Source organism: Niabella beijingensis (assembly GCF_020034665.1).
Lineage (GTDB): Bacteria > Bacteroidota > Bacteroidia > Chitinophagales > Chitinophagaceae > Niabella > Niabella beijingensis.
In genome coordinates this window covers 3509723-3567393 of the sequence record NZ_JAIQDI010000001.1, presented here as the reverse complement: position 1 = coordinate 3567393, position 57671 = coordinate 3509723, and the positions used below count along the sequence as shown (strand labels likewise).

Sequence of the window (57671 nt, the reverse complement as noted above, 5' to 3'; positions counted from 1 at the left end):
ATGGTGGAGCCGATGGTAGCCCGGTCGATCGTGGCATTTGCCCCGATCTCTACCTGGTCTTCGATCACTACATTGCCGATCTGCGGCACTTTTGCAAAAGTACCATCCGCCTGCGGCGCAAACCCGAAGCCGTCGCTGCCGATAACTGTTCCGGCATGTACCGTAACCTGGTTGCCGATAACACAATTGTGCAGCACCTTAACCCCTGCATGGATAATGGAATCATTCCCGATAGTAACATTATCCCCGATATAGGAATTGGGATGGATCTTTGTACGGTCACCAATGGTCACATTTTCGCCCAGGTAGGCAAAAGCCCCTATAAAAACATCAGCACCATAGCGGGCGGTCTTTGAAATATAGGCGGGTTCCTGTATACCTTTTAATTGCTGCTGTACAATTTCTTGGTATTTCCCAAGCAATGCCGCAAAGGCTGAATAGGCATCCGCTACACGGATCAGGGTGGCAGCCACCTGTTTTTTCAGCTCCAGCGTCTCATTAACGATAATGATGGAGGCCTTGGTTTCGTACAAGTATTCTTCATATTTGGGGTTTGCCAGAAAACTCAGCTGGCCCTCCCGGGCTTCTTCTATTTTTCCAAAGTTGCCAACGGCCACTTCCGGGTCTCCTTCCACACGGCCATTGATCAATGCAGCAATCTGCGCAGCAGTAAATGTCATATTTCTAAACGAATGATTTTTTAATGAATCCTAAAGGAACAAATGTAATATTTTTTAACAGGCATCGTTGTTTTTACGTTGATCAGCGCATTGTCCACCTCTGAAATATCCTTTAAACTTCCCTCTTTATAAAGGATCGTAATGGCTTCGTTCTTAGGATTGTACAAACTGTTGCTGGCTTCTCCCCAAAAAACGAAATAGGCGGCTTCTTCTTCGCTTACCTCCATTTTAGCAGCCATCTCCCTCCGGGTCTGCAGCAGGAACGCTTCATCAAAGGGCTGCGCCTGCAGGCGGATCTGCATGATCCTGCGTTCCACCAGGGCCTGGCACAGGTAGGACAGCACTTTATCCGGATGCCGGCTCCAGTTCTTGATAGTGGCGGCCATATCATGATCGTCCATACTGCAAAAATCAAGCAGGAGACGGTCCCGGTCCTCCGCATTGGCGGCACCATGATGTAAAAAATGCTCCAGCGACTCTGTGGCCGCCGTTATCGGTACCCCACGGGCGATCAGCTCCTTTGCCCTTCGGATGATCATTACCAGCATTTTTTCTGCAGCCACTACCGTTTTATGCAGGTACACCTGCCAGTACATCAGCCTTCTGCTCAACAAGAACTTTTCGATGGAATAGATCGCTTTTTCCTCTACCACCAGGTTTCCTTCGTGCACGGCCAGCATCTTCAGAATGCGGTCGTAGCCGATGACACCTTCCGCCACACCCGTAAAAAAGCTATCCCGGTTCAGGTAATCCATCCGGTCCACATCCAGCTGCCCCGAAACCAGCTGGTGCAGGAACCGCTTGGGGTGCGTGTCTGTAAAAATAGCCAAAGCAGTTTCTAATTGATTGTTAAACTGCTGATTGAGCTCCTGCATAATGGCAAGAGATAGCTTTTCGTGATGGACGCCCGGGATCAGCTCATGCTCCAGCGCATGGGAAAAAGGCCCGTGGCCGATATCGTGCAGCAGTATCGCGATCTTTGCGCCCAGCTCTTCCTCCGGGGTAATGACAACCCCTTTTCCTTTTAGTTCCTGAAGCGCGGTACACATCAGGTGGTAGGCGCCTAGAGAGTGTAGCAACCGGGTATGAACCGCGCCCGGGTACACCAGGTGGGCAAATGCCATCTGATGAATGCTACGTAAACGCTGATAAAAAGGATGAGAAATGATGGCCAGTAACAGCGGGTGATCAATGGTTATAAACCCGTAAACCGGATCGTTGATGATTTTGCGAACGTTTGCCATTTTTTAAGTTGCGCTCAAAGTTAGGAAAAGGTTTCAGGTTTCGGGTTCCAAGTTTCAGGTTTAACGTTCCGGGTGGGTATTGAGATTTGAGGTTTCAGAATTGGGAATTGAGATTTCAGAAAGGTTATCTTTGTCCTTATTGATAAGCAGCTATGATCAAGTATACACAAAATTCCCTGAATAAACTGGAGACCATCCCGGAGCAGTGCGGCTATGTGCTGCGCTATGAGCGGGGTACCTTTCAAAGCGGGTACTGCATCCTGGACAACAAGAAAGTGGTGGTGCTCAATAAATTTTTGCAAACGGAAGGACGGATCAACGCACTCCTGGAGATCATCCCGCAGCTGGATATTGATCCGGCACTGCTAGATGAAAGCTCTAAGAAACTATATGCGGAAGTAATAGAAAGTGCAACAGCAGACGACACAGAGCCTTAGAAAACGAACAGATCCTTCTGCTCCATGAGCTTTTTCCTATTTTGCATCAAACATGTCTTACCCACCTCTTCATATTACTTTTTTGGGTACCGGAACCAGCTCCGGTGTGCCGATGGTTGCCTGCGACTGCCCGGTTTGTCAATCCGGAGACCCGAAGGATAACCGCCTGCGATCCAGCATCCTCATCCAGTCTCCTGAAACCACGCTGGTGGTGGATACCGGTCCGGATTTCCGCACCCAGCTGTTGCGCCAGTCAGTGAAGAAACTGGATGCTGTTGTTCTTACCCATTCGCATAAGGATCATATTGCCGGACTGGATGAAGTGCGGGCCTTTAACTATTTTCAGCAAAAGCCCATGGAGCTTTTTGCAACCTGCGCCACGCTCGACCGGGTAAAAATGGAATTTGATTATGCCTTCAGTGAGCACCGCATCGCGGGAGTACCTTCCATCAACCTGAACTATATTGATGAGCAAACGATTTTTGAAACCGGCGATCTGCAGATCGAACCCATTCCCGTATGGCATATGCGGATGCCGGTATTGGGCTTCCGGTTTGGCCCCTTCACCTATATCACCGATGCCAACCGGATCGATGAAGCCTCCCGGGAAAAGATACGTGGCTCAAAAGTGCTGGTGCTGAACGCGCTGCGTCATGAGCCCCATGTTTCTCATTTTACCTTAAAAGAAGCCATCGCGCTGGCTGATGAACTAGAGATCCCGCAGACCTATTTTACCCATATCTCCCACCAGATGGGCTTCCACGAGGAAGTAACCGCCCTATTGCCGGCGGGCAGGAATCTGGCCTTTGACGGCTTACAGATCGATTTATTGAACAGCTGATCCTATCATCCGGTTCCGGCGGCTAATTGCCCCGAACACCGTTTGATGGTGTGACATGCGCTTTCTTCTGTCGGTCGGGAGCACCTGCAGGGTATGCCCGGCCTGTTCCCGAGAATTTATTTTCAAATCCGTAAATTAAATTTTATTGAATATTATTTTAATTTTATTAAAATTAATATTACTTTTATTTAATGAAACTTCCAGTTAATTGTCCAAGCTGCGAAAATCCATTAAAGGTCAGCCAGCTAAAATGTGAAACCTGTCTGACGGAAGTGACCGGTAATTATGAACTGCCGTTCTACCTGAAACTGAGTCGCGAGGAACAGGATTTTATCATGAACTTTTTCCTGGCCAGCGGCAGCATCAAGGAAATGGCCCGGCAGGCGGATACCAGCTACCCCACCATGCGGAACAGGATGGATGATATGATCGCAAAAATCAAAAAAATGACCGGCAATGACTAAACGACCGAATGCTTTTATAAATCCTTTTGAACGGTTCACTGAAAAAAAACTGGCAATAGCGGGAACGCTGTGCTTACTGGCCGGAGCCATCTTATTCCGGTGGTGCCGGCAAACCAACGACGGAGTTTATCATATAGCACCCAAGCCGGATCTTACCCTTACAGGGGCATTGACAGAAGCGATTTGCTGCACTGTTCTGCTCACCGCCCTGTTATGGGTCCTTGGAAAGTTCATCAATATAAAAACGAGAGTCATTGATCTCGCAAATGCCACCCTCATCCACCGGATACCGTTGATCCTGGGCATTCTTATGATACAGCTTCCTGTTGTAAAGACCACTACGGAGAGGATCCTTCATGCCACGCGGAACAATACCATACAGGAAATAACCAGCAGGGACCTGTCCATCGCTTCCCTGACAGGGCTTTTGATGCTGGGATTGCTGGTTTATTCCATCGTATTGCTGGTAAATGGTTTCCGCACAGCAGTGCATGCAAAAAAAGCCGTTCATTACATCGGTTTTGCTTTCGCATTGATCCTTGCAGAAGTTATTTACCGGTCCTTTATTTACCCGGTCCTTTCCAGGTTGTAAACAGGATCGTATATCTCAAATTCATTATTATGGAATTCAGCGCATCATACGACAAAACCACAAAGCTTATCACCGCACTTATTGGGGTGCTGATGCTGGCGATAATGGCATTCATATGGACCGGCCTGAAAACCGCCGGCAGCATGCTTCCCGTTTTATTCATGGTTCTTGCGGTTGTTTTCTCGCTGTTTCTTCCCTATGGGTTGTCTGTAAAAAAATACCGGATCGACGGCGAGGCCCTGATCATCTGCCGGCCCTTTGGCGAAAAACAATTCCCGCTTGCAACGCTTGCTGCTGCAACCATTATCGGTCCGGAACAGCTGCGCTGGTCGTGGCGGGTATTCGGAAGCGGAGGGCTGTTTGGGTATTTTGGCACTTTCCGTAATAAACAGCTGGGCACCATGACCTGGTACCTTACCCGGCGCGATCGCCTTGTTCTGGTAACCACCGTAAAAAACCGGAAACTGGTTTTAAGTCCGGATGATCCGGAAAGATTTATAAAAACCTATCAGCAATTGAAAGGAGGGTTTATCTGATGCTGCCATTTTGGATACCCGCGTGAGGGATACGAAGGGCGGTCCGCCGGAGGCGGGACGGTACGCGCCCGGTACGGCGCGTACGGCACCCCGGATGTAGCCCGGCCCCGGCAGGGATCATCTGCACAACAGCTACCGGAGCCGTACAGCAGCGGATCACGGATATATAGATCCGGAATACCGGGGACACGCCCAATAAAAACACAAAAAAGTAACCCTCCTGAAGCCAGGAGGTCATATACAGGAGCTCCAAGACCTATCAGGTGGCCAGCTGCTGCAAGGCCGGTACATTGCACAACAGAAGCTGTCTGCCGGTTGCGGCAATCCAGCCCTGTTCTGAAAACTCCAGCAGGAACCGGTACACGGTTTCGTAGGTAGCGCCGGTATAAGCGGCCAGGTCCTGCCGGCTGATGTTTATCGCCGGACCGGCATCCGTTACAGTGCCTATTTTCTTATGAATTTCCAGGATCGCTCTTGCCACTCTTTTTTTAACTGGCACATGTGCCAGCTCCTGCATGCGTTGTTCGGACAACTGCAATTCATCTGCAAAAAACAGCATGAAGGCATACAGGAGCCGTTGATTTACCGCAAGGGTCTTATGAAAAAAAGCCAGTTCCAAAAAACATAAAGTGCCGGACGCAATGGCGGTTGCCCCAACCGGGTACACGGCTGAATGCGTGGAGAGGCCCCGGTGCCCCAGGATATCATCGGGACCGGCAAAGCGGATGATAAGGTCTTTTTCCTGCTCCCAGCGTTTGTGCACTTTAACAACCCCGTCTATCACAAAATAAATACCCTTCACTTCTTCACCGGCACTAAAAAGAACCGCCCCTTTTTTAAACTTCCATATCCGGCAATGGACATCCAGCGCCGGCCACCATTCCGGCATACACATGCGATACAAAAAGCTGTCTGTAACAGCGGTACCTTCTTTTGCTTTCTTCATTGTTTGTTATTAAAATGCCAGCGATTTCTGGTGAACGCGGCAGGTGGCAGAAGCGTCCCGATCAGGATTCGTGCCGGCGATGTTCAGTATCGCTATGTCCCAGGCTTTTGTCCGGACAGACGCGGTCGCGTACCCGTTGTTTCAGTTCCTTTATTTCCGGGAAGCCGCCATCGCGTTTCCGGTCGAAGATACACTCACCATCCAGCAGTATCTGAAAACGGCCGCTGACCGTATCAGGCTGCAGGCTTACGCCTTTCAGTTCTTCCTCAAAGGTGGTCAGCAGCTCCTGTGCGATATAGGCAGCACGCAGCAGCCATTTACATTTCGGGCAATACTCTATTGTTATTTCCGGTTTCATACTGTAAAGTTAGAAAAATAGCCCTGACTTGTCCGGCTCATCAATTGCCCAGCCGGGATATTGCGGAACGGCGCACGCCAGGATATGATCCGTTGGGCAGGTGCTTCCAAAAGAACGATAAGTATAAATGTGCTGTGGTTTTTATACAGCGTTCCTCATTGCCATCGCAGCCCCGCTACCGGTAACCGCAGGATCTGCCAGTGCACGGTTCAGGTTCACCACGTCGCCGATAATGATGACCGCCGGGTTGCCCAGTCCGCGGTGTTGCGCACGGAATGCAATGTCTTTTACTTTACCCGTCACCATCCGGGCGTCAGGCCGTGTACCGTTCTGAATAATGGCAGCAGCGGTCTCTCCTTTTCCGGCCTCGATAAAGATATCCATGATCGTTTCCAGCTTACTCATCGCCATCAGTAATACCACGGTTGCCGTTGAACGCGCAGCCAGTGCAATATCGTCCGATACCGCACCAGATCGTGTGGTACCGGTGATCACCCAGAAACTTTCGTTGATCCCCCGGCATGTCAGCGGCAGCATTTCCGATGCCGGAACAGCAAAGGCACTGGAAATTCCGGGAATTACTGCTACCTCCATTCCGGCGGCCACGGCGGCGTCGATCTCTTCCTGTGCCCGTCCGAACACAAAAGGATCACCTCCCTTTAGCCGCACGATATACTCATATTGCTGTCCATATTCCGTTATCAGGTCATTGATCGCCTGCTGGCTTAAGGCATGACAGCCGAAACGCTTGCCCACAAACCGCCGGACAGCTGCCGGTTGCGCATGATCCAGTAATGTTTCATTTGCCAGGGCATCATATAATATTACGTCTGCTTTTTCCAGCGCTTTTATTGCTTTCAGGGTGATCAGCTCCGGATCACCGGGTCCGGCTCCCACAAGGATTAATTTCGCCATAATAATATATTATAAATATATTTATATAATATTTTTTTAAGTAAATATAATATTTTTTATTGTTTTTTGTTGTTTAAAATACATTTTACTATATTTGAAATGAAATATAATTATAAAAAACATTAAATAATTTATATTTTATTTTTTATAATTTATAATAATTGCCTGCCGTTCTTATTTCATAAAATAAAGCAACATGAAAATTATTGTCATTGGCAATGGCATGGTAGGCCAAAAATTCTGCGAGAAACTGATCGCCCGTGCGCCGGAAGATCTCGAACTGACCGTTTTCGGGGAAGAAACCCTGCCAGCCTACGATCGTGTACATCTGAGTGAATATTTTGCCGGCAAGACCGTGCAGGATCTGTGTATGAAGCCCATGAGCTGGTACACCGAAAATAACATCGACCTGCATCTCGGGGATCCAGTCATCCAGGTTGACCGCGACGGGAAAACAGTTACTTCCTTTGATGGAAAACAGTTCTCCTACGACCACCTGGTATTTGCAACGGGGTCTGCAGCTTTTGTACCGCCGATCTCCGGCGTGGATAAGCATGGTGTTTTTGTTTACCGTACCATTGAGGACCTGAACCTGATATGGCGGCATGCAACGGTGGCCAGGTCTGCCGTGGTTATCGGCGGCGGGCTGCTGGGCCTTGAAGCAGCCAAGGCTATGCTGGATCTGGGCATTACGGATACGCATGTGATCGAATTCGCTCCCCGCCTGATGCCCCGGCAGATCGATGAGGGCGGTTCCCACGTCCTTACCGGGAAACTCAGGGAATTAGGCATCACCACGCATACGCAAAAAAATACCGCCGTGATCCTTGGGAATGAAACCATCACCGGGCTGATGTTTACCGACGGCAGTATCCTCAGCACCGATATGCTGGTAATCTCTGCGGGTATCAAACCCCGCGACGAGCTGGCCCGCAAATGTGGCCTGGCACTGGGCCACCGGGGTGGTATTGCTGTTAATGACCAGATGCAAACCAGCGACCCCTTCATCTTTGCCATTGGCGAGTGCGCAGTACACGAAGGCGCTGTTTACGGGCTGGTGGCCCCGGGGTATGAAATGGCTGAGGTGGTGGCGGAGCAGCTCACCGGCGGCGCCAGAGACTTTAAAGGATTTGACATGAGCACCAAGCTGAAGCTGATCGGCATTGATGTGGCCAGCTTTGGTGATCCGTTTATCGGTGGTGATGAAGCCCGTTCCATTATTTACCACGACGATCATAAGGGCATTTATAAGCGCATCAATGTTTCCAATGACGGCAGCGAGCTGCTGGGAGGGATCCTGGTTGGCGATGCGGAAACCTATAATAAATTACAACAGATCTGCTCGAACAGACTGGCAGTGCCGGCTTCCCCTGTCGATCTTATTGTAACAGGAGGCGGATCCACCCCTGGTGCAGCTGATTTTGAGCTCCCCGCCGAGGCGCTGATCTGCAGTTGCGAGGGCGTAAAGAAGCAAACCATCGAAGACGCAGTTGTGCAGAACAGCTGCGAATCATTCGATGCTGTAAAGAAATGCACGGGTGCCGGATCCGGCTGCGGCGGATGCACACCGATGGTAAAAGACATCATCACAGCCACATTAAAAAAACAGGGTAAAGCGGTACGCAATGTGATCTGCGAACATTTTGCCTATTCCCGTCAGGAGCTCTACGACCTTGCAAAAATAAAGGACCTGCATTCTTTTGATGAAGTACTGGACACCCTGGGCACGGGCGATGGCTGTGAAGTATGCCGGCCCGCCGTCAGCTCCATACTGGCCAGTCTCTGGAACGACCTGATCATAAAAAAAGAAAGCGCTACCTCACAGGACACGAATGACCGGTTCCTGGCCAACATTCAAAAGGGAGGTACGTATTCGGTAGTGCCGCGGATCCCCGGTGGAGAGATCACACCGGAGAAACTCATCGTCATTGGCGAGGTTGCAAAAAAATACAACCTGTATACCAAGATCACGGGCGGACAGCGGATCGATCTTTTCGGGGCGCACCTCAATGACCTGCCCCTGATCTGGGAAGCACTTATCGCCGCAGGGTTTGAAAGCGGTCATGCATATGGAAAGGCCCTGCGCACCGTTAAAAGTTGTGTCGGTTCCACCTGGTGCCGTTTTGGATTGCACGACAGTGTAAGCTTTGCCGTACGTGTGGAAAACCGGTATAAAGGTTTAAGGGCGCCGCATAAGATCAAATCAGCGGTTTCCGGCTGTATCCGGGAATGTGCCGAAGCACAATCCAAAGACTTTGGCATTATTGCCACCGAAAAAGGCTGGAACCTGTATGTATGCGGTAACGGCGGCTCCAAGCCCCAGCATGCCCTGCTGCTGGCCGCCGATATCGATTCCGAAACCTGCATCCGGTATATCGACCGGTTCCTGATGTTCTACATCAAAACAGCCGATCCCCTTACCCGTACCGCCACCTGGCTGAATAAAATGGAAGGAGGCATCGACTACCTGAGAAATGTAGTCGTGCATGACAGTCTGGGTATCGCCGCCGAACTGGAGGCACAAATGCAAACACTTGCAGATCACTACGAGTGTGAATGGAAAAAAGCGGTGGAAACACCGGAGCTGCGGAAACGGTTTACGCATTTTATCAATGCGCCCGAGACCAAGGACCCTACCGTAGCATTTGAAACAATGCGGGGGCAAAAGAAAGCCGCCGCCTGGTAATCTCTTTTCAAACAAAATACACAGTATGGAAAAAAGCAACTGGATCTATGCCTGTAAGGCAGCAGACATGCCGCACAATGGAGGTGTGTGCGTGCAGTACGGAACAGAGCAGATCGCTCTTTACTATTTCACCCACCGGGATGAATGGTATGCCACTCAAAATCTTTGTCCGCACAAAAAACAAATGGCACTAAGCCGGGGCATGCTCGGTTCACAGCAGGGCGAACCCAAGGTGGCCTGCCCCTTCCACAAAAAAACCTTCTCACTGGCCACCGGGGATTGTCTTAATGATGAAACCTGCAGCGCCATTAAAACCTACCCTGTTAAAGTACAGGAGGGCAATATCTTTATTAATGTCGCATCCATCTTCACTCCCAACCCTTCAGCACATTCAGCATATGAACCACAATAAATACAAACTACTGACACTGGCAGCGATCCTGCTGCTGACAAAAGTCACTACCGCACAAACCGTATCCCTCTCCAAAACCAGTGCCTCCCTGTGGGACGGCATGGTGGTAGCGGGTTACGTGGACGACGGTGCCTTTATCAACTTTGGAGGGCCTGCCGTTAAATGGACGCACAAGCCTTTTTGTATCAGTCTCGGCATGCTGCCCTCACTGCGCATCAAGGAAGATAAGGTTACGGGCAACGCCCCTAAAAACAACACGGTCACTCCATCGCTTGGCTGTGGTCTTACTGCCTCTTACAAACACCTGGCCCTCCAGTTGCCGTTGTACTACAACGCCAAGACCGCTGCCGCAGACGGAAAATGGCATGTGGGAGTAGGCCTGGGTTACAAATTTTAAACCGTATTATCATCAAACTAAACCCCCAATTATGGATTATAAAAAACCCGCAGAAGTAATTGCCTTAATGATCCAGGCCGGTACTGATAAAGGCCGGCTGGGCACCACTGATCTTTTTATAAGAGGCGCTTTATCCGGCATGCTGCTGGGCATTGGCACCACTCTTGCCGTTACCGGCAGCGTTCAGACCGGTATTCCCATTGTGGGCGCACTGTTATTTCCCATCTGTTTTGTGGTGGTGGTACTGATGGGGCTGGAGCTGGTTACGGGGAGCTTTGCCCTGCTGCCGGCGGCTTATTTTCATAAGAACCTGCCAATGCCCGTGCTCCTGCGTAACCTGGCCGTTGTTTATGGCGCCAATTTATTCGGCTCGCTGCTGTATGCCTTCCTTTTCTGGGCTTCGGTTACAGGCTTCGGGCAAACCCATGCCTCACCCCTGATACCCGCTATCATCAAAATTGCGGAAGCAAAGACGACCGGCTATGCTCAGCTCGGAGGTGCGGGTATTGCCACGGCTTTTACCAAAGGTATTTTATGCAACTGGATGGTAAGCATGGGTGTGGTGCTGGCACTTACTTCCTCCTCCACGATCGGCAAGATACTGGCCGCCTGGATCCCGGTATTCATGTTCTTTGCCCAGGGCTTTGAGCACGCTGTTGTAAACATGTTCTTAATACCCGAAGGCATATTGCTGGGTGCCCCTGTAACGGTTAACGACTGGTGGCTGTACAACCAGATCCCTGTTACACTCGGAAATATTGTGGGCGCTTTATTATTTACCGCCGGAGCCCTGTACCTCACTTATGGCAGAAAAAAACAGGCAACGGCCGCGCCGGAAAATGCTCACGCTACGGCCGTTCCCGAACTGCAGAACCAGATGGTCTGAGTAAAAACCAAAATTGATCCCTGTTCCGCTGAACTTGTTTCAGCATCTCATCAACATACACAGCTGCAGCATCGTCCGCAGCCCGCTTCAGATGCAGGAACAGGCCCGGCATGGCATAGTATTTTTACTATTATGACGCCGCAATGCAGCGCTGATCTTTGAAGTAGCAGGCAATGAAGGAGCAGCACACTGGTGACACATGAAGTTTATACCACCGGTATATGAAATTACCGCCGCGCTGCGGCTGGCGATCTCATTTGTCACTCCGGATTACAAACATTACCGGCGCGCTGCGCCTTATCTATTTGTCCTTACTGAAAAAGTATGTCAGAAAATGCCGGCTTCAGGATATTTCTGCACCTCGTCAACATACACAAATGCCCCATTATCTGTTGCCGGCAATCCCCGATGCAGGAACAGGCCCGGCTTGACATAACAGGTTATTTATCCGTTATCACGTATCAAATACAGCACCTGTCAATGTCATGCCGGTTCTTTTCCCTTATTTTATAAGCCCTTTGCTTTGCAGCAAAGCCATTGCTTCTATTGTAGTGGCACCGCTTATTGCAGCCCGCAGATCACCCCAGGCCTCCGTATCAGGAGGAATCTTCCACCAGGTATAACTCATCTTTATATCGGGTGCTTTCTGTGTTCCTTTGATCCAGAGATAGGATGCATTGTTTTTCAGAAATGCCAGATAGCGCGTCCGGTCTGCTTCCGGGAGGTCCGGATGCTGGATCAGGATCGTAAAATACCGTACAAAGATACCCTTGAAGAGGTTCACATCATTGCCGCCGCCATTGCCGGACTGTTCGCCGTAATCTTTCATTACGCCGTAAGACTTATCAATATTATGCGTGATATGGTAGTTGGTGATCCTGACCGCATCATCAAAATAGGTTTTATCCTTTGTAATACCATACAGCTCCAGGGCCGCACCCAGATAGGTACCCACATCATAAGAGTAATCATTGTTGGTATTCTTGATATTCTCGAAGATCCGGCCGGAAGATAATATGGTGCGATTGTATTTCATCCAGTTGTAGATCCGCTTTGCCCATTCCAGGTTATTCAGTCCGCCATTCATCTCCTCCGGATACAGTTTGTACCGTCTTGCCGCAATGATCGCAGCCGGGCCGTTTGCCGGGATACCTTTCCCTTCTTTCAGCTCATCGGATTGTTTACGCCATTTGATGCCGCCACCGTCATAGTCGGTCCATCCTTCTGTGATCCATCGCCACAGGTCCTTTGATGATTGAGCATAGCGCTGATCACCGGTAGCTTCCAGTGCACGCATGTGCGCCAGTCCATGCCATCCCATATCGTCATAAAATTCATTCTCCCAGTTGTCGCTGTACCAGTTCTTTTTCCGGACCCCTTCATAAAAATCATAAATCGCCTGTTTAAACCGGTTGTCCTTCGTTCTTAAATACGCATCCACGAGCACATCCAGGCCGTGCGCTTCCGGCCAGTAGTCGTTCCATTGGATATCGCCGGTATACGTATTATTGAATACATGCTGGGTGGTATTCCAGTACCTGCCTACAAATGAATTGGTACTGCTGTCTGCGGCTGCAATCCAGTTTACCTGGTAGAAGCTGTCACGGGCCGTGTCGCTTCCCAGGTATACATCATCATATTTCTGACAGGATGCAAACATTACTATAATAAGGCTATAAATTATAGCGATCTTCTTCATCTGTTTGTTTTTTTAATGTTTTTAATTGCCGGGCGAATGCCCCGCGGTTGTTATAGCCGGCCCCGACAGGGTCGCGGGCCTTCCATAACAACATTTCAGGCCAAGCGCCTTTGTCGCTTCGTTCTTTAATTCACTTTTACCGTATGGGTATAGGGTGCTCCACCTTTCATCGTTACGGTAACCGTGGTGTTGGCACCATCCACCTGTGTGGCAAATTTCCATTTATCATCCCATTGTGAATTCTGATCCAGCAATCTGACATAGTAGTAAGAAGCTGGCGCATCTGCGGCCGGGCGGCTGTCCGTGGCGTTCACCGTTCCCAGTTGTTTTGTACCAGCGGACGTTTCCATCTGGAATTTATACCGTTCATCCTTACCCCAGCTTTCCTGCCTGAAATTGATCACGCCTGTTCCGGACCAAACACCCAGTCCCTGGTAATCCAGGTTAAGGATGACCTTATTTTCAGGACAGAAGAACACGCCCATCGTTGTTATTTTTGTTGATGTGGTACCCTTATTGGTAAAGTCGATCGTGATCCTGTAAACGGCGGTTTCACTAACGCCGGAGGTTTCATTGTTATCGGCATCAGCCAGTTTTCCGGAAGTATTAATATAATATTCTTCAGGAGTACCCGAAGTGCGGTCCACAAATTTATATCCGCCCTGGGATTTGAGTTGTGTGTATATTTCAAATTTACCTTCACCTGTTTTTTGCAGCTTCATTGCATTGGCGATATCATCTCCCGTTTCAGAAGCCGCTCCAGTGAGGTATACATTATCCGGGATCACTTCAAATCCCTCCAGCCGTTTTACTGTAAGCTTTTTTTTCTGGCTGCAAACAGCGGAGCTCAGTCCGCGCCAGGAAGTAACCGACCAGTAAACGGTTCCTGTTTCTCCCGTAGGAATGCCCGCAGCAGCGCAGGCCCGGTTGATATCAAGATGGGAGATATTGGCGTACAGTTCTTTGCCGGTATTATCGGAGGTGATCCTGTAAACCGGGTTTTCCTTGTCCGACTCTTTATAAAAGACTACTTCATAAGAAACCAGCTGCCCGTCCTGTGCATGACTGGGCGCCCACTGGAACAATAAACGGGCATCTGATTGCGTGCTTAAGGTAACCTGCTGATTTTCCAGCGGAGCATACAATTCATCCACCGCGCTCACTTTCGGGTCCTTATATTCCATATCACTTTTCTTGCATCCCGTAATAAAAACAAAAAGGGAACATGCAATAAAAATTTTGGCGATTATCGTTTTCATATTATTCTATTTGAATTTTATCATTTGCTTATTTTAAAGACCGCATTTAATATCCCGGGTTATTCGGCTTCAGGTTCTGGTTCAGATCCATCTGGGTCAGCGGAACCGACCACAGGTAATCCCGGTTGTCGTTAAACTTATATTGATTCACCCGCACATAGCCTCCGTCGGTATCACCACCTGCCCCGGAAAATCTGAAGCCATGCATGGTTCCGTTAAGGACTTCCTGCCCGATTTTCCAGCGTTTGACATCGTACCAGCGCAGCCCTTCCAGTGCCAGCTCCACGCGCCGCTCATTCCGGATCACATCCCGGATCTCTCCCTGTGATTTGGCAGCCGGGTAATCCAGTGCAGCAGCCACTTTAAATCCCGCCCTTTCGCGGATCGGCCGGATGGTGGTATCCCATTCCTGCTGTGTTATTTTTCCCAGCTCATTACAGGCTTCGGCATACATCAGTAATACATCCGCAAAACGGAACATGATAATGTTCAACCCCGACTGGTTATTGGGGGTCATCGTCCAGTCGTAATACTTATGCACATAGTATCCGGTCTTGGTCTGCCGTTCTACCGGGCCTTTGTAGGAATCACTGGTATTGGTGCCCGCCGCCGTCCGGATCACATCCACGGAACCATTTTTATTCTGCCATTTGTAATTATCATATACGACCGTAGCCGATAAGCGGGGATCCCGGTTCACATATGGATCGTTTTCATTGTAGGCGGGGTCCTTACCCGTTCCTTTTACCGGAAGGCCGTTCATTGTGAGGTAGCAATCCACCAGTTCCTGGGTGGGATTATCCGCCGATATTTCTGCGTTTTTAGATATCGGGGCCATCTGGCTCATATTGGTCCAGTATTTCAGGTTGGGCACATAGGTGATATCCAGGATCACTTCATTGTTGTATTCATTCTCAGGAGTAAAAAGCATAAAATAGCTTTCTTCTTTTTTGGCCGGATACTGAAACAACTGGTAGGCGCCGTATTTTGACGGATCGTTGATAAGGTAACCGGCATACTCCTTTACTTTCTGATAATTGCCTTCATATAAATAGGCCCTTGCCTGGAACGCGCAGGCGGCGCCAATTGTAATGCGGCCCTTCTCTTCCGCAACCAGGTTTTCCGCCCTGGGAAGATTTCCCCTGTTCATGATATCATCCAGCTCGGAATGAATAAAGGCGAGGATCTCATTTTTTGGAGTGCGTTTTATTTTGTATGCATCATCCAGTGAGATCTCCGTTGTAAAGAAAGGCACATCGCCGTAGTAATTGACAAGACGGAAATAGAGATAGGCTCTTATAAAACGGATCTCATCGATCATCCTGTTTTTTGTCGCCTCCGGCATGCCCGGTACCCGGTCTACATTTGCCAGAAAAACCAGGCAGGTCTTTATGCCGCCGTAAGCGTCCTTCCATTCATTCGCGAACAGATTCAGCGAGGCCGTAGCTTCTCCCCTGCGGATCGAATTCTGATCGCTTGTTCCGTAAGTATGTACCATGTTATCACTCAGGAATTCATCCCGCCACATGATACCGGCACTGTACATCTGGTTATAGCCCATATTCAACATCAGTTTTGCCTTATCAATATCGGTCCAGTAATTGGCCTCTGTAAATTTGCTGATGGGTGCTATATCCAGTTTCTGGCAGGAATAAAACTGTATTACTGCCGTTATAACAGCTATGCTATATATTAATTTTTTCATTTTCAGCTTTTAAAATTCTATGTTGATACCTCCGCCATAAAACTTAAGCGTAGGATAATTCCTGCCACTGTTTCCACCGGACGCACCCAGAATATTACTAAACTCTGTAGATTCCGGGTCAATGAAAGAATTCTTTGAGAAGGTGAACGGATTCTGTGCGTTTACAAATGCGCGTATCTTACCCAGTCCCCACCTGCTGACCAGTTTTTCAGGGAACGTATATCCCAGCTGGATGTTCTTTACACGGATATACCGGGCATTCAGCAGATAAAGGTCGGAAGCATGTCCCCAGTTATTGGCAAAGGAGGCTGAGTTGTCCGTGGTCAGCCGCGGGTATTTTGCATCCGTGTTGGTCACCGTCCAGGTATCCAGCTCATGCTTAAAGATCACCGGGTACCAGGCCCCGTTATGGAAGGGCGTATAAATATCTCCCCGGAGTGATTGCAGCCGCTTGCCCACGCCCTGGATCAGCAGCGACAGGTCGAAGCCCTTATAATTGACATTGTAGGTAAAACCGAAATTATAATGCGGGAACCCGTCACCCAGGTAAAAGCGGTCATCATCATTAATGATGCCGTCATTATTGCGATCCACATATTTTACATCTCCCGGCTGCGGGGCAGCACCAACCGGAACCGCTGAAGCCGCTATTTCATCATAGCTTTGGAACAGGCCATCCGTTTTAAGCCCGTAATAAGCCCCAAGCGGCAGGCCATTGCGCCGGATGAATCCGATATTATCCACGGTGCGGATCTCCGGGTTGCCCAGGGCAACTGCCTTGTTCTGCGTATTCCCGATATTAAAGGAAAAGACATGGTTCACCGGACCTGTCCGGAGGTTATAGCCGATGTTCAGCTCCCAGCCTCTGTTTTCCATAGAGCCGATATTGATATCTCCCAGTTCGGTTCCAATCACGGTTGGGGTTATAGGTACCAGCAGGATACCGGTTGTTTTATTAAAAAAGTAATCCACGCTTACAGACAGGCTGTTCTTCAGGAAGGACAGATCGGCCCCGATATTCCTGGTGTTCACTTTTTCCCAGGTCAGATCGGGACTTCCGATCTTGAACCCGGTGCCGGAAGCGATCTGGTTGTTGAAACCGGTAGTATTGGCATACACGGTGTAGGTGGTAAAATACTGGTAGTCGTCTATTTCCTGGTTCCCCAAAATACCCCATGAGCCGCGCAGCTTCAGGTCGCCTACATGATCCTTGTAACTGCTCATGAATGATTCTTCGGAAAGTGTCCACCCGACGGAAGCCGAAGGAAAAGTTCCCCAGCGGTTCTCCCTGGGAAAACGGCTGGACCCGTCTGCACGGATGGTGAACTCTGCGGAATACCGGTTGTCGTAACTATAGTTTAACCGGCCGAATCCGGACTGAATCACCCGTTTCAGTGTATTGCTTACTTCTGTGCGGGTATCCTCAAAGGTCGTTTGCCCCGATACAGGCGTACCCAGATCCGGATCGGTAAATTTGGTTTTTGCATCAACACCCCGGTTATTCAGCACCTCCTGCGACACACCCCCCATTGCTGCGATGGTGTGCTTGCCTATTTTTTTGTTATAATCGAGTAATACCTGTGCATTGATAAAAATACCTTTCATCGTATAATTTTCCGTCTCCCGGTTGGTACCGTTCATTACAGAATCCGGGCTGTCCGGACTGTTATAGACGGGGTACTGAAGTCTGCGGATAAACCGCCAGTCGGAGGTCATATCATAACCGAAAACGCCTCTTGCCTTCAGGTCCTTTGTTATTTTAAGTTCCAGCGTGGTACCGATGTTGAGCCAGTCGTTGTTATGCCGGTTATAACCCGCCCGCTCCAGCTGCGCTGCCACGTTGGTACCTACAGAACTGTTGATATACCTGCCATCCGCCGTTTTGGGCGCATTGTAATAGTACTTGGGCGTACGGCTGGCATCGGCTATTTTGAAACCCTGATTGGCTTCATCGCCTTTGATATCATTCCGTACGTACCCCATTACCACATTTACTTTGAGCCGTTTATATTCGGTAGTGAATTTCGAGCGCAGGTTGTACCGTTTTACTCCATAACCCGGGCCGATAAAATTGCTGCCCTGACTGAAATAACCGCCGGATACCATATAGGTGCTGTTGGCGGCTCCGCCGGAAATATTTACATCATAGGATTGCAGGGGGGCGTCCTTAAAAATATAGTCCATCATCCACTCCGCATCCCCATGATCCTTCAGGTCCTGTATCTGTGCCGGTGTATATGCCGGGTTATTACCTCCGTTGGCCAATGCCACGTTAAGCAGGGTGGCATTCTGCCAGCCATCAACCGGCTCGTATAAGATATCCGGTGTCTGAACCCCGTAGGAAGCACTGAGCCCGATCCGGGGCTTGGAATTTTTTGCACCCTGCTTGGTGGTGATCAGGATCACCCCGCTTGCCGAACGGGAGCCGTATATAGCGGCAGTACCGGCATCTTTCAGGATGGAAATATTGTCCACATCATTGGGATTCAGTTTATTCATATTCTCAATGCTCGAGATCATCCCGTCGATCACCACCAGGGGCGAAGCATTCGTCAGGGTATTGATCCCGCGGATATTGATATTTATGTCATTATTATTGGGATCCATGTTCTTCTGCTGTATCAGCAGACTGGGCGCTGCCCCCTGCAATGCCTGTGTAAGGTTCCCTACGGGCCGGTTCGCAATATTCCTGGAAGAGATCTGATCCACAGCCCCGGTGATCCGTTTTCGCGTGGTTGTTCCGTAGCCGATCACGATCACATCTTCCAGGCGCTGATCCAGCGCGGTTAATTCAATGTCACCCAGCTCTTCGCCCGTTACCAGAAATTCCCGGGCTTCGTATCCTACAGCAGAGACCACCAGAACAGCCGTGTTGCTGCTCAGCTTCAGATTAAATACCCCATCGGTCCCGGATATGGTTCCGTTACTGGTCCCTTTTTCCAGCACACTGGCACCCTGCAGGGGATGCCCGAGCGAATCCACTACCCTTCCTTTTACGGTCAGCAGCGCTCTTTTTCTTTCTGCCGGCACGATCGCCAGCAGGTCCTTTCTCATTTTTTTATACGTAAAACGGGTATTGACCAGCAACTGGCGCATCACATCGTCGATGGAAGCATCGGAAACATCCAGGTTGATCTTCTGATTTACAAGCGTTAAGCTGTCACTGTACACAAAACGGTAGCTGTAACCCGCCTCTATCTTTTTTAAAGCGGCGGAAAGGGAGGTCCCTTTAAGATGCAAACTGATCCGTTCCTGCGTATTACCTGTAAAAGCTATGGACTGAAATGCTGTAAGGAATAAAAAGATGAATGACAATTTCATTAGCAGCAGAAATTTAATGAGCCAATACCTTCCCCGTCGCATGGCAAGGCAATCCGATTTTTTCATATTTTCGTTATGATTTAATGTGATGGAATATTGCAGTTCTGCAATTATTTCTGTCAATTTTTCCGGCGAAAGATGTTGCAGCATTTTTCGCCTTTTTTTATTTTCTATGCTGTCATAGTTTCTTTTTAGGGTTAATAATGTTATTTCAGGATCGTTACCGTATTTCCGGATATCTTATAATTAAAGCCCAGCACCAGTTTGAACGATTCCAATACTTCCGTCAGACTTTCATTTTCATAAATACCGCTTATTTTTCTGCTCAGCAGGGAGGAATCGCTGGTCTGCATCGTAACGCCATACCATCGTTCCAGTTCGGGGAGCACATCTTCCAGCCTTGACTGGTCGAATACCAGCCGGTTCTTTGTCCACTGCGCTTCTTTGACTGTGGAATCATTCTCCATTGCTTTTACCGTCATAATAGCGATATCCGGCAAGCTATTACCGGCCGGCTTTTTCAGCTGGCCTCCTTCTGTAATATTCCGCACCACCAGCTTTTCATTGGGTTTCAAGACCAGTATCTTCCGGTCTCCTTTTTTCTTCAGTGTTACCTCCACCGATCCCCTTAACAAGGTGGTCTGCATATCTTCCTCGCTGGCATAGGCCCTTACATTGAAAACGGTACCCAATACCTTGATGTTCATTAAGGCGGTGTGTACAATAAATGGGTGCGCGGCATCTTTTACCACATCAAAATAAGCTTCACCTTCCAGTGTCACCTCACGGGTACCATTGCCAAACGACTGATCATAAAATAATCGGGTATCGGCGTTCAGCAATACCTTTGTTCCGTCAGGAAGTTCAACTGTTGATTTAGAACCCGGCCGGGTAGCCAGGACATTTTTCGGTACCGATGCCTTTTTCTTATCGCTGAAAAGAACATACCAGGCAGCCCCCGCCAGCAGGATGAAAATGGCAGCAGCCGAAAGTGCAACGGTCATCTTGCGCAGGGGACGCTTTTTTTGTGAGAGCCGCTGTAGCTGATCATCCTTAAAGATCTTCTGGTTCAGACGTGCCACTCTTTCATTCAGCATCGGCTCTGTATAACCGTCGAAATACAGGCTTCCTTTAAAAAAATCATCCAGTAAAGTGATCAGCTGCTGATCATCGGGATTGTTTTCCAGGTATTCGGCTAATTCTCTTGCCTCAGGAAGCGTAAGCATCCCCGAAGCCTTTTTTGCAAGCAATTCCGTAAGTCTTTCTTTATTCATCAAACTGACCTGTATGTATATGTCAGTTTTTTTTAGCTGCTACCCCCAAAAGGAACAAAACTTTTTTTACGCTTTTTTTGTGCTAAAACGTTTTTTCAATTCGGGCAAAAAAAACTCAAGAGACTCCCGGATCTTACCCATTGCAATAATCATTTGGTTCTCAACGGTTTTTACCGAGAGTTGGAGCAATTGCGCCACTTCCTGGTATTTCATCCCCTCTTCCTTTACCAACCGGAAGATCAGCCGGCATCTCGGGGGAAGCTGGTTGATGGCCCGCAGGATCTCTTTAATATTTTCATTACTGATCAGATCTGCTTCGGGACCATTATAGGTATAGCTCAGCAGGAACTCATCCCCGGTTATTTCTTCAATGGTCTTTTTCCGGGCCTTTAATGCATTAATGGCCGCGTATTTACTGGCGGTATAAATATAGTGTGAGAAATTATTGATTGAAACCAGCGTATTCCTGTTCTCCCATAATTTCAGGAAAACATCCTCCACCACTTCTTCTGCAAGCTGCCGGTCATTAAGGATACCTGCGGCAAAGGATACCAGGCCGGGATAGTAAAAGACGAACAGCTCTTCAAAAGCGGACTGATCATTGTTTTCGGCAACGGAACAAACAAGATATTTCTTACGCTTCTCAGTCATCGTACCGGTGAAAATACAAAGAATCTTACAAATGTTATCCATACCGGTAAGCGGAGGCCCTCCAAATATCAGCAGGCAGGGCAAAGACATTCCTGAGCCTGTTGCCTCCCCGTATGATCCTGCCGCCCTGGCAATGTTCATTTTTTGTCCTTGTCAAAACAGGCCGTAACCATTGCCCTGGCCGCTGCCTGGGTAAGTGCCGCAAAATCCTTATAACGGTTATGTACATCAATGATCTCTTTCAGTGCATCCTGTACCAGTGTGGAATTCTCCCAGGTCTTCAGATCAGTCAGCACTGTTTGCAAACAGCCTTTTTTATAGGCAATCTGTCCCAGCACATGCACCAGCGTATTACGAACCCGCGCGGTTTTATCAAACTGCAGTTCTTTTAACAGGGGAAGAATATCTTCCGGATGTGTGCGTCCCCGCAATTCTATGCCATGGCAGATCTCGCGGCGTATTTCCTTGTCTTCATGATGCAGATAGCGTTTTGCCCATTTAAGAACAGGTACCGGGTTTACTTCTCCCATCTTTTTTACGGATCCTATGACGGCATTTCGCACCGTATGATGTGCATCGGACAATCCGCGATCAAAGAACAGCTGAACCGTTTTAAAATCCTTCTTCCCGATCTCTCCCGCGGCATTTACTGCAGTCTGCCGGACATGATATTCCTTATGTGTTGCCAGCTGTTGCAGTGCTTTTAAAACAGAACCCTGTAATGCAGGTTTTTCAAAGTAGATCCGACCTGTTGCCAGATAAGCGGTTTTGCGGATATAGGTATCAGCATCTTTAAAATACCGGAGACAGGCCCTGCCTTTACCTTCTCTGAACGCTGCTTCGAGAGCTGCACTGATCTTTTGAACCAGCCGGGTCCGGTCTGCCTTCGACAGGTCATAGAACGCCATCGTCTTGAAATTTTATTCCCGTCCGGAAAATGCGCTTACTGTTGTTTTCTTCAGTAATGCTTTCCTGATTTATTTTAAATACCCTGCCAGAAACCCCAGCATGGTCTTATAGAATCCGATGCGGTTCTCTTCCCGTTGAAAGCCGTGTCCTTCGTTGTATTTTACCATATAAGGTACATCAAACCCCTTTACGCGCAGGGCTTTTACGATCTGGTCGGACTCGTTAATATTTACCCGTGGATCGTTGGCTCCCTGTACTACGAGTAATGGTTTTCTGATCTTATCCAGCTGGTAAAAAGGTGAAACCTCTTTCGCTATTTTAGCCTCCTGCGGATCATCCAGGTCATACCAGATCTGTTTTACCATTTCTTTATATGGCTTCCAGTATTCCGGAAAGGATGCAAAGAAGGTCTCAATATTAGAAACCCCTACATAGTCGACACCGCAGGTATAGAGGTCCGGGGTCTTCACCAGGCCCATAAGGGTGGCATAACCGCCATGACTTCCGCCATAGATGGCCTTCTTATCCGGATCGGCCCATCCCTTTTCAATTACATAGTTTACGCCATCTTCTATATCGTCCATCAGTTTGCGGCCGATCTGTTTAAACCCTGCTCTTAAAAAGTCCTTGCCGTAACCGCCACTGATCCTGAAATTCACCTGTAATGTGGCATAGCCCCTGCTGGCAAACAATTGTGTTTCGGGGTTAAAGCCCCAGCTGTCGCGGACGCCCTGCGGCCCACCATGCGGGTTCACTACCAGGGGCACTTTTTTACCGTTCAGTGCCGCTTCCGGCAGGGTGATATACCCATGAATTGTTTTACCATCGCGGCTTTTGAAGGCAATGGGCTTCATTACTGCCATATTCGCCTCTTTCAGCTGCGGCATCAGGTCATACAGAAAAGTGGTCTTAGCCGAGGCCACATCATAGATATAATACCTGCCCACCAGCCGGTCGCTGGTCACATATACCAGGTATTTGCTTTCATCATCTGTTTTGCCGGTGATAATAAACTGGTAGTCCTTGAATTCCTTTTTCAGATCTGCGCTCATTTTTTTAAACAGTCCGCTTACCGGGATCACTTCTTCCTTTTCGCCCTCATAGGAGTAGTAATCCACCTCATAGTTACGCTTACGCGAGAGCCCCAGGCCACCGGCATCATAATCTTTGTTGGAAAATACTTCCTTGATTTTTTCCTTCTTTTTAAAATCATACAGGATAATACGTGCCCGGTCAGAATCCAGGTTGGTTAAAACATAAGCCTCGTCTGGATTGGATGGGTTATAGCTGAAAGAAAGGATATTAAAATTATCATCCCAGTTATTGGTAAAATAAAGCTCGTAGTCGTTAGCGCCGGCCGGTTTATAAAAATACTGTGTTTTAATCCCCTGGAACATTTTCGAAAATCCCCGGAGGTTACCGTCCTTATCAAAATCATAACCGGCAATGGGATTGCTCACATCTTTATTTTCATACAGTTTCTCCAGCTGGCCCGTAACCACATTCACTTTATACGGCTCAAAGATCTGTTTGTTATCCCGGTTCATCGAAATGATCATATAATTTTTCTGATCTTTCAGGATCCGTTCTATACCGGCCTGCACATCATCAAAAGGCGTCAGATCCAGTACATTGCTGCCATCCACATTGGCCGCGTAGATATGATAATTCTCATTGCCGCCTTTGTCCATGGCGTACACCAGCCGTTCATCATTGATCCAGCCATAGCCCTTTATCAGCTCTTCTTTTTCTTCGATAGCGCGGTTTATCTTTCCGGTGGCTATTTCCTTTACATATACATGACGTTTCCCCGCATCGTCCTTTTCCATATAAGAAAGGTATTTACCTCCGGGCGACAATTGAAACTGGGAAGATTTTGGCCGGGCAAAATAATCTTCTACTTTATATTTATAATCGCCTTTATCCTGGGCCATGATCTTTTGCAGCTCCACTTCCCCGGATGGCAGGGTCGTGTCCCCCGGTTTGGTCACCACCGTTTTTGTCAGTGTTAAGGGAAGCTGCATGCCACCCTGTTTAAACTCCCCGGTGATAGTACTGCCGCTGAGCGTTCCGTTATAACTGATCCCTGCGGCTTTTACAGCGAGATAGAGCTTGTTGTCTGCAAAGCTGGTACTGTCTACCGGGATACCGCTGGCGCCCTGATCTGGGCTGTCCATAGTGGTTGCCCATCCGCCGGCGCTATCCTTTATATGAAAAATCAGAGAGATCTTTGTTCCCTGTACATCCAGTGCGCCCTTCCAGGAGCCGTTAATTGATTGTGCATTCATTGTCATTATAGTAAAAAGTGCAGCTGCCAGGCTAAATAAAGCTCTTTTCATAAATTGCTTTTTTGCAAAGTAATAAAACTATCCTTATAAAAATAACACACCCGGAATACCAGATGTGTTATTTTTCCTTTATTCCCAGCTGAATATTATTTTATGGCATTACCCACGACGGAACCGATCTGGTCGATGTGGATCCGCTCCTGCTCCATACTGTCGCGGTGACGGATGGTAACCGTGTTGTCTTCTTTTGTCTGGTGATCGATCGTAACACAGAACGGAACACCCAGTGCGTCCATCCGGCGGTACCGCTTACCGATGGCATCCTTTTCTTCATAGAAGCATTTAAAGTCTCCCCGGTATCTGGCCATGATATCTTTTGCGATCTCGGGCAGCCCGTCTTTTTTTAATAAGGGGAACACCGCCAGCTTTATCGGTGCCAGCTTCGCCGGGAACTTCAATACCACACGGCTATCGGACTTTTCCGCAGTGCTCAGGTCCTCTTCCGTATAAGCGGCGCAGACCATTGAAAGGAACATCCTGTCCAGACCAATAGAGGTCTCGATCACATAGGGAATATAATTACCGATCGGCTTTCCGGTTTCCGGATCGATATCATTATCGAAATACTGCATTTTCTTTTTGCTGTACTCCTGGTGGTTCCTCAGGTCAAAATCGGTACGGCTGTGGATCCCTTCCAGTTCTTTAAAGCCGATCGGGAAATTGTACTCGATATCGCAGGCCGCATCGGCGTAGTGCGCCAGCTTTACGTGATCGTGAAAACGGTATTCTGTATCGGGAACACCCAGCTCCAGGTGCCATTTCAGGCGTTCCTGCTTCCAGTACTCATACCACTCTTTTTGTGTACCGGGCTTGATAAAGAACTGCATTTCCATCTGCTCAAATTCCCGCATACGGAAAATGAACTGACGGGCAACGATCTCATTCCGGAATGCCTTACCGATCTGGGCGATACCAAACGGGATCTTCATTCTTCCGGTCTTCTGCACATTCAGGAAATTTACAAAGATCCCCTGGGCCGTTTCCGGGCGCAGGTACACTTTATTATTTTCATCTTCGGCAGAAACGGTGGATCCGAATTCGGTAGAGAACATCAGGTTGAACTGGCGGATATCCGTCCAGTTGGCCGTTCCACTCACAGGGCATTTGATCTTGTTATCATCAATGATCTTTTTCAGTGCCACGAGGTCTCCTGCCGCATCGGCCTTTTCCATTTCACCCGTAATGGCTGCGGCTTCCGCCTCTTTTCCTTCTGCCTTCAGCTGATCGGTATATGATTCGATCAGGTGGTCTACCCGGTAACGTTTTTTGCTGTCCTTATTATCGATCATCGGGTCGTTAAACCCATCCACGTGCCCGCTGGCCTTCCAGGTAGTGGGATGCATAAAGATCGCTGCATCAATACCTACGATGTTGTCCTGAAGCTGCGTCATGGATTTCCACCAGTAATCCTTAATATTCTTTTTCAGTTCGGCTCCCCACTGACCGTAATCGTAAACAGCCTGTAGACCGTCATAGATCTCGCTGCTGGGGAAAATAAACCCGTATTCCTTACAATGCGATATAATCGCCTGAAACTTATTTGAATCTGTTGCCATAGGCTGCAAAAGTAAGTTGAAAGGTTGATATGTATAAAAGATACGGCGGAGATTTCAGCTGAAGGCGGTTAGCTATCAGCTGTTAGCTTTTATATGCTGTTGCCCTGCTTCAGCTCTGAGATTTGAGAACCGGGACTTCAGACCTCAGCCGGGAGACTGATTTCCTGAAAAACAGCTGCCTGATGATCTGTTGTGATCCCCCAGTTAGACAAAGCTCAGCCAGCCAGTGACCGGGTCTCAAATCCGACGGCTGATCACTGATAGCTTATAGCTAATCGCTAAATAGCATACCTTTACTTTTTAAAGCAGCAAATACATGGGCATCTGGGATCAAATAGCCGAATATTTATTTTTAAAAAAGAAAGACCCGGCCCGCCCGAAAAGTAAATGGGTGGGCTATATGCACGGCATCAACCGGCTGAGTCTTTTATTGTTTCTTATCGCTATTATTATTATCATTATAAAATTATTGCGCCGTTAAAATCCCCCACAGATCGTTTCGAATAAAATGCTGATGAAAAAACCAATCCTTTTACTGCTTCTTATCTGCCTTTATGTATCCGGGAGGAGTCAGAAACCTTTTATACAAGAGCTGCTGAACACAGGCTCCATCGAATTTCCGGAAAAACCGGAAGCAGATTCGGTTGAAGGTGTGCTGACCTACTCGCAGCTTACAGACAGTGCCAATTATATTGTTGCAATGACTGATTTTGCAAAATCAATCCCGGATCAGCGCCCGGTAACCAATGTAAAAGCCTATTACAACAGCCTGATCCAGGCACTTAGAAAAAAGAACCTGGGAAAAATCTCATTGGTGCAGCACTGTACTGTAAACGGCTTTCCCGGCATCGACTATGAAATAACCTCCAAAAAATACTCGGATGTTCCCGTTACTTCAATAAGCAGGACCGTGTTGGTCAACAATGTATTGATCGCTGTTGCATTAAATGTACGTGCCGATCAGAAGTCCGCCTATACCGCCCGGAAGGACCGCTTCTTCCGCTCCCTGACCATAACCGCTCCCAAGCCGCCATCAGCCGCGGAAAGGATCGGGTACAAATTGGGATGGATCATTGGCAAATTCGGAAGTATTGCGTTGCTACTGGCAATTGGCGCCGGTATTGTTCTTCTTTTTAAAAAGAAAAAAGCTAAGTCTTTACCAATTGAGTGATAATTTCTGCTGCTTTTCGGGATGCATTGCCTTCTGCTGCCAGGATCCGGTGCAAGGCTTCATAATCCTTCTTTAACGCCGCTTTCCGCTGCTCATCGAATAACAAAGCAGTCAGTTCGGTAATGATATTTGCTGTGTTCATTTCTCCCTGTATCAGTTCTTTTACTACCGGTTTGTCCATGATCAGGTTCACCAGGGAGATATACTTGATACTGATCACGCGTTTTGCGATCTGGTAACTGATCTCGGAGCCTTTGTAACAAACCACTTCCGGAACCCCGAACAGGGCGGTTTCCAGCGTGGCTGTGCCGGAGGTCACCAGTGCAGCGGTGGACTGCAACAATACATCGTAGGTACGATTATTAACAATACTTACATTGGGATACTCCCGGGTGAATTGCTGGTAAAAACTATTCTCCACCGCCGGTGCCTGCGCCACCACAAACTGGTAATCCGGAAATTCCCTGCTTACAGCCAGCATTACAGGCAGTTTTTTTTCAATCTCCTGTTTGCGGCTGCCGGGCAGCAATGCGATCACCGGTTTGGTTACCGGCGCGCCATCGGCGTCTTTTATTACAAGATCTGTTCCGGCTTTCTTTTTCCGTTCGATCTCCTCGATCAGCGGATGTCCTACATAGTCCACTTCCCAGTTCCACTTTTGCCGGTAATAGGCTTTTTCAAAAGGCAGGATCACCAGCATTTTGTCGATACAGCGTTTCATCATTTTTACACGCCCCTCTTTCCATGCCCACACCTGGGGCGAAATGTAATATACCACGCGGATGCCCTGCTCCTTTGCCCATTTGGCGATGCGGAGGTTAAAGCCCGGATAGTCCACCAGGATCAGCAGATCCGGTTTAAAGGCCAGCACATCTTCCTTACAGAAACGGAGGTTGTTCAAAATGGTTTTGAGGTTCATCACTACTTCCACAAAGCCCATAAATGCCAGCTCCCGGTAATGCTTTACCAGCTTCATTCCTGCGGCCTCCATCTTATCGCCGCCCCAGCCGCGGATCTCGCAGCCGGGCACCTGTTGTTTTAATGCTGCAACAAGATTACTCCCATGAAGATCGCCGGAGGCTTCTCCCGCAATAATATAATACCTGGGATGACTGCTCATTATTTCGACTCCTCCCAGTCCTTTTCCAGTTTCTGTTTCAGACTATAATCGGTAAGATCAAATTGTACCGGTACCACGCTTACATAGTTGTTCGCCAGCGCCCAGACATCCGTATCCTTTGATTTATCGAAATTTACAAACTCCCCCGTGAGCCAGTAATAGTTGCGCCCATGGGGATCTTTCCGCTCGATAAATTTTTCCTGGTATTTGGCGTAGGCCTGTTTGCAGATCTTGTAGCCCTTCAACTGCTCAGGCAACGCTTTGGGGATGTTCACATTCAGGAGGAAATGTTGCGGCAGTTTTTTACGGAGCATTTTCTCTACGATGAGCCGGGCATAGTGCCGGGAAGCCGTGAAATCCGGTTCCGCTCCATAATCCAGCAATGAGAATCCCACGGCGGGAATACTTTCGATCGCCGCTTCCATTGCGGCAGACATGGTACCGGAATAAATTACATTGATGCTGTGATTGGCACCGTGATTGATTCCACTGATACAAATGTCTGGTTTGCGGTGCAGGATCTTATCCACGGCCAGCTTTACACAATCAACCGGGGTTCCGGAACAGGAAAAGGCCCTTATTCCTTCAAACAACTCCACTTCATACAGGCGCAGCGGATGACCGATGGTAATGGCGTGTCCCATTCCCGACTGCGGCTTGTCCGGCGCCACCACAACAATTTTCCCCAGCCCCCGTACGGCTTCCACCAGGTTACGGATACCGGCGGCGGCAATACCGTCGTCGTTGGTTACCAGGATGATGGGCTCTTCTTTTTTTACTGTTTGCTTTTTGTTTGCCATAGAGTGCAAAAATAACTGAAAACGGGCAGCGATCAGCGATCAGCATTTGGCAACCAGCGGTCAGCTGGTAAAATAAATTTGGTGGTTTAAAAACCAAAGCTTTAACTTTGTATTTCAAAGCACTTTTAAAATGAATGATCCAAAAGATGATCTGCAGCACATCCGTCAGATGATGGAACGGTCGTCGCGGTTTATCTCGCTGAACGGCTTATCCGGCGTGGCGGCGGGACTGATTGCACTGGCCGGTGCCGCCATCGCTTACTGGCTGTTCCGCCAACATGATATTGATTATTTTGGCGAAAGCCGGTATGAGTACAGTTATTCGCTGGAATTGAAACTCCTGGTGCTGGCAATTGTGATCCTGGTGGCTGCCATAGGTGCCGGCATCCTTTTCACCATTCAGAAAAGCAAACGGAACGGACTAAAGATCTGGAACAATACCACAAAGCTTTTACTGGGTCAGCTGCTGATACCACTCGTTGCCGGGGGCCTGTTCTGCCTGGCATTGTTCTACCATGGGTTGTTCGGACTGATCGCGCCGGCAACGCTGCTCTTTTACGGACTGGCACTTATCAATGCTTCGCGCTATACGTTTTCCGACATACAATACCTGGGCTATTGCGAAGCGCTGCTGGGAATCATAGCCTCCTTCATTCCGGGATACGGACTGGTATTCTGGGCGTTGGGTTTTGGGGTGTTGCACATCATCTATGGACTGCTGATGTACAAAAAATATAAATAAGCAGCTTTGCGGAGGATATCATGAGTATTATTGAAAAACTGAATAAAGATTTTGAAAGCAGGGTCCGCCTCGGGATCATGTCGGTCCTTGTGGTGAACAGCTGGGTGGATTTTCTTGAAATGAAGGAACACCTGGGTGTCACCGACGGTAATCTCGCCAGTCATATCACCGCATTGGAGGCCAAAAAATACATAGAAGTAAAAAAAGAATTTGTTGGCAAAAAAACCCGCACGTCCTACAAGGTAACAAAGAGCGGTAAAGAATCATTTGTACAGCACATCAACGCACTGGAGCGTTTATTAAAATAAATTTTTTTATCCATTTACTTTGAAATACAAAGCACTTTTAAAATGAAAAAGAATCTTTTTTTGCTCGCCGGAACCGTCCTGTTCGCTTTTCTTTTCTACAACCAGGAGATGGGCCTCAACTTCAGCCTGTTTGCCATTTTCATTTATACCGCCATCCGGTCCTCCGCTCCGGCTATCCGCCGCGCCCCTTTTTCCGGGTGGCTTACCGCCGCATTAGCAGTAACTGTAGGCACCTTCACCTGGTATGGCGGGCCGCTGCCGTTCCTGACACTGTTTGCCACCCTGGTTCTTATTGCCTGCAGGGCCTATGCGCCATCCATGCACATGCTGCTGGTACCTTTCTCCGGAGCTCTGAATTTTGCCAGCTTTATTTTCCGGGCGCCCCTGTTAGCTACCTGGCTGCCGCTTAAAACGCTTTCGCTCGGGCAATTCTATAAGAAAGTGATTTATTATTTCCTGATCCCCGGTACGCTTGCGGTAGTATTTCTCATCGTTTACAGTTCAAGCAGCTCACTGTTCCTTTCCTTTTTCCGTCTCAACTGGAATCCCGACCTGTTCCAGATCTTCATATTGAGTGGCGTCGGGTTTTTTATTACATTCAGCCTGCTGCATTACTGGGTACCCGATATGCTGCTGGAGTACAACAACCGTATACAGGATCATTTTTCAGATACCGCTGCTGAAACCGGCACCGATCCCAAATCCGCCGATGCCGCCTTCTACCGTAAGAGCGCAGAAATATCGCTGATCGTACTCAATGTGCTGATCACCGGCTTTATCGTTACCTACTGTATTGAACAGTTTGAAAAAAGTCCATCCGGCAACCTGAGCAAGGAATTACACGAGCGCGTCTACCTGCTCATTTTTTCTATCCTCATGGCCATTGCCGTTATTATGGTCTTCTTTCAGGGCAAGCTGAACTTTGATAAAAAGAACCGGGCACTGAAGGACTATGCGTTTCTCTGGATCGGCCTGAACGCGGTACTGATCCTTGTGGTGGTATTAAAGAACAACCAGTATGTAACCGCCTACGGACTAACCTTTAAAAGGATCGGGGTTTATATATTCCTGCTGCTTACGGCCCTCGGCCTGTGGTTCACCATGCTGAAAATAAAGCACCGCAAAACCAACAGCTATCTGCTGAGCCGTATGGTATGGACGGGCTATACCGCCCTGGTAATAGGCTGCGCCGTCAATTGGAGCTGGATCGTCACAAAATATAACCATTCAAAACAAAGCACCTGGGACATCGATTATGTAAAAGACCTGCCTTACAATAAACAACTCCTCTATGATATTTATATGAAAGATGCGGCACCGGAGGAAAAACAGCAATTTCTCCAGACCATCGAAACCGAAAAAAACAGGCCGTTGCTATCCCGTCATTTATATTATCAATTTATACAGTTACAGCCATGAAAGCGTATAATCTTTTAATTCTTATCACCCTGCTGGCTACCATCGTTATCCTTACAGTTATTGTACTAAGTAAATAGCAGCAGCGGTCTTGTTTCACGTCCACCGGTGTGATACCATTTTAAAAACACAGTAACTATTCATTCATCATGCAAACCAGAGAAAAAATTATTTTCACCGTATTGGGAGGTCTGCTCCTTGCCGGTTTAAAATTGCTGCTCCGGTCGACTGATATACAGCAGCAGCTCTTTCTTCTTGCACCGGTCAGCACCATTGTTGAAATTGCCAGCGCTCACAAGGCACAGTTCATACCCGGCGAAGGTTTCTTTTTCCCCGATCTAAATGTGCTGATCAACAAATCCTGTTCGGGCGCTTCTTTTATGCTTACAGCCCTGCTGCCGGCAGGCTACCTGTTGCTGAAGTATGCCGGCTCTATTAAACAGCTTTTAAAAATGCTGCCATTAGCGCTGCTGACCGTATACCTGACTACGATCCTGGCCAACACCTCCCGCATTTTGACCGCAATCGGGTTAAAACAAACAGGACTCATACTTAATAACACGACATCTCTGCACGAATTACAGGGTGCGGCCATTTACCTGTTTTACCTGACAACCGCCTGCCTGCTGGCAGAAAAATGGTTTCATTCAAAATTCAAGACCTATGAAAACGCTGCTTAGTCCTAAATGGATACTGTTGCTCCACACACTTCCCGTTATTGTATTATCCATCCTTTACCGGCGGGACTATCTTGTGATCAAAAGCCTGCTGAGTGAAGAACAGAAAGCATTCTGGCTGGATTACGGTATATTGTTGTCCTGTCTTACTATTGCAGACGCCGCATATGCTATCATTGCCGTCCGGCGCAGGAAACTAATACTGCTTTCTTACAGTTTCATTTCTTTCCTGCTGCACCTGTCCTTTGTTTATTTCAGTTTATACAATACCGAGTCTCTGTTTCCCTCTGGACTTCCCCAATGGATGGTCAGCAGTACCGCTTCATTGTATACCGGAACCTTCCTGATGCCTGCAATGGTTCATACACTCCTGCTCATCGTTATTTACTGCACCCGTCATGTCCAGAAAAGGAACCCCTGGTTGAATTTTGGTGCGGCGATCCTGATCCCGGTCATTGCATATATTTTCATCCAAGTTATTTTACCAACCTGGAACTATGAAACAGCCCGCAACCATTTCGCAGTGCATGTGTTAAATATTATCTATATCGCGCTGGTTATACTGCTGCTTTTTTTTCTTTTTCGTTTCCTGTATATTTTACTGAACAAAAAAGGGAAATGGTTCCTGACCACCCGACTGATCTGGATCATTCTTATCGGCATAGTGCTGCCTGTTACCGGACTTTCTGTTAACGAAAAAAATGGCAATTTCTTCGGAGACTTTACACATCCCTGGTTCTATATACTTGCGATCTTCAATGGGCTGCTGCTCTGTTTACCTGAAAAACGAAACCGGTATTGCCAGCTGCTTCTATTCTCCGGCCGTTGTTTAACCCTATGCTACACCATCTATTTCTTCTTTGTTTTTCTTCCCCTGCTGCCACTTTCCGTAGCCGCTATTGTATTATATGGAGCAGGATTTTTAATGCTTACCCCCGTTGCACTTTTCTGTATTCACATTCATAAACTGACAGTGTCCTATCAGCAGCTAAGGAAGCAGTTTGCCTGCCTGACCTACCCGGGCCTGGCAGCAGGTCTGATCATTCCCGTGCTGCTCTTCAGCTCTTATGTTTCCGACAGGATCAACCTTCATCAAGCATTGGAATATGTTTATACCCCGGATGCTTCAAAAAAATATTCCATCAACAGGAAAGCATTGTCAACAACACTGGATGTGATCCGGCAAAGCAGTTCCCGGACAGGGCGCTCCATAACCAATGAACGGCAACCCTACCTGTCTGCTATTTATACCTGGGCGGTGTTAGACAATCTTTCCCTGTCAGAGGACAAAAGCAAGCGGCTCCGGCAGGTCTTTAACGGCGACAGCATAACTGTCACCACCCCGGTGATCGCCGGCGACTCAACGGTAAAGCTGACCAGCCTGGATGCCACGTCCCGCTATTCCCCGGATGCAGCGGCCTGGCTGAGCACCGTAACAATTGAGCTCACCAATACATCCGCGGCCACCGGGGAATATGGGACCAGCTTCCGTCTGCCTGCCGGGTGTTTTGTAAGTGACTATTTCCTGTATATCGGCAACAGGAAAGAACAGGGTACCCTAGCGGAAAAGCGAACAGCACAATGGATCTTTAATCAGATCCGGAACGAGAAAAGGGATCCTGGCATCCTCTACTATAAGAATCCGGAAGAACTTTCCCTGAAGGTTTTTCCTTTCGCCGCAAAAGAGATCCGGAAAACAGGTATACAATTTTTACACAAGGACCCCGTAACCATCCGTATCGACGGGCGTACCGTTCGGCTGGGTCGTCCCATCAAAAGCACAGACACATCGCCTGCAACAGGCCCCGTCTATCTTTCTCCAGCAGAAAAAAAGAAACTGCCAACGGTATACCGCAAGCCCTATTACCATTTCCTGGTTGATGCGTCGGCAGCTGCCGTTTCCAATGCAGCACAGCAGGAAGCAGTTCTTGACCATCTTATAAAAACACTGGGTACCCAAACCTCTGAAGGACAGATCAGCTTTGTAAGCAGCCAGGTACATACCGTAAGGGTCAGCGATCAGTGGCAGCAGGCCTTTCACAGGGTCCGGAAAGAAGGTGGTTTTTTTCTGGAACGGGCACTTCAGGAAAATCTGATCCGGTCGTATCTCTATGACAAAGGCCGCTACCCTGTCTTCGTTGTGGTTACCAACCATTTTGAGCAGGCGGTTTTAGACTCCGAACGCAAAGGGCTTTCCTTTACCTTCCCGGAAGGCGGCAGTTATTTTGTTGCATCCGGTTCCGGAAACATCCGGTCCTTTACCTTATCTGACAACCGTCCGGATACAACGGTTACCGGCATTCACTGTAATCCCGTTGCGGTGTTTGCATACCCCGATGCCATAAAGCCTGCAGCTTATTTAAACACCGACAGTGCCGCGGCGATCCTGATAAAGGAGGACTATCCGACGCCCCGCACTCAATATAAAAGGGACTGGACTTCTGCGCTGGCGCTCTACGCAAATGCTCAGGCTGCTCTGCTGCATCAGGCTTTAAAAAAGGAGGGCTGGAAAACGGATCTTAAAAACAGTTTCCAGTCGGGTATCCTTACTGCTAATACCGCCTATATGGTAGTGGAAAATGAAGCGCAGAAGGCGATGCTTTACCGCAAACAAAAAGAGGTAATGGACGGCAACAGGAATCTGGATGTGGACAATGAAACAACATCCATGAGCGAGCCCGGATACCTTTTGTGGATCATATTGCTGTTATTGCTTATAAAGAACGGGAACTGCCTGCGGAGGGCAGCAGCAGTTCAAGCACTAAAAATAAAAAGATGGTTATGAAAAGATATCGTCTGCTGATCCTTTTACCCAGCTGGCAACAACCGTGATCTTAATGTTCTTGTTACTGAAGCCAGGTGAACCACTAAGATTAAGGATACAGTAAATACCTGCTTCTGGTCTTCCTGTAGGCCGTCAACCCTTCCTCCCAGGAAGCACGGATGGCATCGGCAGACATACCGGCCATGATCTGCTTTTTAAAATCGTATACACCCGCCAGTCCGTCGATGCTCCCTATCTGGTTGCTCTGGCTGCGGTCAAAGAAGCGTTCCTTATCAGGATACGCATTGTATAGTTCGATCATCCAATCCAGGTTGATACGGCGCGTGTCCCGCAACTTTTGCACATTATAATTCCGGAGGTCAAGCCCGTAACATACCTTGTTCATATACAACGGTGTTTCGCTCATGCCGGGAATGCTTACGGGTGTAAAGGAAAAGGTATACTTCCCCTTCAGCAGCGGACTGCCAAAAACAGTAAAGGGATATTGCGTGCCCCTTCCGTGGTTCAAAATAGTCCCTTCAAACAAACAGGTAGCCGGATACAACAGGATGCTTTGCTGTGTATTCAGGTTGGGGGAAGGTTTCACCGGCAACGTGTATTCCATATCATGGTTATAGTTGGCAACAGGAATGATCCTGAGCCGGCATTTCTTTTTATTATAGGTCCATCCCTCTCCGTTGATCATCTGCGCGAACTCTGCAATGGTCATCCCATGCGCGATGGGAACCGGGAACTGCCCGATCCCTGATTTCAGGCGCATGTCCAGGATCGGACCATCCACCAGGTAGCCGTTGGGGTTGGGACGGTCCAGGATCATTAGTTCCTTATCATTGTCGGCACAGGCTTCCATCAGATCCCGGAGGGTGTTAATATTCGTGTAAAAGCGGCACCCCACATCCTGCACATCATAGATCATCAGATCCACATCTGCCAGGTCCGCCGCCGTTGGCTTTCGTTTGGCACCATAAAGCGAAATGATATTGATACCGGTAACCGGGTCCTTTTCGTCACCCACCCGGGCCCCGTTGCTGGCATTGCCGCGAAAACCATGTTCCGGTCCGAACACCTTTACGATATTGACACCCCGTTTCAGCAGACTATCCACCAGATGTTTGTTTCCAATGATCGTGGTGGGATTGGCTAAAACCGCCACCCGCTTGCCTTTGAGGTAGCTGATATATTGGTCGGTCTGATCGGCACCTGTAATAATCCCCGCGGCCGGTGCGTCTTTCTTTTTCTGATAAAGCGGCGCAGCATAGAGGCCCGCAGCAGCGCAGAGTAATCCAAAAAGCAATCCTTTCATATTTTCTCATTTGATTTAAAGCAATTCCGGCATTACCAGGTACCGTTCTTGTTATTTGACAGCGATCTCGGGTTGATGAAGTACGGGAAAATTCACCGAACTGGCAATAAAACAAAGGCCGTTGGCCGCCCTATGCAATTCCAGCGCTTTTGTTTTTTGAGAAACATCGGTTATCGTCACCACCGGGTGAAGCACCACCTCTTCAAACCTGCCACCTCCGTCTTTATTGATCTTCATACGACCTGAAGAGCGGTCTTCGTATTCTGTTACAACAATACCTGCTGCTGCACAAAGATGCAGGTACCAGAGCATATGACAGGAAGCAAGGGAGGCCAGCAGCAGTTCTTCCGGATTGTAGCGTTGTGCATCGCCCCGGAATGCGGGATCAGACGAACCGTACAACTCCGGTTTACCCGTTATGTGGATTGTATAATCCCGGCTGTATGCCTCGTATGAAGCAGTTCCTGTACCGCGGTTTCCGGTCCATGTTGTTATGATATTATAATGATGTGCGTTCCCGCTCATATCCCGTATCAACTGTTATGTGATAATAAATTTATGGTGGCGCCGTTGGGATCCTTCACAAAAAAACGGCGTACGCCCCAGGGTTCATTGGCGATGGGATAGGTAATCTCCAGTCCCAGTTCTTTTGCCTTCCGGTACATACCGTTCACATCAGACACTTCCACGGAAAGAAAGATCCGTTCGTTATTCAATACTTCCTTTTTCTGGTTTTCCAGCACATTTACCTGTGCCAGCGGATTTTTTTTTGAAGCGAACGTCAGCACCCACCCGTGGTCCATGATAATGTCCATATGGAGAAAACCCCGGTAAAAATCTTTACTTTTTTCAAGATCATCCGAATAAATATTAGGCACAATTCTGTTTATCGACATTTCCTCTTTCATGTAAAAAATTTATCCTTCCGGTTTAGCGCTTATCGCAATAATGAATTACCCAAAGATACTTCTTTTAAAATGAATCCCTGTCAGCTGTGTGCTTTCTTTTCATTACATAACTGGTGTTATAAGATTCGTTTCCCCGTGTATAGGTTGCAACCAGTTCCCATCCCTGTTTTGCCATGTAATTCAATACCTGAGCAGGGCTGCTGAAAAGACGGTTGGACCCATCGGTGTTTTTTATTTTCTTTTCCGGCACCTCCTCCATGCCATAGTCGACGGTGGCGGTAACTTTTCCGCTCATAACACGCCGGTTTACCGTTACTTCACAATAGATCGTCGTTTGTGCAGCGTCCCGGGCAGCAACAGCGGATACGGATATCATACAACAGAGGAACAGCAGGTATTTCATGTTTCAGCATTTTCACCCAATGTAATGACAAAAACATCAATGCCTGTTTTACAAATTGTTAAATTACAAATCCAGCTTATACAACCAGTAACGTTTACCGAGCCGGGGCCCGATCTCCCGCTCGATCTTAAAACCCAGGCTTTCATACAAATGGCACGCAGGACGCATCATTTCGGAAGTATGCAATGCTATCGTTGTTTCATTGCTGCTTCGCGCCAGCGCAATGCAGTCCGCTGTCAGCCGGCGACCGATACCCTTGCCGGAATGGTCCGGATGCACGGTCAGAAACCGGATATAAGACCAGTTTGCCGGATAAAGCACTGTAGGATTACCACTTGGGATCAGAAAGGTCATACCAGCCAGCTGTCCTGTGGATGTTTCACAAAGGATACTCTTGCCCGTAACCAGCAATTCCTCGTAGGTTTGTTCGTTATGGAGGGTTGCGGAAAGTTGTTCCCAGTGCTCCACACTCAGTTCACCCCGGAACTGACTCCAGGTTATAATACCCAGCTCCTTCAGCCGGGGAAGATCTGCAATATTTCCTTTTCTGTAATACACGTGGTGTCAGGGTTTCAGCGCTTCCGGTCAGGAGTTGTCCGCCTTGCAGTATTCCATTTCTTCGCGGATAAAGTAACCGATCATTGCGGTATATATTTCCGCTGCCAGTTCCGGTGCCACACCATTTTTAACGGCCAGCTGCTTTTTGGAATCGATCACTGCCGCCACTCGTTTTTCATCTCTTACGGCGTCCGGGTTGGTTTTAAATGTTGCGGCTTTTTTTACAAAGCGGCCCCGTTCGCCGATCAGGCGGATGATCTCCTCATCGATCCTGTCAATGCCCTGCCGTACCTCCTCCAGGCTATTACAATGTTCCGGAATGATTCTGTTCATGGTTTAAAAAATGAATACTAAAGATATTTCATAAATTACTCACCGGCTGTTAAACTTTTTGGCCCGTCAACTGTTTCACTTGAAAAAATATTCCCGGATGAACCGCCCGCTTAAGAATTTACGGACATTTATGCAGATCGCTTTCCTGGAAGGCATTTCCTATCTGCTTTTATTATTGGTTGCCATGCCCCTGAAGTACTTTGCCAATCTGCCTGAAGGCGTGAAATACATTGGCTGGGCGCACGGAGTCCTCTTTGTGCTTTTCTGTATTTACCTGTTAAAGGTATGGACCGAGCTGAAATGGAGCTTTGGCAAAGCAGCCCTTGCTTTTATAGCGTCCCTGCTCCCATTTGGTACATTTGTGCTGGATGCAAAACTAAAACGGGAATACCCGCAGGTAAAAACCGGTTCCTCCGTTTAGCGTTTGCTGTTATTCCGGATGACCGGGCGTTAATGTTCAGGGCCGGAATACTTTTCTATCTTATAAAAAAACACCCCGCTATGCTGCGGGGTGTGCTATAACTATAAAATCGTCATTACTGTTTATGCTTCCTGGGGGTTTTCCTTTGGATCTTTAACCGTAAAGAACAGTTTTTCTTTTTCCTTGTCAAAGTCTACCAGCAGCACATCCCCGGGCTTTACGTGCATATTGAGGATCTCTTCTGCCAGCGGATCTTCCAGGTATTTCTGGATCGCCCGGTGCAACGGACGTGCTCCAAATTGCTGATCGTATCCTTTATCAGCCAGGAAGGTTTTTGCTTCTTCGCTCAGCTCCAGGCCATAACCCAGGTTCTCTACGCGTTTCAGCACCCCTTTCATTGAAATATCAATGATACTGAAGATATTTTCTTTTGTCAGACTGTTAAAGATGATCACATCATCGATACGGTTCAGGAATTCCGGGGAGAAGGTACGCTTCAGTGCTTTTTCTATCACTGCTTTGTTTTCTTCATCCTCATTTTCAATCCTGGATGATGTGGCAAAGCCCACGCCGGCGCCAAAATCCTTCAACTGACGCACACCGATATTGGAGGTCATGATGATGATGGTATTCTTAAAATCCACTTTGCGTCCCAGTCCGTCTGTGAGCACCCCGTCATCCAGCACCTGCAATAAGATATTGTAAATATCAGGGTGCGCTTTCTCGATCTCATCCAGCAGGATCACACTGTAGGGTTTGCGGCGGACCTTTTCGGTCAGCTGTCCGCCTTCTTCGTATCCCACATATCCCGGAGGTGCACCGATCAAACGGCTTACGGTAAATTTCTCCATGTATTCGCTCATATCGATCCGGATCAGCGAATCTTCTGAGTCGAACAGGTACCGGGCGAGGGAACGCGCCAGCTCTGTTTTACCCACACCGGTAGGTCCGAGGAAGATAAAGGTACCGATGGGTTTCTTCGGATCTTTCAGTCCCACACGGTTCCGCTGGATGGCTTTCACTACTTTTGAGATCGCTTCATCCTGCCCGATCACCATTCCTTTCATGTCCTCCGACATCTTGCGCAATTTCTCGGTCTCGGCTTCCACCATCTTGCGTACGGGGATACCGGTCATAATATTGATCACTTCGGCAATGGCTTCCTCATCAATGGGATAGCGTTTGTGCTTGCTTTCCTCTTCCCATGCGGCTTTTGCCCGTTCAAGATCTTCGGCCAGTTTCTTTTCCGTATCGCGCAGCGAAGCGGCTTCTTCAAATTTCTGGCTCTTGACTACTTTATTCTTTTCTTCCTTAACATCCTCGATCTTCTTTTCCAGCTCCACGATATTCGGCGGTACATTGATGTTCTTCAGGTGTACTCTTGCACCCACTTCATCCATAACATCGATCGCCTTGTCCGGCAGCAGCCGGTCCGTAATATAGCGGTCACTCAGCTTTACGCAGGCATCGATGGCCTCATCACTGTAAGTGACACTGTGGAAGTCCTCGTATTTGGATTTAATATTATTAAGGATCTGGATGGTCTCATCCACACTCGGAGGATCTACCATCACTTTCTGGAACCGGCGATCCAGGGCACCGTCTTTTTCAATATACATACGGTACTCATCCAGTGTGGAGGCACCAATGCACTGGAGTTCACCACGGGCCAGGGCCGGTTTAAAGATATTGCTGGCATCCAGCGAACCACTGGCACCACCGGCGCCAACAATGGTATGCATTTCATCGATAAACAGGATCACATCCCGGTTCTTTTCCAGCTCATTCATGATCGCCTTCATGCGCTCTTCAAACTGGCCACGGTATTTTGTTCCGGCTACAAGAGATGCGAGATCCAGGGAGATCACACGTTTGTCAAACAGCACACGGCTCACTTTACGTTGTACGATACGCAATGCCAGCCCCTCCACGATGGCGGTTTTACCCACACCGGGTTCACCGATAAGTATCGGGTTGTTCTTTTTACGGCGGCTCAGGATCTGGGAAACGCGTTCAATTTCTTTTTCACGGCCTACAATGGGATCCAGGTTACCACTCTCTGCCAGTTTGGTCACATCCCGGCCGAAATTATCCAGCACCGGGGTTTTACTTTTGGTGGCCGCCTTGGAGCCGCCGGCTCGGGACTGCGTGTATTTTTTTTCTTCCTCGAACTCCTCTTCCCCTTCTTCGCCAAATTCGGCGCGGGTCTCTCCGGACTTTACAATACCCAGCTCCTGACGAAACAGATCATAGTCCACATCAAACTGATTTAAAATTTGTGTTGCAATATTTTCCTTGTTCTTCAAAATAGAAAGCATCAGGTGTTCGGTTTCCACCAGGCTGCTCTTCAGCGCCTTGGCTTCCAGCACGGTAACACGGATCACTTTTTCTGCCTGTTTTGTCAGCGGCAGGCTGTTGATGTTTGCGATGTTCTTACCGGTCTTGTCCTTTATCGCCAGCTCTATTTCTTTCCGCAATTCAAAAATGTCAACATTAAAGCTTTTCAGGATCCGGATAGCAGTGTTATCCCCTTCCCGGATCAGGCCCAGCAGCAGGTGCTCTGTGCCGATAAAATCATTTCCCAGGCGCAAGGCCTCCTCCCGGCTGTAGGAGATGATTTCTTTTACCTGAGATGAAAAATTATTATCCATATTTAGATAAAATGTTTATTTACAATATTAACAAATATATTTGGTACTAAATTTACTTGTAATTTAAGCATATTTATTCCAAATTCACTTTATATGCAAGTCAAAATAGATACCAAAGAGAAATTTCACGTCATCACGCCAAATGAGCCTGTTCTTTCTGCTACTATGACAGACGGAATGGATACGGCGTTGCTCCCTTTTCTGCAAAATGATGTGAAAAATGTGGTCCTGAACTTGCAGCAGGTGGAAGCTATTGATGCCGCTGCAGCGGCGAAACTCCTGCAAATACAGCAAAACTTCTATGAAAATAATGCTTCATTTGTTTCCTGTAACCTCCAGAAAAATGTAAACGCATTTTTGGCAGAAAATGAACTCGACGACCTGCTGAACACGGCCCCTACCGAAAGCGAGGCCTGGGATATTGTGCAGATGGAGGAGATCGAGCGGGAACTGCTGGATACCGAAGACATCGAGTTCCCCGACACGGGAAATGAATAACAAATAATTACGGAAAAAGTTCAGTCAGCATGTTAGGTGTAACCATCCTGGGAAATAATTCGGCTGTGCCGGCCTTCGACCGGCATCCGACTAGCCAGGTGCTCACTATGACCAACCGCAAGTTCCTGATCGATTGCGGGGAGGGCACACAGATACAGCTGATCCGTTATAAGATCCGCCGCAGCCGTATCTCGCACATCTTTATCTCGCACCTGCACGGCGATCATTATTTCGGACTTGTGGGATTATTAAACTCCTTTGCACTGCTGGGGCGCCAGCAGGAGCTGCACCTCATTGGCCCGCCGGCCCTGCAGGAAATACTGGAGCTGCAGTTCCGCCTGGCAGACACCCGCTTATCCTATCCCTTCCATTTTCACCCCCTGCAACAGCCGGGATACCTGATGACAGTGGATGATATCGAGATCAGCTGCTTCAGGACCGATCACCGTATTGAATGTTTTGGCTTTGTTTTCAGAGAACGGAAAAATCCACGTCGCATTGATCCGGATGCGGCAGCCGCCCACAACCTGCATTACAGCTGGTTTGAAAAACTGCAGCAGGGAATGGATTATACAGCACCCGACGGCACTATTATAAACAATGAACTGCTTACACAGCCAGGGCCAAAAGGCAGGACCTATGCCTACTGCGCCGACACCAAGTATGATGAATCGTTTATACCGGTATTAAAAGATGCCGACATGATCTATCATGAGGCTACTTATCTTGAGAACTTTGCCGAACAGGCCCGTGTCCGGTTCCATTCAACCTCAAAACAGGCGGCGCTGATCGCAAAAAAAGCCAACGTAAAAAAATTACTGGTCGGGCATTTCAGCAGCCGTTATGATGTGCTGGATGAATTTGAAAAAGAAACACGGGAGGTCTTTCCCAATACCGACCTGGCACTGGAAGGTGTCTGCTACCGCATGCCCTGACCGGTTAAACGTCGAATCCCAAACTTCATCCCGATAGCTACCAGAACTCAAAACTCAATTCTAATCCCGATAGTTATCGGGACTCAATTTCTCAAATCCCCATTCTTCCGTTGTTATTTTTGAATTTTAAGATCAATGGTGATGTATCCTTTATTGGAATTCTGTGATCTTGATTTTACCAATGCGATCCCGTAATTGCCCGCTGCGGTTCTGAAGGCAAATACATTTCCATCTTTTAATGCTGTTGAGGTTTCTTTTTCATCACCCGCAGCTTCATACAGCGCCTCTATCTCTTCATAATTGCTGATACCTGTAAACGTAGCGGCAGTAGCTGCTGTAAGCATTTTTATCCGTGTCGGATTCCGTACCGGCCAGCCAGCCATTGCATCAGCGCCCGATTTATAAATATTTGCCGCAACCGACTCCAGGGTTGGAGCAGTGATGTTAAACGCAAAGCTTGCACCGCTATAAAAGGTGACCAGGTCGATTTTATTGCTCGCCGCCGCCGATCCGGTTACCGGGTATACCGCTCCGGTAGCAGCGTTTAAAAAGGGGCCTGCTTCCGTACAAAGCTGTGCGCCCAGGTTTACATTATAATACTCATTTAAATTCCCGGCAATGGCTCTTTTTACCGCAAGTTTATACGGCTGCGAACGCACCAGGTTCCCGTTACCGTCCATCACCTCAAAAACAAACTCCAGCGGTGCGCCTGCTTCAGCTTCTGTAGTTTTATATGCAAACGTATACCGGTCGTGATAGGGATCTGCAAAACTGGTTTTGACATGGTCCGTCAGCTCGGTATTATCCCGGTATACCCGGATACTACGCAGCGCTATGGCAGAAGTCACGGCCACCTCAAACACCACGCTGTCACCTGCCAAAACGGTATCCGGCGCGTCATCCGGGATCGTAACAGTCATATCGGCTTTTGAAGCCTGTATGTAAACAGTATATTCTTTTACGGTTGCACGGGTGCCTGCTGCATCGTAAGCCACCACTGTAAGCAACAGGGAATTGCCTATGGTACTGTCTGTTATTTTATATGCGTACGTATACGCCACCGGCGCCGTACTTCCGGTAACCTGTAATTCACTGCCTGGCAGCGCTGCATTGTTCAGCTGCGTTACCAGTTTGCTGATGGCAAAACCGGAAGGGGGTGTTATATTCAGTTTCAGACTGATCACATCGCCGGGATGCAGGGCAGCCGGAATCGCATTCAGTGATTGAACTCCGAATGCCGGTCTTGAAAATTTTTCCACCTGAAGTCCCTCACTCTTGTTACAAGCCAGGAAGAGGAGCACTGGCAGCACAAAAGCAGTTAAATTTTTAAATCGTTTCATTGTATCCGTTTTCCTAATTAACTAAAAAGGGAATGACCGCGCTCGCCACTTTTTTATGCGTATCATCCCGAACAAAAACATACAACCGGTAAGCACCGCCTTCCGCCGGTGCTTTAAAACTGATCTGAGCCTTCTTGTTATCAGCGATCAGTCCTTCCATACCCTCCGGCAGACTTCCATCGGACGCGGCCGCTTTTTCTTTTACGATCAGCCATTCATAGGTAAGCGGATCGCCTTCCGGATCAGCGGCCGTTACCATGGCCGTATTGTTTTGTCCGTTAACCGGCAAGGTCACTGCAGCCTCCGCCTTCTTTCCGTTCAGCAGCAGATCATTACGCGAAGCAATAACCGGGGCCCTGTTTGCCGGATATTGCCCCGTCCAGGCATACTGCATGGCATCTGCAGCTTCGAAGCTGTTCTTTTTTTTATCAAACAACCCATACCAGGTCAGCACTTCGCCATGGCGCTGATATCCCCATAAAAACACAAAGGAGCCGAGGCAACCTTTATCACGGTTCGGAAGGATCTCCTGCTGATAGGCATGGAGATAGTCGGCTGCTTTTTCCGTACTTGTTTGTTCCACCAATCCGCCCCAGGGCAGTATCCGCTGTGGTTCCGGCGCCATCTGCCAGGTGCCTCTTGGTCCGAATTCTGTAATCATATACGGCTTGTTCCATCCCGCCGCCTGAAGATTGGCCGGTACGCCGGGCAAATTGGGGGCATAGCAATTGACCGACAGGATATCAATTTCCGGCGCCAGCTGCATGATATTCCGGATATGATCCACATTGGAGGTAGCCAGTGTTACTGTAGTCGGATGATTCTTATCTATTTCATGAATCATTTTTGCAATATCATTGATGGCCGTCCAAAGCCTGCGGTTGGTATAAGAGGCCTCCGCTTCGTTTCCGATGGACCAGACCAGCAATGCCGGGTGATCTTTAAAGCGGTTCACCGCTGCTTTCGTGCTTTCAAACTGTGCTTTCACCGCCGCTTCATCGTTATAATCAAATCCATCGACCTCTCTTTTGATATAAATACCAAAATTCACAAACAGCCCTACTTTATAAACACTGTCCATGATCGACTTCGTGCTTTTGGACACGCCATAAGTCCGCACGGCATTGGCACCGTAGCGGATCGCATCCTGCCAGTAGTCATTTGCAGCAACACCTTTTATATAAAAGTCGGTATCGTTTACCAGCAACCGCCATTTGTCGTTTACCCGTACGGTTTTTACAACGGAAGGCGGGCCCGGAGGACCATCATCGAATGAGGCGGCCGGGATCTGATAATGATCCTGTTTACAGCCCGCCGCAACAACAAAAAGAATATTCAGCAGAATAATACAATACTTCATAGCCTGTTAGTTTAATGAAGAGGAGGGCACATTAAGTAACTGACCGTCTTTGAGCAATTGCGCTTTCAGCCGGTCATAAGAGATCTGCTGCACCGGGCAGCGTGCATCAATTGCCAATGCTGCTGCGGTTGCCGCAGACTGGCCCAGTATCATGTATACCGGTTCCATACGTATGGTACTGTACGCCACATGTGATGCGGAAAGACAAACAGTCGACAAGAGGTTTGAACATTCGGCCTCCCGGGGTGTGATGGAATAATAACTGATGGTATAAGGTGTTGTAGGGTAAAAAATTGTTCCCTCATTTTTTAACCGCCCCGTTTCATCTACCACCCTCGACACAAAATGACAGTCGAGTGCATAGGAGCCCAAACCAATGGAATGCGTTGCAGGCTCGCGTTCTTCTTTACGTACGTTTTTTTCAGTCATTACAAATGCGCCGATCATCCGTCTTGCCTCCCGTACATAAAGTTGGAAAGGGAAATTACCGGTATCCCTGAATTCATCTTTTGGCAAACCCCATTCCCCCATCTCCTCGCGGATATGACGTGGCACCCGCTTATCATTAGCCAGGAACCAGAGCATGCCCAGGGCATAGTCTTTATGCAACTGTTCTATTTTTAACCGGGTAGCATCATCTGCTTCTGCATAATCATAACTGGCACCAAAAAAATCCAGGTGATTGGTATCTGTTTTTTTATTGGGCATGGGGGTAAGTGTAATGATCTGTTGCAATTTCTTTCCCGGATTTACCGCCAGCTCCCGCGCCAGCAGTTCGTACCATAAGGGGTTGTAGTTCTTCGGCCGGGAGATGGGCACACGGTTTCCGGCAACATTGGTAAGTGTCATCCGGTAACAATACGCCTGTACCCTTTTATCGGCTTCACCCTGTTTTCCCCAGGGAGCACCGGCAATGTACGGTAACAATCCCGACGTTGGTTTACCGGGTTTCCGGTAAGGACTGATCGGTGTGCTGTCTGATCCCAGTGTATAATTGATCCGGATGCCATTATAGTTTTCACCATATTGCTGATTCGATTCCCTCCCTACTGTATAAGAAACACCTGCTTTGGCCAGCAGGTCTCCTTCATAGCTGGCATCAATATACATGGCAGCCTGTATCACCATTCCTCCTTTCACGACGATATTCTTAATTGTGTTCCCCTGCTTCACTACCTTTTCAGACCGGTCGAGACGGTGATTGAACAACACTTCAACGCCGGCTGTCTTCAACATTTCCCGCATGATCCTTTCAGCAACGGAAGACTCATAGACCCATTGGATTTTCCGTTCCTCATTTTTACCCTTGTAGGTCCGTTTTAATGTAGATTGCATGAACGAGTCTCTCGACTGGTATTTCCAGACAGGGGGTTCCAGGTAATAATCGTAAATGCGGCTGTAAAACTCCTTTGTCACTCCGCCAACAAGGTCATTACGGTTCATGTCGGTAGCTGTAAGTCCGGAGGTGGCCAGTCCGCCCACATGCCCGTCCTTTGCGATCAGTATCACTTTTTTCCCCATACGGGCTGCCTGTATCGCGGCAATCACTCCCGAAGCCGAAGCACCGTATACACAAACATCATAGGTTGGCGGCGCTGCAGCCGCCCACCTCAGGCAACACAAAAAGAAACATGCGGTCAGTTGAAAAAATTTTAAATTCATCAGTAGCTGTATATTTTAATGTCAATAAAAGAAACTGTTTAAAGTAGCCGGAACGGAAGACAGGCACTGGCGATATGATTGTGATCATCTTTGGCAAACCCGTACAACCGGTACTTTCCCGCAGTTGCAGGCGCTGTTACTGTTACCGTATTCGTAGCGGGGTTATAGGACACGGTACCCGGAAGCCCGGGATAGGTACCCGGCACCGACAGATCAGGATTAATGGCTGCCTTTTCCTTCACTACTGTCCATTCATAGGCTATGGGATCGCCTTCCGGGTCCGTTGCGATCATATTGCCGGTATAATTCTGCCCGGCAGTGAGCGTTACATTGTCATCTTCGGTCTTGCCTCCTAATGTAATGTGATTGCGGCTTCCGGCGATCTGCGGGGCACGGTTGGAGGGAAAGGCTCCCGTCCATTGATACTGCAATGCTTCCAGCGCACCAAATGCGCGGTTCTCCCTTGAACGCATTCCATACCACATAGGAACAGCACCCTGCCGCTGATATCCCAGCACAAACGCATATCCGCCCAAACAGGCATGGCCCATGTTTACATCGATATAAGCACCCCACTTGCTCTTATAATCATTGGCCTTGGAGGTACTGCTTTTTTCATGCAGGGTTCCGAATGAAGTAGTATCATGAGACTCCCATGTGCCGGCAGGACCAAACTCCCCGATATAGTAAGGCTTGTTGATATTAGAGGTCAGTACATTATTATGAACATTGCCAAGCGCACTGTAAGCATTGATGCCCACACAATCCAGATCGGGCGCACGCAGCGCCACATTGTTCAGTGTAGTGATGCTGGAACCGGAAAGAATGGTGCTGGTAGGATGATTAGGGTCCTCCGCATGTATCATCCGGGAAATAGCATCTACCGCATCCCAGCATTTAAGATTCGAATATCCGCTGTTAAGCTCATTACCAATGGCCCACATTAATAAAGCAGGATGGTTACGGTATTGCTGTACCCAATATTTAAAATCCTGCAACTGTAAATTCACAGCAGCCGTATCGTTATAATCAAAGCCGTCGCTTTCGTGTTTTGCATAAAGACAAAGAATAACGGTCAGTCCCTTCAGTTGTGCCGAGTCCAGCAGCCCCTGCGTATCAGCATCCACACTATATTGCCGGATGGAGTTGGCGCCGTATGCATTTATATTGAACCAGTACCGGTTCGGAAGCTTATTGCTCACTGCAGCTCCTTTTATAAAATAAGAAGATCCGTCCACCAGCATCTTCCAGGTGCCGCTTTGGTTCACGATCTGAACATTGCGTGGTACATTAGCCAGCGAACCGGCAGCCGGCATGGACAAGGCGGTGTCCTTTGGATCAACCAGAACGTTTTTCTTTTGACATGCAAAAAGAAAAAGAGTAGCCAGCGAGGCGGTGATGATTGCGTTTCCTTTTTTCATGATATTTTTTATTTGTTAATGGATTTCAGAAACACTGATTGTTTATGACAATAGTTACCCTGCCGCTTTTCGCAGCGTTGTTATAACTACCTGTTGTAATCGTTTTATCCGGTCATATCCGGGTTGTCAATAGCCCGGGTTCTGCGGAAAATTATCCGCGCCCATATTGATCACTTCCGACTCCGGTATCGGCCAGCGGATAAAGTGAGGGTTTGCCGGCAGGTTCTTTCTTCCCGCAACAGATGCTGATATGCCGGGGTCGCCTGCATAATTTTTTACCTGATCGATCAAAAAGCCCAATCGTTTTAAGAAATACCACCGGTCTCCTTCAAAAGACAACTCCCTGGCCTGTTCATCCATGATATCCTTAATGGTAAGTGTGCCGGCGAAAGCCGGGTTGCCCGCCCGCTCCCATGTTTTATTGTAATAATATTTTGCCAGTGCCTGATCGCCTTTTTGCAATGCGGCTTCTGCTCCCATGATGTAGGTTTCTGCCAGCCGGTATACGATCACATCTTTATAGCTTCTCGGCTCAAAAGCGGCCCGGGTCCATACATCGCCCCATTTCACACAACCGGGATAGATGAACCGGTTGACCTTACCATCCTTTAAAGCTGGAAAATACTCACCGGGTGCCACATTTACCGCGCCATAGGCAATGGTTTTATCAGTGGTATTCCGGTAGCGCTGAATATAATAAGTTGTATAGCGTTTATCTACCTCTTTATCATAAAGCGAGAACAGATAGGGACTGGGAAGGCAGCGGCCATAGGTATACCCGCCATTCTCATAAGAACAGGCATACTCGGCCGTACCTCCTATTTCCGTGCGATAAGATGCGATAAAATAGGCTGCAAAGTAATTGCCCTGAGGCGTGGTATTCGACAGGTTACCACCCGGGTTCTTGCTCCATTGCTGTACCAGCAGGGCCTCGGGATGATTGAGATCGGCTGCGTTAAATACCGTGTTCAGCGGTACCAGGTGATAATAGCCGGATTGGTCGATAGAATCTACCTGGATGAGCGCTTCGGACCAGTCCTTCAGCCATAGAGCCGCCTTGGCTTTGAGATGGCGGGCCGCCGCCTGGTTGAACCGTCCCGGTTGATAGGAGGTCCAGTCAAGATTTTCAATCGCATAGTCCAGATCATCGTACAACAGGTCAAACACTTCTTTTTGTGTGGCAGCATGATAATCCTTGGCGGTATTGATGTTCTCCGGAGTGGTGGGCCCGGTGTTCAGCCAGATCCGGTCGAAGGTGCGGTACAATAAAAAATACGACTGTGCCCGGAAACATTTTGCCTCGGCAATGGTTTGCCGTAAGGCGCGTGTATCCTCCATTGCAGTCCCTGCAGCTATGATCTCATTGGCTTTACCGATAATATTATACATGGTGCTCCACATAAATTGCACCTGTGTGGAGGAGGGTTTCAGAAAATTCGGGTCATAGATCCCGAAATAGTTGCCGGTGCCGCCGTTGGTAACCGCCAGGTCTGTGGCCCGTTCCAGCGCAAACACAGTGGCATTTTCGGCGTCATCTGCATAGTAGCGCTGTAACGTATAGAGCGCCGCAGCCGCCAGCTTTAATCCTTCCGGTGTACTGTAAATATATTCCGATGAATACTGTGTGGTATTTTTTTCCTCCAGCATCCTGGAACAGGACAGAAAGAAGAGTGTAAAAACGCATATGGCTGATAAAGCTCTTTTCATCTGCTTGTTTTTATAATTTAAATAATCTGCCGTCACCTGCAGCAGCGGCGGTACTCTTGTTCCCTTTTTAAAAAGTGACGTTCAATCCGAATAATATGGTTTTGGGTTCGGGGTAATCGCCTGTATCCTGCTCCGGTCCGTAAGCCTGAACCTTTGTGCGTGTCCAGTAATTGGTCAGCGATAGGTATACCCGCAGGTTCTGAACCGCCAGGTTGCGGAGCAGCTTTTTGTCTGCCAGGTTGTACGCCAGTACCACATTACGCAGCCGCATATACGATGCGTCTTCATAGGCCAGTGAATTGAGATATGCCGGGGCCTGCACCATATTGGGTGCGGGGGCTTCGTTGGACGGGTTGTTCTGTGTCCAGTAATTACGTCTCAAACCATTTCTTTTGCCGGTGAGATCACCCCCGGTTGAAAAAGTAGCAAGATAGGCATTGTACAATACGCCCCCTTCTGAGATATAGAGATCAGCCGACAGTGTAAAATTCTTGTAGGAGAAAGAAGTACCAAGGCTTCCCAGCCATTTGGGGTCCCGGAGCAGGATCACCCGGTCATCAGCTGTGATCGTGCTGTCGCCGTTCGTATTCTTCACCCGGATGCTTCCCGGCTTAGCCGCAGGCATGTAGGAATGGGCGATATCATCCCCATTCTGCCATATGCCGTCAAAAGCATAATCATAATATACATTCATGGGATAGCCGATAAACCACTTATTGTTGACATCATCATTGGGTTTCCCGTTCGCATCAACAGTACCGTCTATTTGTTTGATCTTGTTTCTGTTCTTTGTAAACGTGATATTCAGATCCCAGGAAAAGTCTTTTGTTTTCACCGCCTGTGCATTCAGCGCTATTTCAAGTCCGCTGTTCTGGACACGCCCGAGGTTCACCAGCTGACTTACATAACCGGAGGTGCGCGGCAGCGACCGGCTTACCAGGAGATCGGTTGTTTCTGTATGATACCAATCAATGGTTCCGGACAGACGTTCTTTCAGCAGGGAAAAATCAAGCCCGATATTTGCCGATGTCGAAGTTTCCCATTTCAGATCCGGGTTCCTCAAGCTGGAGCCGGGGAGATAACCCGTTACCGGGATGTTGCCAAACTCACTCAGGTATTTATCCGTAAGTCCCAGCGTAGTGTAGGGATTCACCCCCTGGTTGCCCACCTGTCCGTAACTCAGGCGGAGCTTGAGGTCCGAAAGCCAGTCCTTATCGATCAAAAAGCGTTCGTTCTTCGCGCGCCAGGCAAATGCAGCAGAAGGAAAGTATCCGTATTTATTATTTTTACCGAATACCGAGGAGCCGTCGATGCGCATTGCCAGCGTAAGCAGGTACCGGCTCATAAAATTGTACCGTACCCTTCCCATGTAAGAAAGCAATGTTCTGTCCGACATCGTCCACGAAGGCAGTCCGTACTGATTGGCCTGACCGATCCCGTTGTAGAACAGGTCATCATTTGGAAAACCGGTACCGCTAACGCCCATCTGTTTACTCCTGATCTGGTTGATACTCTGCATCAGGGTACCTTCCAGCTGATGCTTCGGATGAAGTGAAGCCGTAAGATTAAGGATATTTTCAACCAGGTAGTCCTTTGCTGTGGTCGTACTTACATAAGCGCTGCCCTGCGTATTTTTTCCGGTGGAGTGCCGGGTCCCTTTATAAATATTGTCGTCATCGGTCCGGTTATTCATACTCAAATTGGCGCGGTAAGAGATCCATTTTGCAATCTTCCAATCGGCAAACAGGTTGATCAGCAATCGTTCCGCATTATTGGTATTTTTCGAATTGCGGATATCCCAAAGCGGGTTATAATGCGATTCGCCGGCTTCGGTGACGTCTTCCCGGAGGGATCCGTCGTCATTATAGATTTTTGCCAGTGGCGGCATGGTGATGAAACTATTGAACGAGCCGTCTGCAATAGTACGCCAGGATTTGGTGAACAGGATATTAGATCCGATGGTAAAGTTTTTGGCGATCTTCTGATCGATATTCAACCGTCCGGTCATTCGTTTAAAATCAGAGCTGGGCACCATCCCGTCCTGGTAGAAATAGCCCAGTCCCAGCGCGTATTTTGTTTTGTCGTTGCCTGATTGTATCAGTACATCGTGTTTATGCTGCAATGCCGGGTCGATCATCACATCCTCCCAATTCACCTCGTTGCCTGAATACAATGCATCCAGCATCAGTTCGCTGAACGCTTCACTTTCGTCGTAATATCCGTTGGCATTATAAAACGCTTCCTTGCGGTAGGCCGCCCATTCCTTTCCGTTATAAAACTCAAAATTGCGGTCGAGACGTTGTGAGGCCAGATAACCATTATAATTTACGCGCAGTTTTCCGTTGATGCCGCGCTTGGTGGTTACCAGTATCACACCGTTTGCGGCACGTGCCCCGTAGATCGATTGTGCTGAAGCATCTTTCAGGATCTGTACCGATTCGATATCATTGGCGTTGATGTCATCGATACTGGTCATCGGCACTCCGTCTACTACAAAGAGCGGTGTGTTTCCTGCCGACAAGGAGCGTCTTCCCCGGATAAGGATCGTAGAACTTCCGCCCGGTGCAGCGCTCCCCATCGTTACCTGTACTCCCGGTGCCTTACCCCTCAGCATTTCCGCAATGCTAGTAGAAGGGGTCTTATTCATCTCCTCGCTGCTGACGCTCGACACCGCACCCGTTATATCTTTTTTCCGTTGTGTGCCATATCCCACAACGATCACTTCGTTCATTTTGGTGTCTGTGGCTTGCATTGTAACAGCAATCCTTCCCGAGGCGCTTACCTGTACTTCCTGCGTTTCATAGCCAACATTCGAAACGGTCAATACCGCGCTTTCATCTTTTACGGACAATGAAAACGTACCATCCTCTTTTGTGGCCGTACCATTATTGGTGCCTTTTTCGATAATACTTACCCCGCCGAGTGGTTTTCCGTTGCTGTCGGTCACTTTTCCCGTAACCGATAAAGCGGCTCTTGCTCCCTTTTCGCCAACGATCACCACAAGACGTTCATTCATTTTTTTATACGAGAAAGCCGTATTCCGAAGCAATTGCTGCATTACATTGTCGATGGTGGCATTGGTAACGGACAGATCCACATGATGCCGGTTCAGCGCCACGCTGTCGCCGTAAAAGAACTTATAGTCATATCCCGATTCGATCACCTTCAGCACATAGGAGATCGTCTTGTTTTTCAGATTGAGATTGATGCGCTCCTGCGATTCACTTTTTAGCGCCAGTGCCTGAAGAGAAGTTATAAAAATTATTGAAATAGCAAGTTTCATCAAAAGAAGATATTTGACAATCAATCTCCCGCGCAGGAACACGGCGGGGTAATCAAATTTTTTCATAAATTTGGTATTCAATTTTAATGATAGTGATATTGCCTTCCGGCAATGAGCTGTCTTCTTCAGCGGGAAATGCTTCCATCATTTTCCGCTGTTTTTTTATAGCAACCGCCTCACATGGCTATCCGTTTTCGTTAACTATTATTTATATATTGTTATATGATCTCCGTTCATTTTATGTTTTACCCCTAGCGTTAAGCCCAGGGATTCCAGCACCTCGTAAATGGTTTCGTTCTCGATCCTGCCTGTAAACCGCCTGCCGAGCAGCCCGGGGTCTTTCACGTCGATTGTAACCCCATAGCGCCCTTCCAGAATGGGAACAATGTCCCCCAGCCGGTCCTGACTGAACACCAGCTGATCCTTCATCCATTTTGTTTCAACTGTACTCGAATCGGCAGTATTTATTTTTACAGATGTAAGCACTACATCGGGAAGATTTTCTTCCAGGCCCTCCGGTGTTTTGCCGGATGGTTTGTTCTTTACCACAATCTTTTCGCTGGGCTTCAGCAAGATCTTCTGATTCTGTTTATTCTTGAGAAACACTTCCACCGCTCCCCGCAACAATGTTGTTTGCGTATTGACTTCGCCTTCATAAGCCCGCACATTAAACGCAGTGCCCAGTACCCGGACATCAATATTTTTTGTGTGCACGATGAACGGCTGCGAAGGATCTTTTACCACATCAAAATAGGCTTCTCCTGTTAATAGTACTTCCCGGCTGCCTTTCCCGTAATTCTTATCATACGTGAGTTCGGAAGCCGAATTGATCCAGACCTTGGTCCCATCAGGCAATACAACGCTCGATTTGGATCCCTTCTTGGTGGTTACGATATTCGGAGACCGGTTTTGTCCTGTTCTTGTAGCCCGGTAAATACCCGTACCCAACACCACAAGCACCACAGCCGCCGCGGCATAGCGCAGCCAGTACACCGGGCGCCTCTTTAATCCCGGCGATGCTTCAGGCGCTCCGATCTTGGTCCGGATATTCCGCGTCCACTGATCCAGTTCCTGACCGGTTACATGGTCCTCAAAACTTATGGAGGTTTCAAATAACTCCCTCATCAGCTGATCCATGGCAGCATGTCCCGGATCAGCAGCCAGCAGCTCATTTAACTCTTTCAGCTCTTCGAGTGTGATCTGCCGGCCGTTTTTTTTTGCGAGTAATTCTATCAACCGGTCGCTCATCATAATAAAGGCCCTCAATTATAAAGACAGGAAACCTGTCCGTTTATACGTACAAGAAATTATTTTTTTTGAAAATTTTTTATTCCGCCTTTTTCCCACGCCGGGAAGCCACTTCCGGGAACAGTTCAGCCAGGGTTTCTGCAATCCGGCTGACGGCCCGGGTCATTTGCGTGCCGACGGTGCGGGGCGACAGGTTCAATAACTGGGCTACCTCATTGTATTTCAGCCCTTCTTCTTTTACCAGCCTGAATATCAGCCGGCATTGAGCCGGCAGGGTATTGATGACGGCAGCAATGGCAGCCAGGTTTTCGGCAGAGATCAGTCTGGTTTCGGGGGTTTTTAATGAAAAAAAGTAGTCATCACCCAGGTTATCCAGTACTTCTTTTCGTTGTATCATAGTGAAATCCCTGCTCTGCAAATAATTAATACCGGCATATTTGACGGCAATGTACAGATAGTTGGACAGGTTCTTAATCGCAGGCAGCATGTTACGGGTTTTCCAGAGCTTTACGAATACATCTTCCACAATTTCTTCCGACACCCATTTGTCTTTTACGATCGTATTGGCAAATGAAAGCAATCCCGGGAAATAAAAACGAAGTAATTCGTCAAATGCCCGTTCATCGCTGTCATTGGCAATGCAATCGACCAGGTATTGAAGCCTGTTGGAGTTCATAAAAAATACTGAAGGCAGCTGCTTTCTGAAGGGCAATATACAGATTCATTTGTTTCCGGACCAAAACCCGCGGAAAAATACCCTTCCGCATCTGCGGTGCAACGGGGTACGAACCGTTATTTTTTTCAGTGCTAACGTATAAAACCGGCAAGCGTTGATGCACGGTTATAACCACCCGACAACAATAATGAAATAACGGTCCCGGTACGGATCAGCTGCTTTTTTTTAATGCCTGTTTGAGGAACGACTGATCCTGCTGATCGGAATCCCCGTATTGTTTTCTGAGCTGTTCCAGCTTTTTGTGCAGTGTTTTCCGTACAGAAATATAGGCCGGATCATTGTACACATTTTTCATTTCGTGGGGATCCTTTTGAAGATCATACAGCTCCCATTCATCCACATCATAATAAAAATGGATCAGCTTATAGCGGTCGGTGCGAACACCATAATGCCGCTTCACCATGTGAATGGAAGGGTACTCATAATAGGTGTAGTATACCGCATCCCTCCACGAAGTATCGGTGCCGTTTAACAACTTTCTGAACGACCGGCCCTGCATGTCTTCCGGTACCGGCACACCGGCATAATCCAGCAGGGTCGGCGCAAAATCCAGGTTCTGAACCAATGCGCCGGAACGCTTCCCGCCGGCTATCTCTGCAGGATACCGTATGAGCAGCGGGGTACGGAGCGATTCTTCATACATAAAACGTTTGTCAAACCAGCCATGCTCTCCCAGATAAAAGCCCTGGTCCGATGTGTAGATCACGATCGTGTTCTCTTCGAGCCCGTTCGTTTTTAAAAAATCCAGCAGCCTTCCCACACCGTCATCCACGGCGGCCACTGTTCCCAGGTAGTCCTGCATATACCGCTGATACCGCCAGCGCATCAGTTCTGTTCTTGACATTGCGGGATAACGTTTTTTAAAATCCGCCATGATCGGGTTGTATACGGTATCCCAGGCCCTGCGCTCTTCCGGTGTCATGCGCCCCAGGTTGTTATTATAAGCGGCTTTATCCCAGGTAAGGGTTTGCTTTAGCCCCAGCTCATCCATCATTGCCGGAGGAACCTTGCTGTCGCCCGCCCAGTTCATGTCTTTCAGTATATTCATTTCGGCGGTGCGGGCGGCGGTGCCGCGGCCCTTATAATCGTCAAATAATGTGGCCGGTTCTTTTACATTCAGTTTTGTATACGCAGCGATATGGCGCAGTGCAGGTAACCATTCGCGATGAGGTGCTTTTTGATGAAAAAGTACGCAAAACGGTTTGCTCGTGTCACGCTTTGCCATCCAGTCCAATGTCATATCTGTTGTAAGATCGGTCACATATCCGGGCACCTGTTGTTTTTTGCCATTGATAATAAAATTGGGGTTATAGTACTCTCCCTGATCGATCAATACTGCAGAATAGTCAAATCCCTGTGGAAGCCCATCCATATGAATCTTGCCGATCAGGGCGGTCTGGTAGCCATGCTGCTGCAATTGTTTGGCGAAATTGTCCTGGTTCCAGTTAAAGCGGGCTTCATTATCGACCTTACCATTAATAAAGCTGTGCTTGCCGGTAAGCAGCACTGCGCGGCTTGGAGCGCAGAGTGAATTGGTAACCGTGGCCCGGGTGAACAACACCCCTTCTTCTGCCAGCCGGTCGATATTAGGTGTATGATTAAGACCATAGCCATAAGCGCTGACGGCCTGGTAACCGTGATCATCACTCATGATGTACACGATATTGGGCCGTTTTTTTATCCCCGCATCTGCCTGGGCGGTTGCCATCAACGGTAATAACATTGTCAGCATCCCTCCGGTTATTAGCAGCCACTTCATTGCTTTATTT

General features: G+C 48.2%; 51 protein-coding genes (1 of these 51 cut by a window edge). 19 read left to right on the top strand and 32 right to left on the bottom strand.

Annotation, left to right across the window (positions count from 1 at the left end; genetic code table 11):
* Positions 1 to 680, bottom strand: partial view of a UDP-3-O-(3-hydroxymyristoyl)glucosamine N-acyltransferase gene (gene lpxD, locus K7B07_RS15005; protein WP_223710961.1) — the 5' portion only. The gene continues 361 nt to the left of window position 1, outside the view; the window shows 680 of its 1041 coding nt (coding positions 1-680); its start codon is at positions 678 to 680; its stop codon lies off the left edge, out of view.
* A 20-nt stretch (positions 681 to 700) separates the two neighbouring features.
* Positions 701 to 1924 (bottom strand): HD domain-containing protein, encoded by a 1224-nt coding sequence (locus K7B07_RS15000; protein WP_223710959.1) that lies wholly within the window; start codon positions 1922 to 1924, stop codon positions 701 to 703.
* A 152-nt stretch (positions 1925 to 2076) separates the two neighbouring features.
* On the opposite strand from K7B07_RS15000, the gene K7B07_RS14995 reads away from it, so the two are divergent.
* From K7B07_RS14995 to K7B07_RS14975, 5 genes are all read left to right on the top strand, one after another.
* Positions 2077 to 2361 carry a hypothetical protein gene (locus tag K7B07_RS14995; protein WP_223710958.1) on the top strand — a complete coding sequence of 95 codons (285 nt, stop codon included), beginning with the start codon at positions 2077 to 2079 and terminating at the stop codon, positions 2359 to 2361.
* A gap of 52 nt (positions 2362 to 2413) precedes the next feature.
* Complete coding sequence (locus tag K7B07_RS14990) at positions 2414 to 3202, top strand: MBL fold metallo-hydrolase (protein ID WP_223710956.1); 789 nt, start codon at positions 2414 to 2416, stop codon at positions 3200 to 3202.
* 191 nt (positions 3203 to 3393) lie between these two features.
* On the top strand, positions 3394 to 3666 hold the full coding sequence (locus tag K7B07_RS14985; RefSeq protein ID WP_223710954.1) for a DUF2089 family protein: 273 nt from the start codon (positions 3394 to 3396) through the stop codon (positions 3664 to 3666).
* Positions 3659 to 4258: a hypothetical protein gene (locus tag K7B07_RS14980; RefSeq protein ID WP_223710953.1), complete on the top strand. Its 600-nt coding sequence runs from the start codon at positions 3659 to 3661 to the stop codon at positions 4256 to 4258. The genes K7B07_RS14985 and K7B07_RS14980 overlap by 8 nt, the downstream gene beginning before the upstream one ends.
* A 29-nt stretch (positions 4259 to 4287) precedes the next feature.
* Positions 4288 to 4794 (top strand): PH domain-containing protein, encoded by a 507-nt coding sequence (locus tag K7B07_RS14975; RefSeq protein ID WP_223710951.1) that lies wholly within the window; start codon positions 4288 to 4290, stop codon positions 4792 to 4794.
* 259 nt (positions 4795 to 5053) lie between these two features.
* Here K7B07_RS14975 and K7B07_RS14970 read toward each other — a convergent pair whose 3' ends face one another.
* The 3 genes from K7B07_RS14970 to cobA form a co-directional block, all read right to left on the bottom strand.
* Positions 5054 to 5740: a Crp/Fnr family transcriptional regulator gene (locus tag K7B07_RS14970; protein WP_223710949.1), complete on the bottom strand. Its 687-nt coding sequence runs from the start codon at positions 5738 to 5740 to the stop codon at positions 5054 to 5056.
* A 61-nt stretch (positions 5741 to 5801) separates the two neighbouring features.
* Positions 5802 to 6098, bottom strand: coding sequence for an Rdx family protein (locus K7B07_RS14965; RefSeq protein ID WP_223710947.1), 297 nt, complete (start codon positions 6096 to 6098; stop codon positions 5802 to 5804).
* Between the two features lie 141 nt (positions 6099 to 6239).
* Positions 6240 to 7013: a uroporphyrinogen-III C-methyltransferase gene (gene cobA / locus K7B07_RS14960; protein WP_223710945.1), complete on the bottom strand. Its 774-nt coding sequence runs from the start codon at positions 7011 to 7013 to the stop codon at positions 6240 to 6242.
* Positions 7014 to 7209: 196 nt separating this feature from the next.
* Here cobA and nirB point away from each other — a divergent pair, with 196 nt between their 5' ends.
* Genes nirB through K7B07_RS14940 form a run of 4 tightly spaced genes read left to right on the top strand, consistent with a single transcriptional unit; the run spans position 7210 to position 11394 of the window.
* Positions 7210 to 9699: a nitrite reductase large subunit NirB gene (gene nirB / locus K7B07_RS14955; RefSeq protein WP_223710943.1), complete on the top strand. Its 2490-nt coding sequence runs from the start codon at positions 7210 to 7212 to the stop codon at positions 9697 to 9699.
* A 25-nt stretch (positions 9700 to 9724) separates the two neighbouring features.
* Positions 9725 to 10111, top strand: coding sequence for a nitrite reductase small subunit NirD (gene nirD, locus K7B07_RS14950; RefSeq protein WP_223710941.1), 387 nt, complete (start codon positions 9725 to 9727; stop codon positions 10109 to 10111).
* Positions 10098 to 10508 carry a hypothetical protein gene (locus K7B07_RS14945; protein ID WP_223710940.1) on the top strand — a complete coding sequence of 137 codons (411 nt, stop codon included), beginning with the start codon at positions 10098 to 10100 and terminating at the stop codon, positions 10506 to 10508. Before nirD ends, K7B07_RS14945 begins: the two co-directional genes overlap by 14 nt.
* Before the next feature lie 31 nt (positions 10509 to 10539).
* The gene (locus tag K7B07_RS14940; protein WP_223710938.1) at positions 10540 to 11394 is read left to right on the top strand and encodes a formate/nitrite transporter family protein; all 855 of its coding nucleotides are present in this window, start codon (positions 10540 to 10542) and stop codon (positions 11392 to 11394) included.
* Positions 11395 to 11896: 502 nt separating this feature from the next.
* Here K7B07_RS14940 and K7B07_RS14935 read toward each other — a convergent pair.
* The 9 genes from K7B07_RS14935 to K7B07_RS14895 all read right to left on the bottom strand — a co-directional run bounded on the left by K7B07_RS14935 (position 11897) and on the right by K7B07_RS14895 (position 26116).
* Positions 11897 to 13093, bottom strand: a complete 1197-nt coding sequence (locus K7B07_RS14935; protein ID WP_223710936.1) for a glycoside hydrolase family 76 protein — start codon at positions 13091 to 13093, stop codon at positions 11897 to 11899.
* Positions 13094 to 13218: 125 nt separating this feature from the next.
* Entirely contained in the window at positions 13219 to 14352 is a 1134-nt protein-coding gene (locus K7B07_RS14930) for a SusE domain-containing protein (protein WP_223710935.1), read from the bottom strand.
* A 46-nt stretch (positions 14353 to 14398) separates the two neighbouring features.
* Positions 14399 to 16057 carry a RagB/SusD family nutrient uptake outer membrane protein gene (locus tag K7B07_RS14925; protein ID WP_223710933.1) on the bottom strand — a complete coding sequence of 553 codons (1659 nt, stop codon included), beginning with the start codon at positions 16055 to 16057 and terminating at the stop codon, positions 14399 to 14401.
* 9 nt (positions 16058 to 16066) lie between these two features.
* On the bottom strand, positions 16067 to 19378 hold the full coding sequence (locus K7B07_RS14920) for a SusC/RagA family TonB-linked outer membrane protein (RefSeq protein ID WP_223710931.1): 3312 nt from the start codon (positions 19376 to 19378) through the stop codon (positions 16067 to 16069).
* Between the two features lie 206 nt (positions 19379 to 19584).
* Positions 19585 to 20652 (bottom strand): FecR family protein, encoded by a 1068-nt coding sequence (locus tag K7B07_RS14915; RefSeq protein WP_223710930.1) that lies wholly within the window; start codon positions 20650 to 20652, stop codon positions 19585 to 19587.
* Positions 20653 to 20718: 66 nt separating this feature from the next.
* Complete coding sequence (locus K7B07_RS14910) at positions 20719 to 21444, bottom strand: RNA polymerase sigma-70 factor (RefSeq protein ID WP_223710928.1); 726 nt, start codon at positions 21442 to 21444, stop codon at positions 20719 to 20721.
* Positions 21441 to 22211: a HEAT repeat domain-containing protein gene (locus tag K7B07_RS14905; protein WP_223710926.1), complete on the bottom strand. Its 771-nt coding sequence runs from the start codon at positions 22209 to 22211 to the stop codon at positions 21441 to 21443. The genes K7B07_RS14910 and K7B07_RS14905 overlap by 4 nt, the downstream gene beginning before the upstream one ends.
* Positions 22212 to 22280: 69 nt before the next feature.
* Positions 22281 to 24551, bottom strand: coding sequence for an alpha/beta hydrolase family protein (locus K7B07_RS14900; protein WP_223710925.1), 2271 nt, complete (start codon positions 24549 to 24551; stop codon positions 22281 to 22283).
* Positions 24552 to 24646: 95 nt separating this feature from the next.
* Complete coding sequence (locus tag K7B07_RS14895; RefSeq protein ID WP_223710923.1) at positions 24647 to 26116, bottom strand: glycine--tRNA ligase; 1470 nt, start codon at positions 26114 to 26116, stop codon at positions 24647 to 24649.
* A 316-nt stretch (positions 26117 to 26432) separates the two neighbouring features.
* Between K7B07_RS14895 and K7B07_RS14890 the strand changes: the two genes are divergently transcribed.
* Complete coding sequence (locus K7B07_RS14890) at positions 26433 to 26597, top strand: DUF6728 family protein (protein WP_223710921.1); 165 nt, start codon at positions 26433 to 26435, stop codon at positions 26595 to 26597.
* A gap of 33 nt (positions 26598 to 26630) precedes the next feature.
* On the top strand, positions 26631 to 27287 hold the full coding sequence (locus K7B07_RS14885) for a hypothetical protein (protein WP_223710920.1): 657 nt from the start codon (positions 26631 to 26633) through the stop codon (positions 27285 to 27287).
* Here K7B07_RS14885 and lpxB read toward each other — a convergent pair.
* Positions 27265 to 28407: a lipid-A-disaccharide synthase gene (gene lpxB / locus K7B07_RS14880; protein WP_223710918.1), complete on the bottom strand. Its 1143-nt coding sequence runs from the start codon at positions 28405 to 28407 to the stop codon at positions 27265 to 27267. The genes K7B07_RS14885 and lpxB overlap by 23 nt on opposite strands.
* Complete coding sequence (gene surE, locus K7B07_RS14875; protein ID WP_223710916.1) at positions 28407 to 29207, bottom strand: 5'/3'-nucleotidase SurE; 801 nt, start codon at positions 29205 to 29207, stop codon at positions 28407 to 28409. Before surE ends, lpxB begins: the two co-directional genes overlap by 1 nt.
* A 130-nt stretch (positions 29208 to 29337) precedes the next feature.
* Between surE and K7B07_RS14870 the strand changes: the two genes are divergently transcribed.
* The 5 genes from K7B07_RS14870 to K7B07_RS14850 all read left to right on the top strand — a co-directional run bounded on the left by K7B07_RS14870 (position 29338) and on the right by K7B07_RS14850 (position 35135).
* Entirely contained in the window at positions 29338 to 29949 is a 612-nt protein-coding gene (locus K7B07_RS14870; RefSeq protein WP_223710914.1) for a hypothetical protein, read from the top strand.
* 20 nt (positions 29950 to 29969) lie between these two features.
* A complete protein-coding gene (locus tag K7B07_RS14865; protein WP_223710913.1) occupies positions 29970 to 30257 on the top strand; it encodes a winged helix-turn-helix domain-containing protein in 288 nt (95 codons plus the stop codon).
* A 42-nt stretch (positions 30258 to 30299) separates the two neighbouring features.
* Positions 30300 to 31676 (top strand): DUF4153 domain-containing protein, encoded by a 1377-nt coding sequence (locus K7B07_RS14860; protein ID WP_223710911.1) that lies wholly within the window; start codon positions 30300 to 30302, stop codon positions 31674 to 31676.
* Between the two features lie 146 nt (positions 31677 to 31822).
* Positions 31823 to 32353 carry an exosortase K gene (gene xrtK / locus K7B07_RS14855; protein ID WP_223710909.1) on the top strand — a complete coding sequence of 177 codons (531 nt, stop codon included), beginning with the start codon at positions 31823 to 31825 and terminating at the stop codon, positions 32351 to 32353.
* Positions 32337 to 35135, top strand: coding sequence for an MSEP-CTERM sorting domain-containing protein (locus K7B07_RS14850; RefSeq protein WP_223710908.1), 2799 nt, complete (start codon positions 32337 to 32339; stop codon positions 35133 to 35135). The genes xrtK and K7B07_RS14850 overlap by 17 nt, the downstream gene beginning before the upstream one ends.
* An 88-nt stretch (positions 35136 to 35223) precedes the next feature.
* Here the strand turns inward: K7B07_RS14850 and K7B07_RS14845 are convergent, their stop codons facing one another.
* The 6 genes from K7B07_RS14845 to K7B07_RS14820 form a co-directional block, all read right to left on the bottom strand.
* Positions 35224 to 36438 (bottom strand): exo-beta-N-acetylmuramidase NamZ family protein, encoded by a 1215-nt coding sequence (locus K7B07_RS14845; protein ID WP_223710906.1) that lies wholly within the window; start codon positions 36436 to 36438, stop codon positions 35224 to 35226.
* A 51-nt stretch (positions 36439 to 36489) separates the two neighbouring features.
* Positions 36490 to 36963 carry an OsmC family protein gene (locus tag K7B07_RS14840; protein WP_223710904.1) on the bottom strand — a complete coding sequence of 158 codons (474 nt, stop codon included), beginning with the start codon at positions 36961 to 36963 and terminating at the stop codon, positions 36490 to 36492.
* Between the two features lie 8 nt (positions 36964 to 36971).
* A complete protein-coding gene (locus tag K7B07_RS14835) occupies positions 36972 to 37346 on the bottom strand; it encodes a VOC family protein (RefSeq protein WP_223710902.1) in 375 nt (124 codons plus the stop codon).
* Positions 37347 to 37410: 64 nt separating this feature from the next.
* The gene (locus K7B07_RS14830; protein ID WP_223710901.1) at positions 37411 to 37749 is read right to left on the bottom strand and encodes a DUF4177 domain-containing protein; all 339 of its coding nucleotides are present in this window, start codon (positions 37747 to 37749) and stop codon (positions 37411 to 37413) included.
* 63 nt (positions 37750 to 37812) lie between these two features.
* On the bottom strand, positions 37813 to 38307 hold the full coding sequence (locus tag K7B07_RS14825) for a GNAT family N-acetyltransferase (RefSeq protein WP_223710899.1): 495 nt from the start codon (positions 38305 to 38307) through the stop codon (positions 37813 to 37815).
* 27 nt (positions 38308 to 38334) lie between these two features.
* On the bottom strand, positions 38335 to 38640 hold the full coding sequence (locus tag K7B07_RS14820) for a chorismate mutase (RefSeq protein WP_223710897.1): 306 nt from the start codon (positions 38638 to 38640) through the stop codon (positions 38335 to 38337).
* Positions 38641 to 38737: 97 nt separating this feature from the next.
* On the opposite strand from K7B07_RS14820, the gene K7B07_RS14815 reads away from it, so the two are divergent.
* Positions 38738 to 39061: a DUF3817 domain-containing protein gene (locus K7B07_RS14815; protein WP_223710896.1), complete on the top strand. Its 324-nt coding sequence runs from the start codon at positions 38738 to 38740 to the stop codon at positions 39059 to 39061.
* Between the two features lie 122 nt (positions 39062 to 39183).
* On the opposite strand, the gene K7B07_RS14810 is transcribed toward K7B07_RS14815, so the two are convergent.
* A complete protein-coding gene (locus tag K7B07_RS14810; protein WP_223710894.1) occupies positions 39184 to 41712 on the bottom strand; it encodes an ATP-dependent Clp protease ATP-binding subunit in 2529 nt (842 codons plus the stop codon).
* 93 nt (positions 41713 to 41805) lie between these two features.
* Here K7B07_RS14810 and K7B07_RS14805 point away from each other — a divergent pair, with 93 nt between their 5' ends.
* On the top strand, positions 41806 to 42210 hold the full coding sequence (locus K7B07_RS14805; RefSeq protein WP_338041272.1) for an STAS domain-containing protein: 405 nt from the start codon (positions 41806 to 41808) through the stop codon (positions 42208 to 42210).
* 29 nt (positions 42211 to 42239) lie between these two features.
* On the top strand, positions 42240 to 43145 hold the full coding sequence (locus K7B07_RS14800; protein WP_223710892.1) for a ribonuclease Z: 906 nt from the start codon (positions 42240 to 42242) through the stop codon (positions 43143 to 43145).
* A 113-nt stretch (positions 43146 to 43258) separates the two neighbouring features.
* Here the strand turns inward: K7B07_RS14800 and K7B07_RS14795 are convergent, their stop codons facing one another.
* The 9 genes from K7B07_RS14795 to K7B07_RS14755 all read right to left on the bottom strand — a co-directional run bounded on the left by K7B07_RS14795 (position 43259) and on the right by K7B07_RS14755 (position 57661).
* The gene (locus K7B07_RS14795) at positions 43259 to 44485 is read right to left on the bottom strand and encodes a hypothetical protein (RefSeq protein WP_223710891.1); all 1227 of its coding nucleotides are present in this window, start codon (positions 44483 to 44485) and stop codon (positions 43259 to 43261) included.
* A gap of 13 nt (positions 44486 to 44498) precedes the next feature.
* A complete protein-coding gene (locus K7B07_RS14790; protein WP_223710889.1) occupies positions 44499 to 45845 on the bottom strand; it encodes a glycoside hydrolase family 2 TIM barrel-domain containing protein in 1347 nt (448 codons plus the stop codon).
* A gap of 6 nt (positions 45846 to 45851) precedes the next feature.
* Positions 45852 to 47507, bottom strand: a complete 1656-nt coding sequence (locus K7B07_RS14785; RefSeq protein WP_223710887.1) for an FAD-dependent oxidoreductase — start codon at positions 47505 to 47507, stop codon at positions 45852 to 45854.
* Positions 47508 to 47545: 38 nt separating this feature from the next.
* Complete coding sequence (locus K7B07_RS14780) at positions 47546 to 48928, bottom strand: glycoside hydrolase family 2 TIM barrel-domain containing protein (RefSeq protein ID WP_223710886.1); 1383 nt, start codon at positions 48926 to 48928, stop codon at positions 47546 to 47548.
* Positions 48929 to 49054: 126 nt separating this feature from the next.
* Positions 49055 to 50635, bottom strand: coding sequence for a RagB/SusD family nutrient uptake outer membrane protein (locus K7B07_RS14775; protein WP_223710884.1), 1581 nt, complete (start codon positions 50633 to 50635; stop codon positions 49055 to 49057).
* 67 nt (positions 50636 to 50702) lie between these two features.
* Positions 50703 to 53984, bottom strand: a complete 3282-nt coding sequence (locus tag K7B07_RS14770) for a TonB-dependent receptor (RefSeq protein WP_223710882.1) — start codon at positions 53982 to 53984, stop codon at positions 50703 to 50705.
* Between the two features lie 138 nt (positions 53985 to 54122).
* Positions 54123 to 55169 (bottom strand): FecR family protein, encoded by a 1047-nt coding sequence (locus tag K7B07_RS14765; protein ID WP_223710880.1) that lies wholly within the window; start codon positions 55167 to 55169, stop codon positions 54123 to 54125.
* Positions 55170 to 55245: 76 nt separating this feature from the next.
* On the bottom strand, positions 55246 to 55842 hold the full coding sequence (locus K7B07_RS14760) for an RNA polymerase sigma-70 factor (protein ID WP_223710878.1): 597 nt from the start codon (positions 55840 to 55842) through the stop codon (positions 55246 to 55248).
* 211 nt (positions 55843 to 56053) lie between these two features.
* Positions 56054 to 57661: a sulfatase family protein gene (locus K7B07_RS14755; protein WP_223710876.1), complete on the bottom strand. Its 1608-nt coding sequence runs from the start codon at positions 57659 to 57661 to the stop codon at positions 56054 to 56056.
* Positions 57662 to 57671 lie beyond the last annotated feature (10 nt).

Bases quoted from the DNA above. Each gene is read 5' to 3' on its own strand.
- K7B07_RS15000 (WP_223710959.1), bottom strand. From the start codon at position 1,924: ATGGCAAACGTTCGCAAAATCATCAACGATCCGGTTTACGGGTTTATA.
- K7B07_RS14995 (WP_223710958.1), top strand. From the start codon at position 2,077: ATGATCAAGTATACACAAAATTCCCTGAATAAACTGGAGACCATCCCG.
- K7B07_RS14990 (WP_223710956.1), top strand. From the start codon at position 2,414: ATGTCTTACCCACCTCTTCATATTACTTTTTTGGGTACCGGAACCAGC.
- K7B07_RS14985 (WP_223710954.1), top strand. From the start codon at position 3,394: ATGAAACTTCCAGTTAATTGTCCAAGCTGCGAAAATCCATTAAAGGTC.
- K7B07_RS14980 (WP_223710953.1), top strand. From the start codon at position 3,659: ATGACTAAACGACCGAATGCTTTTATAAATCCTTTTGAACGGTTCACT.
- K7B07_RS14975 (WP_223710951.1), top strand. From the start codon at position 4,288: ATGGAATTCAGCGCATCATACGACAAAACCACAAAGCTTATCACCGCA.
- K7B07_RS14970 (WP_223710949.1), bottom strand. From the start codon at position 5,740: ATGAAGAAAGCAAAAGAAGGTACCGCTGTTACAGACAGCTTTTTGTAT.
- K7B07_RS14965 (WP_223710947.1), bottom strand. From the start codon at position 6,098: ATGAAACCGGAAATAACAATAGAGTATTGCCCGAAATGTAAATGGCTG.
- cobA (WP_223710945.1), bottom strand. From the start codon at position 7,013: ATGGCGAAATTAATCCTTGTGGGAGCCGGACCCGGTGATCCGGAGCTG.
- nirB (WP_223710943.1), top strand. From the start codon at position 7,210: ATGAAAATTATTGTCATTGGCAATGGCATGGTAGGCCAAAAATTCTGC.
- nirD (WP_223710941.1), top strand. From the start codon at position 9,725: ATGGAAAAAAGCAACTGGATCTATGCCTGTAAGGCAGCAGACATGCCG.
- K7B07_RS14945 (WP_223710940.1), top strand. From the start codon at position 10,098: ATGAACCACAATAAATACAAACTACTGACACTGGCAGCGATCCTGCTG.
- K7B07_RS14940 (WP_223710938.1), top strand. From the start codon at position 10,540: ATGGATTATAAAAAACCCGCAGAAGTAATTGCCTTAATGATCCAGGCC.
- K7B07_RS14935 (WP_223710936.1), bottom strand. From the start codon at position 13,093: ATGAAGAAGATCGCTATAATTTATAGCCTTATTATAGTAATGTTTGCA.
- K7B07_RS14930 (WP_223710935.1), bottom strand. From the start codon at position 14,352: ATGAAAACGATAATCGCCAAAATTTTTATTGCATGTTCCCTTTTTGTT.
- K7B07_RS14925 (WP_223710933.1), bottom strand. From the start codon at position 16,057: ATGAAAAAATTAATATATAGCATAGCTGTTATAACGGCAGTAATACAG.
- K7B07_RS14920 (WP_223710931.1), bottom strand. From the start codon at position 19,378: ATGAAATTGTCATTCATCTTTTTATTCCTTACAGCATTTCAGTCCATA.
- K7B07_RS14915 (WP_223710930.1), bottom strand. From the start codon at position 20,652: ATGAATAAAGAAAGACTTACGGAATTGCTTGCAAAAAAGGCTTCGGGG.
- K7B07_RS14910 (WP_223710928.1), bottom strand. From the start codon at position 21,444: ATGAACATTGCCAGGGCGGCAGGATCATACGGGGAGGCAACAGGCTCA.
- K7B07_RS14905 (WP_223710926.1), bottom strand. From the start codon at position 22,211: ATGGCGTTCTATGACCTGTCGAAGGCAGACCGGACCCGGCTGGTTCAA.
- K7B07_RS14900 (WP_223710925.1), bottom strand. From the start codon at position 24,551: ATGAAAAGAGCTTTATTTAGCCTGGCAGCTGCACTTTTTACTATAATG.
- K7B07_RS14895 (WP_223710923.1), bottom strand. From the start codon at position 26,116: ATGGCAACAGATTCAAATAAGTTTCAGGCGATTATATCGCATTGTAAG.
- K7B07_RS14890 (WP_223710921.1), top strand. From the start codon at position 26,433: ATGGGCATCTGGGATCAAATAGCCGAATATTTATTTTTAAAAAAGAAA.
- K7B07_RS14885 (WP_223710920.1), top strand. From the start codon at position 26,631: ATGAAAAAACCAATCCTTTTACTGCTTCTTATCTGCCTTTATGTATCC.
- lpxB (WP_223710918.1), bottom strand. From the start codon at position 28,407: ATGAGCAGTCATCCCAGGTATTATATTATTGCGGGAGAAGCCTCCGGC.
- surE (WP_223710916.1), bottom strand. From the start codon at position 29,207: ATGGCAAACAAAAAGCAAACAGTAAAAAAAGAAGAGCCCATCATCCTG.
- K7B07_RS14870 (WP_223710914.1), top strand. From the start codon at position 29,338: ATGAATGATCCAAAAGATGATCTGCAGCACATCCGTCAGATGATGGAA.
- K7B07_RS14865 (WP_223710913.1), top strand. From the start codon at position 29,970: ATGAGTATTATTGAAAAACTGAATAAAGATTTTGAAAGCAGGGTCCGC.
- K7B07_RS14860 (WP_223710911.1), top strand. From the start codon at position 30,300: ATGAAAAAGAATCTTTTTTTGCTCGCCGGAACCGTCCTGTTCGCTTTT.
- xrtK (WP_223710909.1), top strand. From the start codon at position 31,823: ATGCAAACCAGAGAAAAAATTATTTTCACCGTATTGGGAGGTCTGCTC.
- K7B07_RS14850 (WP_223710908.1), top strand. From the start codon at position 32,337: ATGAAAACGCTGCTTAGTCCTAAATGGATACTGTTGCTCCACACACTT.
- K7B07_RS14845 (WP_223710906.1), bottom strand. From the start codon at position 36,438: ATGAAAGGATTGCTTTTTGGATTACTCTGCGCTGCTGCGGGCCTCTAT.
- K7B07_RS14840 (WP_223710904.1), bottom strand. From the start codon at position 36,963: ATGAGCGGGAACGCACATCATTATAATATCATAACAACATGGACCGGA.
- K7B07_RS14835 (WP_223710902.1), bottom strand. From the start codon at position 37,346: ATGAAAGAGGAAATGTCGATAAACAGAATTGTGCCTAATATTTATTCG.
- K7B07_RS14830 (WP_223710901.1), bottom strand. From the start codon at position 37,749: ATGAAATACCTGCTGTTCCTCTGTTGTATGATATCCGTATCCGCTGTT.
- K7B07_RS14820 (WP_223710897.1), bottom strand. From the start codon at position 38,640: ATGAACAGAATCATTCCGGAACATTGTAATAGCCTGGAGGAGGTACGG.
- K7B07_RS14815 (WP_223710896.1), top strand. From the start codon at position 38,738: ATGAACCGCCCGCTTAAGAATTTACGGACATTTATGCAGATCGCTTTC.
- K7B07_RS14810 (WP_223710894.1), bottom strand. From the start codon at position 41,712: ATGGATAATAATTTTTCATCTCAGGTAAAAGAAATCATCTCCTACAGC.
- K7B07_RS14805 (WP_338041272.1), top strand. From the start codon at position 41,806: ATGCAAGTCAAAATAGATACCAAAGAGAAATTTCACGTCATCACGCCA.
- K7B07_RS14800 (WP_223710892.1), top strand. From the start codon at position 42,240: ATGTTAGGTGTAACCATCCTGGGAAATAATTCGGCTGTGCCGGCCTTC.
- K7B07_RS14795 (WP_223710891.1), bottom strand. From the start codon at position 44,485: ATGAAACGATTTAAAAATTTAACTGCTTTTGTGCTGCCAGTGCTCCTC.
- K7B07_RS14790 (WP_223710889.1), bottom strand. From the start codon at position 45,845: ATGAAGTATTGTATTATTCTGCTGAATATTCTTTTTGTTGTTGCGGCG.
- K7B07_RS14785 (WP_223710887.1), bottom strand. From the start codon at position 47,507: ATGAATTTAAAATTTTTTCAACTGACCGCATGTTTCTTTTTGTGTTGC.
- K7B07_RS14780 (WP_223710886.1), bottom strand. From the start codon at position 48,928: ATGAAAAAAGGAAACGCAATCATCACCGCCTCGCTGGCTACTCTTTTT.
- K7B07_RS14775 (WP_223710884.1), bottom strand. From the start codon at position 50,635: ATGAAAAGAGCTTTATCAGCCATATGCGTTTTTACACTCTTCTTTCTG.
- K7B07_RS14770 (WP_223710882.1), bottom strand. From the start codon at position 53,984: ATGAAAAAATTTGATTACCCCGCCGTGTTCCTGCGCGGGAGATTGATT.
- K7B07_RS14765 (WP_223710880.1), bottom strand. From the start codon at position 55,169: ATGATGAGCGACCGGTTGATAGAATTACTCGCAAAAAAAAACGGCCGG.
- K7B07_RS14760 (WP_223710878.1), bottom strand. From the start codon at position 55,842: ATGAACTCCAACAGGCTTCAATACCTGGTCGATTGCATTGCCAATGAC.
- K7B07_RS14755 (WP_223710876.1), bottom strand. From the start codon at position 57,661: ATGAAGTGGCTGCTAATAACCGGAGGGATGCTGACAATGTTATTACCG.